The 57,291-nt window shown below is 73.3% G+C and carries 47 protein-coding genes, 2 tRNA genes and 1 pseudogene (1 of these 50 only partly in view); 37 read left to right on the top strand and 13 right to left on the bottom strand.

All coding sequences use genetic code 11. From position 1 onward, the window contains the following. Positions 1–983 carry the 5' portion of an ABC1 kinase family protein gene (locus tag ACTWP5_RS26750; RefSeq protein WP_443223696.1) on the bottom strand. 562 nt of this gene lie to the left of the window's left edge, so 983 of the gene's 1,545 nt are visible here — the first part of the coding sequence; it begins with the start codon at positions 981–983; its stop codon lies beyond the left edge, outside the window. 197 nt (positions 984–1,180) lie between these two features. Beyond that, complete coding sequence (locus tag ACTWP5_RS26745) at positions 1,181–2,275, bottom strand: ThiF family adenylyltransferase (RefSeq protein ID WP_443223695.1); 1,095 nt, start codon at positions 2,273–2,275, stop codon at positions 1,181–1,183. 262 nt (positions 2,276–2,537) lie between these two features. Here ACTWP5_RS26745 and ACTWP5_RS26740 point away from each other — a divergent pair, with 262 nt between their 5' ends. The 4 genes from ACTWP5_RS26740 to ACTWP5_RS26725 all read left to right on the top strand — a co-directional run bounded on the left by ACTWP5_RS26740 (position 2,538) and on the right by ACTWP5_RS26725 (position 6,635). Beyond that, on the top strand, positions 2,538–3,116 hold the full coding sequence (locus ACTWP5_RS26740) for a M48 metallopeptidase family protein (RefSeq protein ID WP_443223706.1): 579 nt from the start codon (positions 2,538–2,540) through the stop codon (positions 3,114–3,116). A gap of 207 nt (positions 3,117–3,323) precedes the next feature. Further along, positions 3,324–5,150 (top strand): TerD family protein, encoded by a 1,827-nt coding sequence (locus tag ACTWP5_RS26735; RefSeq protein ID WP_443223694.1) that lies wholly within the window; start codon positions 3,324–3,326, stop codon positions 5,148–5,150. 12 nt (positions 5,151–5,162) lie between these two features. Continuing rightward, positions 5,163–5,843 carry an AIM24 family protein gene (locus tag ACTWP5_RS26730; RefSeq protein ID WP_443223693.1) on the top strand — a complete coding sequence of 227 codons (681 nt, stop codon included), beginning with the start codon at positions 5,163–5,165 and terminating at the stop codon, positions 5,841–5,843. A gap of 12 nt (positions 5,844–5,855) precedes the next feature. Then, on the top strand, positions 5,856–6,635 hold the full coding sequence (locus ACTWP5_RS26725; RefSeq protein WP_443223692.1) for an AIM24 family protein: 780 nt from the start codon (positions 5,856–5,858) through the stop codon (positions 6,633–6,635). Between the two features lie 194 nt (positions 6,636–6,829). Here ACTWP5_RS26725 and ACTWP5_RS26720 read toward each other — a convergent pair whose 3' ends face one another. Together ACTWP5_RS26720 and ACTWP5_RS26715 are read right to left on the bottom strand one after the other, a co-directional pair. Continuing rightward, on the bottom strand, positions 6,830–7,357 hold the full coding sequence (locus ACTWP5_RS26720; RefSeq protein WP_443223691.1) for an NUDIX hydrolase: 528 nt from the start codon (positions 7,355–7,357) through the stop codon (positions 6,830–6,832). Continuing rightward, a complete protein-coding gene (locus tag ACTWP5_RS26715) occupies positions 7,354–8,847 on the bottom strand; it encodes a zinc-dependent metalloprotease (RefSeq protein ID WP_443223690.1) in 1,494 nt (497 codons plus the stop codon). The genes ACTWP5_RS26720 and ACTWP5_RS26715 overlap by 4 nt, the downstream gene beginning before the upstream one ends. Before the next feature lie 282 nt (positions 8,848–9,129). Between ACTWP5_RS26715 and ACTWP5_RS26710 the strand changes: the two genes are divergently transcribed. The 4 genes from ACTWP5_RS26710 (at position 9,130) to ACTWP5_RS26695 (ending at position 12,326) form a co-directional block, all read left to right on the top strand. Then, positions 9,130–10,308 carry an NAD-dependent epimerase/dehydratase family protein gene (locus ACTWP5_RS26710; protein ID WP_443223689.1) on the top strand — a complete coding sequence of 393 codons (1,179 nt, stop codon included), beginning with the start codon at positions 9,130–9,132 and terminating at the stop codon, positions 10,306–10,308. A gap of 53 nt (positions 10,309–10,361) precedes the next feature. Continuing rightward, positions 10,362–10,817, top strand: coding sequence for a molybdenum cofactor biosynthesis protein MoaE (locus tag ACTWP5_RS26705; RefSeq protein WP_443223688.1), 456 nt, complete (start codon positions 10,362–10,364; stop codon positions 10,815–10,817). A gap of 209 nt (positions 10,818–11,026) precedes the next feature. After that, on the top strand, positions 11,027–11,200 hold the full coding sequence (locus ACTWP5_RS26700) for a hypothetical protein (protein ID WP_443223687.1): 174 nt from the start codon (positions 11,027–11,029) through the stop codon (positions 11,198–11,200). A 25-nt stretch (positions 11,201–11,225) separates the two neighbouring features. Continuing rightward, positions 11,226–12,326, top strand: a complete 1,101-nt coding sequence (locus tag ACTWP5_RS26695) for a YlbL family protein (RefSeq protein ID WP_443223686.1) — start codon at positions 11,226–11,228, stop codon at positions 12,324–12,326. A gap of 118 nt (positions 12,327–12,444) precedes the next feature. On the opposite strand, the gene ACTWP5_RS26690 is transcribed toward ACTWP5_RS26695, so the two are convergent. Then, positions 12,445–13,023: a PPA1309 family protein gene (locus tag ACTWP5_RS26690; RefSeq protein WP_443223685.1), complete on the bottom strand. Its 579-nt coding sequence runs from the start codon at positions 13,021–13,023 to the stop codon at positions 12,445–12,447. A gap of 166 nt (positions 13,024–13,189) precedes the next feature. On the opposite strand from ACTWP5_RS26690, the gene ACTWP5_RS26685 reads away from it, so the two are divergent. Both ACTWP5_RS26685 and ACTWP5_RS26680 read left to right on the top strand, forming a co-directional pair. Then, positions 13,190–16,147: a UPF0182 family membrane protein gene (locus ACTWP5_RS26685; RefSeq protein WP_443223705.1), complete on the top strand. Its 2,958-nt coding sequence runs from the start codon at positions 13,190–13,192 to the stop codon at positions 16,145–16,147. 438 nt (positions 16,148–16,585) lie between these two features. Continuing rightward, a complete protein-coding gene (locus tag ACTWP5_RS26680; RefSeq protein WP_443223684.1) occupies positions 16,586–18,505 on the top strand; it encodes a tetratricopeptide repeat protein in 1,920 nt (639 codons plus the stop codon). A 140-nt stretch (positions 18,506–18,645) separates the two neighbouring features. On the opposite strand, the gene ACTWP5_RS26675 is transcribed toward ACTWP5_RS26680, so the two are convergent. Next, the gene (locus ACTWP5_RS26675) at positions 18,646–19,407 is read right to left on the bottom strand and encodes a Mut7-C RNAse domain-containing protein (RefSeq protein WP_443223683.1); all 762 of its coding nucleotides are present in this window, start codon (positions 19,405–19,407) and stop codon (positions 18,646–18,648) included. 2 nt (positions 19,408–19,409) lie between these two features. Further along, on the bottom strand, positions 19,410–20,102 hold the full coding sequence (locus ACTWP5_RS26670; protein WP_443223704.1) for an SACE_7040 family transcriptional regulator: 693 nt from the start codon (positions 20,100–20,102) through the stop codon (positions 19,410–19,412). Positions 20,103–20,238: 136 nt separating this feature from the next. On the opposite strand from ACTWP5_RS26670, the gene ACTWP5_RS26665 reads away from it, so the two are divergent. From ACTWP5_RS26665 to ACTWP5_RS26630, 8 genes and pseudogenes are all read left to right on the top strand, one after another. Next, positions 20,239–21,882 carry a carboxyl transferase domain-containing protein gene (locus tag ACTWP5_RS26665; RefSeq protein WP_443223682.1) on the top strand — a complete coding sequence of 548 codons (1,644 nt, stop codon included), beginning with the start codon at positions 20,239–20,241 and terminating at the stop codon, positions 21,880–21,882. A 62-nt stretch (positions 21,883–21,944) separates the two neighbouring features. Next, entirely contained in the window at positions 21,945–24,008 is a 2,064-nt protein-coding gene (locus ACTWP5_RS26660) for an ATP-binding protein (protein ID WP_443223681.1), read from the top strand. A gap of 52 nt (positions 24,009–24,060) precedes the next feature. Then, positions 24,061–24,981, top strand: a pseudogene (locus tag ACTWP5_RS26655) (hydroxymethylglutaryl-CoA lyase); the annotation flags it as partial. Positions 24,982–25,192: 211 nt separating this feature from the next. Beyond that, positions 25,193–26,359 carry an acyl-CoA dehydrogenase family protein gene (locus ACTWP5_RS26650; protein ID WP_443223680.1) on the top strand — a complete coding sequence of 389 codons (1,167 nt, stop codon included), beginning with the start codon at positions 25,193–25,195 and terminating at the stop codon, positions 26,357–26,359. A 31-nt stretch (positions 26,360–26,390) separates the two neighbouring features. Then, the gene (locus tag ACTWP5_RS26645) at positions 26,391–27,287 is read left to right on the top strand and encodes a class I SAM-dependent methyltransferase (RefSeq protein ID WP_443223679.1); all 897 of its coding nucleotides are present in this window, start codon (positions 26,391–26,393) and stop codon (positions 27,285–27,287) included. A 249-nt stretch (positions 27,288–27,536) separates the two neighbouring features. Further along, on the top strand, positions 27,537–29,141 hold the full coding sequence (locus tag ACTWP5_RS26640) for a flavin monoamine oxidase family protein (protein WP_443223678.1): 1,605 nt from the start codon (positions 27,537–27,539) through the stop codon (positions 29,139–29,141). After that, positions 29,138–29,956: a Rid family hydrolase gene (locus tag ACTWP5_RS26635; RefSeq protein WP_443223677.1), complete on the top strand. Its 819-nt coding sequence runs from the start codon at positions 29,138–29,140 to the stop codon at positions 29,954–29,956. The genes ACTWP5_RS26640 and ACTWP5_RS26635 overlap by 4 nt, the downstream gene beginning before the upstream one ends. A 145-nt stretch (positions 29,957–30,101) precedes the next feature. Then, complete coding sequence (locus ACTWP5_RS26630; protein WP_443223676.1) at positions 30,102–33,383, top strand: amidohydrolase family protein; 3,282 nt, start codon at positions 30,102–30,104, stop codon at positions 33,381–33,383. 9 nt (positions 33,384–33,392) lie between these two features. On the opposite strand, the gene ACTWP5_RS26625 is transcribed toward ACTWP5_RS26630, so the two are convergent. Further along, positions 33,393–34,196, bottom strand: a complete 804-nt coding sequence (locus ACTWP5_RS26625) for a TetR/AcrR family transcriptional regulator (RefSeq protein ID WP_443223675.1) — start codon at positions 34,194–34,196, stop codon at positions 33,393–33,395. A gap of 105 nt (positions 34,197–34,301) precedes the next feature. On the opposite strand from ACTWP5_RS26625, the gene ACTWP5_RS26620 reads away from it, so the two are divergent. Next, the gene (locus ACTWP5_RS26620) at positions 34,302–35,216 is read left to right on the top strand and encodes an alpha/beta fold hydrolase (protein WP_443223674.1); all 915 of its coding nucleotides are present in this window, start codon (positions 34,302–34,304) and stop codon (positions 35,214–35,216) included. A 19-nt stretch (positions 35,217–35,235) separates the two neighbouring features. Here the strand turns inward: ACTWP5_RS26620 and ACTWP5_RS26615 are convergent, their stop codons facing one another. Continuing rightward, positions 35,236–35,667, bottom strand: coding sequence for an ATP-binding protein (locus ACTWP5_RS26615; RefSeq protein WP_443223673.1), 432 nt, complete (start codon positions 35,665–35,667; stop codon positions 35,236–35,238). A 215-nt stretch (positions 35,668–35,882) separates the two neighbouring features. Here ACTWP5_RS26615 and ACTWP5_RS26610 point away from each other — a divergent pair, with 215 nt between their 5' ends. From ACTWP5_RS26610 to glmS, 6 genes are all read left to right on the top strand, one after another. Then, positions 35,883–36,785 carry a helix-turn-helix domain-containing protein gene (locus ACTWP5_RS26610; protein WP_443223672.1) on the top strand — a complete coding sequence of 301 codons (903 nt, stop codon included), beginning with the start codon at positions 35,883–35,885 and terminating at the stop codon, positions 36,783–36,785. Further along, the gene (locus ACTWP5_RS26605) at positions 36,772–36,969 is read left to right on the top strand and encodes a DUF397 domain-containing protein (protein WP_443223671.1); all 198 of its coding nucleotides are present in this window, start codon (positions 36,772–36,774) and stop codon (positions 36,967–36,969) included. Before ACTWP5_RS26610 ends, ACTWP5_RS26605 begins: the two co-directional genes overlap by 14 nt. Positions 36,970–37,106: 137 nt before the next feature. Continuing rightward, positions 37,107–38,957 (top strand): serine/threonine-protein kinase, encoded by a 1,851-nt coding sequence (locus tag ACTWP5_RS26600; RefSeq protein ID WP_443223670.1) that lies wholly within the window; start codon positions 37,107–37,109, stop codon positions 38,955–38,957. An 88-nt stretch (positions 38,958–39,045) separates the two neighbouring features. Beyond that, positions 39,046–40,767 carry a serine/threonine-protein kinase gene (locus tag ACTWP5_RS26595; RefSeq protein WP_443223669.1) on the top strand — a complete coding sequence of 574 codons (1,722 nt, stop codon included), beginning with the start codon at positions 39,046–39,048 and terminating at the stop codon, positions 40,765–40,767. Positions 40,768–40,936: 169 nt separating this feature from the next. Further along, complete coding sequence (locus ACTWP5_RS26590; RefSeq protein ID WP_443223668.1) at positions 40,937–41,209, top strand: hypothetical protein; 273 nt, start codon at positions 40,937–40,939, stop codon at positions 41,207–41,209. 150 nt (positions 41,210–41,359) lie between these two features. Continuing rightward, positions 41,360–43,180: a glutamine--fructose-6-phosphate transaminase (isomerizing) gene (gene glmS / locus ACTWP5_RS26585; RefSeq protein ID WP_443223667.1), complete on the top strand. Its 1,821-nt coding sequence runs from the start codon at positions 41,360–41,362 to the stop codon at positions 43,178–43,180. Positions 43,181–43,502: 322 nt separating this feature from the next. Here glmS and ACTWP5_RS26580 read toward each other — a convergent pair whose 3' ends face one another. Next, positions 43,503–44,114, bottom strand: a complete 612-nt coding sequence (locus tag ACTWP5_RS26580; protein ID WP_443223666.1) for a universal stress protein — start codon at positions 44,112–44,114, stop codon at positions 43,503–43,505. A gap of 758 nt (positions 44,115–44,872) precedes the next feature. On the opposite strand from ACTWP5_RS26580, the gene ACTWP5_RS26575 reads away from it, so the two are divergent. From ACTWP5_RS26575 to rsgA, 6 genes are all read left to right on the top strand, one after another. Then, positions 44,873–45,994, top strand: coding sequence for a GlxA family transcriptional regulator (locus ACTWP5_RS26575; protein ID WP_443223665.1), 1,122 nt, complete (start codon positions 44,873–44,875; stop codon positions 45,992–45,994). A gap of 80 nt (positions 45,995–46,074) precedes the next feature. Next, positions 46,075–46,671 (top strand): oligoribonuclease, encoded by a 597-nt coding sequence (gene orn, locus ACTWP5_RS26570; protein WP_443223664.1) that lies wholly within the window; start codon positions 46,075–46,077, stop codon positions 46,669–46,671. Positions 46,672–46,744: 73 nt separating this feature from the next. Beyond that, positions 46,745–46,820 (top strand) — tRNA-His (locus ACTWP5_RS26565). Then, complete coding sequence (locus ACTWP5_RS26560; protein WP_443223663.1) at positions 46,820–47,542, top strand: M50 family metallopeptidase; 723 nt, start codon at positions 46,820–46,822, stop codon at positions 47,540–47,542. The genes ACTWP5_RS26565 and ACTWP5_RS26560 overlap by 1 nt, the downstream gene beginning before the upstream one ends. A 111-nt stretch (positions 47,543–47,653) precedes the next feature. Continuing rightward, on the top strand, positions 47,654–49,039 hold the full coding sequence (gene aroA / locus ACTWP5_RS26555) for a 3-phosphoshikimate 1-carboxyvinyltransferase (protein WP_443223662.1): 1,386 nt from the start codon (positions 47,654–47,656) through the stop codon (positions 49,037–49,039). Between the two features lie 4 nt (positions 49,040–49,043). Continuing rightward, on the top strand, positions 49,044–50,060 hold the full coding sequence (gene rsgA / locus ACTWP5_RS26550; RefSeq protein WP_443223661.1) for a ribosome small subunit-dependent GTPase A: 1,017 nt from the start codon (positions 49,044–49,046) through the stop codon (positions 50,058–50,060). On the opposite strand, the gene ACTWP5_RS26545 is transcribed toward rsgA, so the two are convergent. Next, complete coding sequence (locus tag ACTWP5_RS26545; RefSeq protein ID WP_443223660.1) at positions 50,009–50,734, bottom strand: TetR/AcrR family transcriptional regulator; 726 nt, start codon at positions 50,732–50,734, stop codon at positions 50,009–50,011. The two genes, rsgA and ACTWP5_RS26545, sit on opposite strands and share 52 nt — an antisense overlap. A 104-nt stretch (positions 50,735–50,838) precedes the next feature. On the opposite strand from ACTWP5_RS26545, the gene hisN reads away from it, so the two are divergent. Together hisN and ACTWP5_RS26535 are read left to right on the top strand one after the other, a co-directional pair. Further along, positions 50,839–51,645, top strand: coding sequence for a histidinol-phosphatase (gene hisN, locus ACTWP5_RS26540; protein WP_443223659.1), 807 nt, complete (start codon positions 50,839–50,841; stop codon positions 51,643–51,645). A gap of 172 nt (positions 51,646–51,817) precedes the next feature. Next, entirely contained in the window at positions 51,818–52,204 is a 387-nt protein-coding gene (locus ACTWP5_RS26535; RefSeq protein WP_443223658.1) for a CBS domain-containing protein, read from the top strand. 132 nt (positions 52,205–52,336) lie between these two features. Here the strand turns inward: ACTWP5_RS26535 and ACTWP5_RS26530 are convergent, their stop codons facing one another. Then, positions 52,337–53,788 carry a catalase gene (locus ACTWP5_RS26530; protein WP_443223703.1) on the bottom strand — a complete coding sequence of 484 codons (1,452 nt, stop codon included), beginning with the start codon at positions 53,786–53,788 and terminating at the stop codon, positions 52,337–52,339. 213 nt (positions 53,789–54,001) lie between these two features. On the opposite strand from ACTWP5_RS26530, the gene ACTWP5_RS26525 reads away from it, so the two are divergent. From ACTWP5_RS26525 to ACTWP5_RS26510, 4 genes are all read left to right on the top strand, one after another. Continuing rightward, complete coding sequence (locus ACTWP5_RS26525; protein WP_443223657.1) at positions 54,002–54,421, top strand: Fur family transcriptional regulator; 420 nt, start codon at positions 54,002–54,004, stop codon at positions 54,419–54,421. Between the two features lie 76 nt (positions 54,422–54,497). Continuing rightward, positions 54,498–54,571 (top strand) — tRNA-Met (locus ACTWP5_RS26520). A gap of 76 nt (positions 54,572–54,647) precedes the next feature. Then, positions 54,648–55,805, top strand: coding sequence for an acyl-CoA dehydrogenase family protein (locus ACTWP5_RS26515; protein WP_443223656.1), 1,158 nt, complete (start codon positions 54,648–54,650; stop codon positions 55,803–55,805). Positions 55,806–55,834: 29 nt separating this feature from the next. Further along, a complete protein-coding gene (locus tag ACTWP5_RS26510) occupies positions 55,835–56,725 on the top strand; it encodes an acyl-CoA thioesterase (RefSeq protein WP_443223655.1) in 891 nt (296 codons plus the stop codon). Between the two features lie 30 nt (positions 56,726–56,755). Here the strand turns inward: ACTWP5_RS26510 and ACTWP5_RS26505 are convergent. Next, positions 56,756–57,291 (bottom strand): GNAT family N-acetyltransferase (locus tag ACTWP5_RS26505; RefSeq protein ID WP_443223654.1); only part of this gene is annotated, 536 nt, incomplete at its 5' end.

The following is a 57,291-nucleotide window of genomic DNA, read 5'->3' as shown; positions in this document are numbered from 1 at the left end:
AGCCGCAGGGCCCGGCCGATCGCCGGGGGCAGGCCGCCCGGCAGCCGGTTGACGGCCCCGAAGTCCAGGACGCCGAGCCGCCACGACGACACCGGCTCTCCCTCCTCCGAGGGCACCAGACGGAAGTTGCCGGGGTGGGCGTCGGCGTGGAGGAGGCCGGTCCTGGCGGTGCCCGTGAAGAGGAAGTGCGCCAACAGCTGGCCCGCCCGGTCGCGCTCCTCCCGCGAGCCGTCGCTGATGACCCGGGAGAGCGGTATCCCCTCCAGCCACTCCGTGACGAGCACCTGGTCGCGGTGGCAGACGACCTCGGGCACCACCACGCCCGGGTCGTCCCGGAACGCCGCCGCACAGATCTGCTGCGCCTCCGCCTCCAGGCCGTAGTCAAGCTCCTCGGCGACCCGCTCCCGCAGCTCCGCTATGAGCGGCTTGAGGTCGAGGCCCGGCACCAGCGGGCCCAGCAGGCGGGAGAACCGTCCCAGCTGGGTGAGGTCCGACAGGAGGGCCTCTCCCGCGCCCGGATACTGGATCTTGACGGCGACGTCGCGGCCGTCGTGCCACACCGCCCGGTGAACCTGGCCGATCGAGGCGGCCGCCGCGGGACGCTCGTCGAACTCCTCGAACAGCTCCCGCCAGTCAGCTCCCAGCCGTTCCGCCAGCGCCGCGTGAACCGAGGAGGTCGGCATCGGCGGCGCCGCCTCCTGGAGCTTGGTCAGGGCGGCCCGGTACGGGGAGGCCACCGTCTCCGGAAGCGCCGACTCGAAGACCGACAGGGCCTGGCCCAACTTCATCGCGCCGCCCTTGAGCTCGCCGAGCACGCTGAAGAGCTGCTGGGCCGTTCGCTGCTGGAGCTCGTTGCCCACGAGCTCGGCGGACCGCCCTCCGATCCGCTTGCCGAGGCTCCAGGTGGCTCGCCCGGCGAAGCTCAGCGGCAGCGTGGCGAGCTTCGCGGTCCTGGTGACCGCCTTGCGGGGCAGGTCAGACATTGTTGTCCCCTCCAAGTCCCATGTGTCCTCCGAGGCCGCCCGAGGTCAACGGATCGCGAGCCCCCTGGGGTCTGTCGTCCGGATCCTCGTGGACCAGCCCGCGTCGTCAGCCGGGATGCCAGGCGGCGCGGGCCCGCGAGGGTCCGGACGACAGGTCCTAGCACTGTGCACCGCGTGTCCACCGGTGTCCTACCCGTTTATCGCGTCCGGGTCATGGCCTCCGTCTCCGGTCGAGCCGCCCTGGCCGCCTCGCACGGGCAGTCCGGGTGTGGGTCGATCGTATGGCTGGTCACCGACAACTCGGGAAGCACCACCTCGGTCCGGGTGCTCGGCGCCGGTGGCGAGGTGCCGTCGAGATATCCGAGCGCGACACAGGCTGTCAGTCCCGCGACGGTCGCCGCCAGCGCCGTGTCGCAGGCGGGCACCCCCGGCCGCCGTGCGTTGCGCCACTGGCTCACCAGCAGGGGCCACCCCGGCTCCGTCCGTGCCCGACCGCGGAGCAGGCAGCCGCCGCAGGCCGTCACCCCCGGCAGGACCAACGGTCCGACGAAGCCACTCGCCTCCACGACGCCGGCGTACAGGTGCGCGGTGCCCCGCGCGAGCGTCGGCTCGGCGGGCATCGGGTCGGGGGCATAGGCCGCGATGCCGTCGCGTGGTGCGAAGACCACCAGGTGAGGTCCCTCGTCCCGCCGCCGCTCCGAGCCCGCCCCGCGGCGCCACGGCATGACGGCCGAGACGGCACGCCGCACGGCCCGGTCGCGACGCTCACCCACCTGCTCGGGGCGGACCCCTCCCGGAGCGGTGTCCTCGGGTTCCACCCGGTCTCCGTCCACGACCTCCACCGAGCCGACGCCCGCGGCCGCCAGGGTGACCGCGACCGCGGCCCCGACCCGGCCCGCTCCCCGCACCAGCACCCGAGCGCGCCGGCGCGCCGCCAGCGCCCGTAACCCGCCACCCGGCTCGGGACGCAACAGTGAGAGCGACGCCAGATCGGGCCGCTGCGCGTCGGTCACCTCGGAGGCGGCGTCCCGGTCGGCCGTGGAGTCGTCCAGCACGCCCGCCCGCGCCAGCTGCCCGGTCAGCCGGTCGGCGGCCTGACTGCCGAGCCCGAGCGTCGCCGCGGCCTCTCGCAGCACCGGCATCCCCCGGGTGCCGTCCAGGAGGGTGAGGAAGCTCTCAGTGGCGCTGTCCAGTGGTCCGAACAGGACCGAGTGTGAGGGCGTCACCCCGTACCTCACCGTCTGGCGGTCACGCCAGCCGCGCCGCAGTGAGGGCTTGATCATGGGATGCATCAGTGGTCTCCCGTCGGCTCGTTGGGGTCCGGTGGACCGCCCTGGCCTCATCATGCGGAGCCGGGGGAGAGAGCGACGGAAGTTATCCACAGGGAAGGTCCAATAATCAGACTTAACGGGGCGTGCGCGGGTGCACTGTCCGGTGCGGAGGGCTCGACGAGGGACATTTCCGGCCGTCACCGGGTAACGTCGAGGTGTGCCCGCCGATCCGCTGAGCAGCGCCGGCCCGCCGCAGCAAGGTCTCCCGGCGGGCCCGTCGGCGCTGAACGGCGAGAGTGTCACTCCCGGTGTCGGGCGGCAGGGCCCGGTCGAGGTACGACGCAGCGCCCGCCGCCGTCGCACCGTCTCCGCGTACCGCGAGGGCGACCGCACCATCGTGCTGATCCCGGCCCGCATGTCCGCCGACGAGGAGCGGCGCTGGGTCTCCGTGATGCTCGACAAGCTCGCCGCCCAGGAAGACCGCCGGATGCTCGACGACGACGAGCTGAAGCAGCGGGCCGGCCAGCTGTCCGACCGGTACCTCCAGGGGCGCGCGCTCCCCGACAGCGTGCGCTGGGTCACCAACCAGAACGCCCGCTGGGGCTCGTGCACGCCGGCCCTCGGCACCATCCGGCTCTCCCACCGCCTCCAGGGCATGCCCGAGTACGTCATCGACTACGTCCTGCTGCACGAGCTCGCCCACCTGCTGGTCCCCGGCCACGGGCCGCCCTTCTGGGAGCTGCTGGAGCGGTACCCACGCACCGAGCGGGCCCGTGGCTTCCTCGAGGGCGTCGCCGCGGCCGAGCGGCTGCCCTACGTGCCGTGGTCCGGCGCGCCGCGAGCCGCCGATCCCGCGCAGTGACCCGGGCGGCGTGGGCCGCCCCCGGCGGGGACCGTCGCCGCGGACCGTGACCGGCGGCCCGCGAACCGTGCCCGAAGCCCTCGGGCGCCGGCGGCGAGGGGCCGAGAAGGGCCGACGGGGAACCGACCCGAGCAGCGTCGTCGTCAGTGGGAGGGACTAGTGTGGCGCGGAAATCTGTCTTAGCGGGATGGGGGACGGTCGTTACGTATGGCACGGCAATTCCAGCGTGGCCAGAAGGCCAGGCTCAGCGACCTGACACTGGGCACCGACCTGTACGTGGGCGTGCAGATCACGGGGCCAGGACTGACCTTTGACATCGCCTGCTTCGGGCTGGACGCCTCCGAACGGCTGTCGGACGACCGTTACTTCATCTTCTACAACCAGACCAAGTCCCCCGAGGAGTCGCTCCAGCTCCTCGGCGCGCAGGCCGGTGACACCGAGTCCTTCCGTGTGACCCTCGACCGTGTGCCCGCCACCGTCGACAAGCTGTCCTTCACCGCCACGATCGACGGTGCCGGCACCATGTCCCAGGTCGGCCCCGGGTATCTGCGCATCGTCGCCGGTGGCGAGGAGGTCGCGCGGTACTCCTTCGACGGCTCGGAGTTCAGCAGCGAGCGCGCCGTGATGCTCGGCGACATCTACCGCAAGGACGGCTGGCGGTTCGCCGCGGTGGGGCAGGGCTTCGACGGAGGCCTGGCGGCGCTGCTGAAGAACTTCGGTGGCGAGGTCCTGGAGGAGGAAGAGCAGCAGCCGCAGGCCGCGCCGGGCGGAGCCCCGGGCTTCGCCCCGCCGGGCGGGGCCGCGCCGCAGGCCGCCACCCCGGGTTTCGCCCCGCCGGGTGGCGCCGCGCCGCAGCCGGCTCCGAGCTTCGCGCCGCCGGCGGGAGGCGCACCGGCGTCCAGCCCGGCGGCCGCGCCGCCACCCGCGCCCGCCGCTCCCCAGCCCGCGCCGGCCCCCGCGCCCCCCGCGCCCGCCGCTCCGCAGCCCGTGCCCGCGGCGGGTCCCGCCGCGCCGCCCCCCGCTCCGGCTCCCGATCCGACGGTGCCGATGGCCCCACCCGGCGCGCCCGCCCAGCCGGGCTTCGGACCGGGCGCTCCCGCGCCCGGCGCACCCCCACAGCCGTTCCCGGCCCAGCCGGGACCACAGGCCGCGCCGCCCGGTGGCTTCGGCCCCGGCGCCCCCGCCCCCGGCATGCCGGCCCCCGGGATGCCCGCGCCCGGCGCCCCGGCCCCGTACGGCGCGCCCGACCCCTACGGCCAGCCGCCCCAGCCCGGTCAGCCGCAGCCTCCGGGTGGCCAGCCGTATCCGCAGCCGGGCCAGGCCGGCCCGCCGCCGATCCCGGGCCAGCCGCAGCCACAGGGCCAGCCCCCCGCCAGCCTGCACGCCGCGCTGAACCTCTTCCGCGTCGCGGCCGAGCAGCGGCGTTGGAGTACGCCCAACCCCCAGCTCGTCCGCGCCGACCTCAGCCTCGACCGCCAGCCGTTCCTGGCACGCCAGGGCAGCATGGTGATGTACCACGGCGACGTGGAGTTCTCCTTCAAGGGCGGCGGCCTGAAGCGCCGTTTCGCCGCCAACATGACCGGCGAGGGCTTCGGCTCCCTCATGCGGTGCACCGGCAGCGGCCAGGTGTACCTCGCCGAGGAGCAGGCCCACCTGCACGTCGTCGAGCTCCAGGGCGACGCGCTCTGCATCGCCAGCCAACACGTCCTCGCCTTCGACGAGTCCCTGGAGTCGGACGTCCGCCGCATCGACGGCCACGGGATTCCGGGCGGTTCGCTCTTCGCCCTCCAGCTCAGCGGCCACGGCTCGGTCGTGATCAGCACCCGCGGCGAGCCGGTGGTGCTGCCGGTCACGCCGATGACCTTCGCCGACGCCAACGCGGTGGTCGCCTGGTCGTCCGCCGTCCAGGTCCTGGTCACCAACCAGGTACGGCTGCGCCGTCACGCCTTCCCGGGCCACAGCGGCGAGACCACACAGCTACAGTTCCGCGGCGCCCCGGGGAACTTCGCCATCGTCCAGCCGTACGAGATCTGACGGGAGCCCGTGATGAACCAGCCCATGATGGCGGGCTACGCCACGAACCCCCCTGCGGCGCGGATGGAGACCCACGGCCCGCACATCGCCAAGATCGCCATGCAGACGGGCAACGACGTCTTCGCCCGCTCCGGCTCCATGATCGCCTACGAGGGCTACATCCAGTACGAGGCGAACCCGAGGAACATCCGCCAGGCGGCGGCGGGCGGAATCACCGGCGAGAACGTCCCGCTGATGAAGTGCTCCGGCGACGGCGTGCTGTACCTCGCCGACTACGGAGCCAACGTCGTCTGCGTCCCTCTCCAGAACGAGAACATCTCGGTCAACGCGACCAACGTGCTGGCCTTCGACGCCCAGCTCAGCTGGGGTGTGCAACGCGTCAAGGGCGTCGCCAAGTTCGCCGGCCAGGGCCTGTTCAACATCGGCATCTCCGGCAACGGATGGGCCGCGATCACCTCGCGCGGCACACCGATCGTGGTCGACTGCGCCCAGGCGGGGGAGACCCTGGTCGACCCCGACGCGCTCGTCGCCTGGTCGACCGGCCTCCAGATGAAGGGCAAGCGCAGCTTCAAGGCCTCCTCGCTCGTCGGCCGCGGCAGCGGAGAGGCGTACCAGCTCGCCTTCTCCGGCCAGGGATTCGTCATCGTGCAGCCCAGCGAGGACAGCACCGACCGGCTCGCGCAGCAGAACTGAGGGGGACACACCATGCAGGGCACGATCTTCAACTACGCGGTGAACCCGTCGGTCGGCATGCCGGGCCAGCCCGGCCAGCCCGGTCAGCCGGAGCACCTCACCCTCCAGAACCCCCAGCTGTTGCGGGCCAACCTCGCCGTCGGCGACGTCGTCGCGCGGACCGGCAGCATGGTCGCCTTCGAGGGCATGGTCGAGTTCGACGGCGAGTACCAGTCGCGGGGCCAGCGGAACAGGCAGCGCAGCACCGGCGAGTCCCTGCCCCTCATGCGCTGCTTCGGCCAGGGCACGGTCTACTTCGCCAACCTCGCGCAGCACGTGCACATCCTCGACGTCGGGCACGAGGGCCTGACGGTCGACAGCTCGTACGTGCTCGCGCTCGACTCCGGCCTCCACTGGGACGTCGTCGCCGTCGAGAGCCAGTACGGCATCCCCGCCGCCGGCGCGTACAACCTGGTGATCAGCGGCCAGGGGAAGGTCGCGATCACCACCTCCGGCTCCCCGCTGGCGCTGCGCGTCACCCCGCAGCAGTACTGCAGCGCCGACGCCGACGCCGTCGTGGCCTGGTCCACCGGGCTGCGGGTGCAGATGCAGGCCCAGACCAGCAGCACCTCGATCTGGCGTCGCCGGGGGCAGACCGGCGAGGGCTGGGAGATGAGCTTCATGGGCGACGGCTTCGTGCTCGTGCAGCCCAGCGAGCTGCTGCCGCCGCAGCACACCTCCTTCGGAGAGCAGGTGCGGTTCCGCCAGGGTCAGGGTCCCGGCCTCGGCCAGGGCGGCGCCTGGGGACGCTGAGGACGCTGACCACCGAGCGGACCGCGTGCCTCCCCGGGCCGACGCGTGGCCGGGGAGGCACGCGCGGGCATGTCCGGGCTCCGGGCCTCCGGCCCCGGGGCGACCGGTCGTCGTTCCGGAGGAAGCGCCCCTTGAGCGGCGCGCCTCCTCCGGAACGGAACGTGCGTTCCGGAAGCTCCAGAGCCCAGGAGCTCCTAGAGCAGGGCCAGCGTGCGGTCCACGAGACGGACGACCGACGGGTCGGCCACGGCCGCCACCTCGTCGTATCCGAACCAGCGCACGTCCAGTGACTCCTCGCTGACCGCGGCGGACGCGTCACTCGGGGCGATGACCGCGTACTGCACGTCGAGGTGCGTGGCACAGGGCGTGTCGTGCCGGTCGAGGGAGACCGGCCCGGTGCCGAGCAGCCGCAGCCCCGTCACGCCCGACTCCTCCGTCGCCTCGCGCAGGGCCGCACCGGCGAGCGTCGTGTCCGTGTGCTCGCAGTGTCCACCGGTCTGGAGCCACATGCGCAGCTTCCGGTGCAGGGTGAGCAGCACCCGCTCCCCGGCCGGGTCGACCACCAGGGCGCTCGCCGTGATGTGCGCCGCCGGACAGCTACGCCACACCCCGTCGGGGTGGGCGGCCAGATGCGTGACGTACGCCTGGCGCAGGGTGTCCTGCGCCGCCTCCGTCGGACGCCAGCCAGCGAGCACCCGCGCCGCGTCAGCGTGCAGGCTCACCGCTCGTCCCGACCGTTCGTCCCACTCTCCGGCCCACTCCCTGGCCCGCTGTCCGGTCCGCGCTCCGTGCCACCGTCGTCCGGCCCGGAAGCCGCGTCGGGGCCCGCGCCGGGACCCGCGCCGTCGGCGTCGTCCTCGGGACCCTGGATGCCACCCTCGCCGAGCATCCGGTCCAGCTCCGTGAAGTCCGGCTGCTCCCGATGGACGAAGCCGTCCGGGTCATCCAGGTCCTCCGCCGTGGGCAGCATGTCGGGGTGTGACCACAGCGCGTCCCGCCCCTGCGTGCCCCGGGCGTCGCTGAGGGACGCCCACAGGCGGGCCGCGTCCCGCAGCCGCCTGGGCCGCAGCTCCAGCCCGATCAGCGTGGCGAACGTCTGCTCGGCCGGCCCGCCAGACGCCCGCCGCCGCCGCAGCGTCTCGCGGAGGGCCGACGCCGAGGGCAGCCGGTCCCGCGCGGCCGCGTACACCACGGCGTCCACCCAGCCCTCCACGAGAGCCAGCGCCGTCTCCAGCCGGGCCAGCGCCGCCTTCTGCTGCGGCGTGTCCTCCGGCTGGAACATCCCCTGCCGCAGCTTCTCCTGCAGCTCCTCGGGGTGACTCGGGTCGAGCTGTCCGACGAGGTCCTCCAGCTTCGCGGTGTCCACCTGGATGCCGCGGGCGTACCCGTCCACCGCGCCGAAGAGGTGCGAGCGCAGCCACGGGACGTGCGCGAACAGCCGCTGGTGAGCGGCCTCCCGCAGCGCCAGATACAGCCGCACCTCCTCCTGCGGCACGCCGAGGCCCTCGCCGAAGGCCGTCACGTTCTGCGGCAGCAGCGCGGACCGGCCCACGGGGCCCAGCGGCAGCCCGACGTCGCTGGAGCCGACCACCTCGCCCGCGAGGACACCCACGGCCTGCCCGATCTGGGTGCCGAACATGGCCCCGCCCATCTGCCGCATCATCCCCAGCAGCGGGCCGGCCATGTGCCGCATCTCCTCGGGCAGCACGTTCCCCATCGCCGCGCCGACACGCTCGGCGACCGGGTCCACCAGCTCCCGCCACACCGGCAGCGTCGCCTCGACCCACTCGGCGCGGCTCCACGCCACGGCGGAGCCGGTGCCCGACGGCAGCGAGGTGACGCCGTCGAGCCAGACGTCGGCCAGACGGATGGCCTCCTCCACGGCGGAACGCTCGTCCGACCGCACGCTCCGGTCGCGCGACCCGTCGGGCGGGCCCTGCAGGACGGTCTGGCGGGCCACGTTCTTGGCGAGATCCCAGTTCACCGGGCCGCCCTCGTAGGACAGGAGCTGGCCGAGCTGCTGGAAGGCGGCCCCCAGGTCCTGCGGGTTCATCGCGCCGCCCATGCCCATGCCCAGCGGGCCGAACATCGCGGCCAGGGGGTTGTCGGCCGGGCCCTGTCCGCCGCTGTCCTTCTTCTTTCCGGACCGCTCGTCGGATTCGCCGTCCTCCGGCTCCTCCGGGAGACCGAATCCGAATGGCTTGTCACTCACGGGAATCCTCGGCTCTGCGTCGTCGGGCTGTCGGCGCCGTCCTCGGCGTCCGGTCGCCGTCCGTCCGCCGTCACGCGGAGGTCCGGGAGAGGGACGCCCGTCGGGTGTCTGCTCCGCCTGCCCTGCTCTGGGTCTGGATCTGGGTCTGGATCTGGGGTGTGTCGGGGGGTGTGTCGGTGTCTGCGAACGCGTGAATGGCTGGTCTCTGCCTCCAGCCTAGACAGCTCTCAGGCAGGATGGGCCTGCGCACCCGTTACCTGAACCAACCGCTGGAGACGACTTGTGAGTTCCCCGGACCCGGCCGTTCGCGCTCCGCGAAACGGTCCTGCGACCCCGTTGACCATCGCGGTGACCGGGGCGGCGGGCGGGGTCGGCGCTCTGCTGACCGCGCGGCTCGCGCAGGCCGAGGGCGTCAAGCGCGTGCTGGCGCTCGACGAGAGGATCGGTGACGTCAGGGAGGCCGACTGGCACACCCTCGACGTCCGCGATCCGGCCATCGCCGAGCTGCTGCGCACCTCGGGCGCCAGCCGGGCCCAGGACCCCGCGCGCGACGCCGCCCGCGACACGTCCCGGGAACGGGAGCCGTCAGGACCGGTGGACGTCGTCGTCCACCTCGCGCTCGACCTGGACCTCGCGTCCGACCCCGCGGCCCGCACCGCGCTCAACGTCCGCGGCACGCAGACCGTGCTGACGGCGGCAGCCGCGGCCGGCGTCAGACGGGTCGTGCTGTGCACCTCGGCCATGGTCTACGGCGCCCTGCCGGACAACGACGTGCCGCTGGCCGAGGACGCCGAGCTGCGTGCCACGGAGGACGCCTCGTGCGTCGGCGACCTCATGGAGATCGAACGACTCGCCGAGCGCGCCCCCCGCGCCCATCCGGGCCTGAACGTCACGGTCCTTCGCCCCGCGGTCCTGGTGGGCGGCATGGACACCGCACTGACGCGGTACTTCGAGTCACCGCGCCTGCTGGTGGTCGCGGGTTCCCGCCCGCGCTGGCAGTTCTGCCACGTCGAGGACCTGGTCAGCGCGCTGGAGTTCGCCGCTCTGGAGAAGGTCGAGGGGGAGCTGGCGGTCGGCTGCGACGGCTGGCTGGAACAGGAGGAGGTGGAGGAGCTGAGCGGCATCCGCCGCATGGAGCTGCCCTCGGCCCTCGCCATGGGGGCCGCGGCCCGGCTGCACCGGCTCGGCCTCACCCCGTCCCCGGCCGGCGACCTCGCGTACACGATGCACCCGTGGGTCGTCAGCGGCAGCCGCCTCCACGAGGCGGGATGGCGACCGCGGTGGAGCAACGAGGAGGTGCTGGGCGAGCTCCTCGCGGAGGTCTCGGGACGGCACACGGTGGCCGGGCGGCGCCTGGGACGCAAGGACGCGGCGACCACCCTCGGCGCGGCCGGCGCCACGGTGGCCCTGGTCGGCACCGCCGCCCTCGTGCGCCGCGCCCGTCGGGCCCGCAGGCGCTGACACGCGCGGGGGCGGCCCGACACGCCGGGGGCGCGGTGGGGGACGATGGGCGCATGACTGCTACCGAGGCCGCGGAGGCGGCCGGCGCCATCCGCCTGCTCGCGATCCGCGACACGCCGCTGTCGGTGGACGAGGTCTTCGCGGCGGTGGGCGACGACGCGGCGGGCGGGACCGCCCTCTTCGTCGGCACCGTGCGGGACCACGACGGGCACGCGGCGGGCTCGGCGGTCAGCACGCTGACGTACTCCGCGCACCCCACGGCGGACGCGGAGCTGCGGCGTGTCGCCGAGCGGGTCGCCGCGGACTTCCCGGTGCGGGCCCTGGCGGCGGTGCACCGCGTCGGTGAGCTGGCGGTCGGGGACCTGGCGGTGGTCGTGGCGGTCGCCTGCGCCCACCGCGGCGAGGCGTTCACGGCCGCCCGCCGCCTCATCGACGACCTCAAGAAGGACGTCCCCATCTGGAAACACCAGACCTTCGCGGACGGCTCAGAAGAATGGGTCGGCGCGTAGCGCCGTCATTGAGGGGTGGTGGTCGGGTGACGGGTGGGAGGGTCGGCGCGTAGCGCCGTCGTTGAGGGGTGGTGGTCGGGCGTCGGGTGGGGGTCGTCGGCGCTGATAACGAGTGGGTAAATGTGCCTGCAAACCGGGCACGGGTCCGGTTGCGTAACACGTTCTGACAGCGGAGCGTTGGTAGTACGTCGCTGAGGTGGGAGGTCGTCATGTCGGCTCTTGTCTGGCTGCTGATTCCCGTCGCCGGAGCGGTGGTCGCCGCCGTGTGGAGTACGTGGGCCACGCGGCGGAGTAACGGCGCGCGCGGTGTGCGCGACTCGGCGGGCGTCGAGGGGTACGAGGCGTTCCGTGCCGCCATGGAGCGGGCCCCGGCAGACGGCTGACAGTGCCGTCACGTAGTGTCAAGACATGCCACGCCGCACCGCGACGCTGCTGACGTCAACCTTCCTGCTCATCGGGGCACTGTGCGCCGGGATCCTCACGACGGTCCCGTACGCGGAGCTGTCCCCGGGCCCCACGGTGAACACCCTGGGACGGCACGACGGCAAGCCCGTGCTCTCCGTCGACGGTGAGAGGACGTACGACACCGCCGGCCACCTCAACATGACGACGGTCCGCGTCACCGGCGTGAACTACCAGATGAACCTCCTGGAGGCGGTCTACGGCTGGCTGGCGGACGACGCGGCGGTCGTCCCGCACGAGACGATCTATCCGGAGGACGTCAGCGCCGACGAGGTGGAGCAGCAGAACGCGGAGGAGTTCAGCGCGTCCCAGGAGAGCGCGAAGGTGGCCGCCCTGGAGGAGCTGGGCTACGAGATACCGACGCAGACGATCGTGTCGTCCGTCGTCGAGGACGCCCCGGCGCACGGCCGGCTGCACGCGGGTGACGCGATCGTCGCCGTGGACGGCCGGGAGGTCTCCAGCCCGGAGGACGTCGTCGACCGGGTGACCGCCCACGAGCCGGGTGAGGACGTCGTGTTCACCGTGGTGCCCGCCGAGCGGGCCACGGCCGCGCGGGAGGCGGGTGAGGATCTGCCGACCGGCCCCGACGCCGTCCGCGAGGTCACGGTCCCCACCATCGCCGCCCCGGAGGACGGCCGGGCGCTGGTGGGCATCGGGGCCGGGGTCGCGCACGTCCTGCCCTTCGAGATCGACATCGAGCTGGCCGACGTCGGGGGCCCGAGCGCGGGGCTGATGTTCGCCCTCGGTCTGGTGGACCGGCTCACCCCCGAGGACCTGACGGGCGGCGCCTTCGTGGCCGGCACGGGCACGATCACCGAGGACGGCACGGTCGGGCCGATCGGCGGCGTGTCGATGAAGACGATCGCGGCCCGGGACGCCGGGGCGGAGTTCTTCCTCACCCCTGAGGACAACTGCGCGGCCGCCGCCGAGAACCCACCGGACGGGCTGACGCTGGTCCGGGTCGGCTCGCTGGACGACGCGCTGGCCGCCCTGGAGGACATACGCGAAGGGAACGCCGAGGACCTCACCCGCTGCGCCGCGTCGTAGCGCCGTGCCTCCCGCAGCCGTCGTGCCACCCGGTCCTCCGCTCCGTCACGGTCCGCTCCGCCATGGCCGCCTTCGCCACGGCCCGCTCCGTCGCGGTCCGCTCCGCCACGCTCCGGGCTCAGTCCTCGAAGGTGGCGGCGAGGGCCTGGGCGAGGCCCGGCACCAGGTCGGGGCCGGTGAGCACCTCGGTGACCGAGTCCTTCTCCCTGAGTCGGACGGCCGACTCGCGGCGCCCGTCCCTGAGGACGCCGACGGTCAGGCGCACCTCCTGCCGCTCCGGGTGGTCCGCCACCCAGCGCTCCAGGGCGGCGGGGTCGAGGTCGCGCGGCATGGCGTTCTCGGCGGACGGCGGCAGCATCAGCCGTTCCACGGCCATGGCGCAGCCGTCGACGGCGTCGGGCCAGGCGATGGTGGCGAGGAACTCGTCCAGCGGCACACCGGCGGGCAGTTCGTCCTGCTCCACCGGGGTGAGGGAGCGTCCCTGTCCGTCGGCCGTGGCGCCGCCGGCTCCGTCGGCTCCGTCGGCGTCGGCGACGCCCAGCCGAGCGGCCAGGTCGGGCTCCTCCTCGCGCAGCCGCTCCGTGTCGACGAGGGCGAAGAGCAGGGCGGGTCGGTCCCAGCCGAGCCCCGAGAGGTAGTCGTCGATCTCGAGTACGGCGCGGGTCAGTGGGTTGGCAGCCAACGGGGTTGTGTCCATGGGTCCTATCGTGCCGTCTCACACCCCGGAAACGGGAACCGAGTAAAGCTTGAGTAAGTTACTCAAGTGGGCCGCCAGGGCCACACCTGTGGCCGGCCTGGCTTCCCAGCTGATCAACGTGCGAATACGCCTGGCGAATCATTGAGGTGCCACCTTGGCTTTCCAGATGCCGGACCGGGGCTCGGGTCGCTCCAACGGTCGGAACGGTCCCCGCGGCCCGCGTGGTCCCCGAGGCCCCGGCGGCGGGCGCTTCAGCGTCGGACGGCCCTCCAGGGGCGCGAAGACGTTGCTGATCACGGCCGCCATCCTGGTCGGTCTCATGATCCTGTTCGCGATGTTCGCCGGGTTCTGGACCGACTGGCTGTGGTACGACTCCGTGGGCTACACGAGCGTGTACCGGACGGAGTTGACCACCCGGATCCTGATGTTCGTCATCTTCGGCGTCCTCATGACGGCGGCGGTGGGCTTCAACATCTGGCTGGCCCACCGGCTCCGCCCGCCGCTGAGCGCCATGTCGATGGAGCAGCAGAACCTCGACCGGTACCGGATGTCGATCGCGCCGTACAAGCGGTGGATCCTCATCGGCGTCTCGCTGATGATCGGCCTGATCGCGGGTGGCTCGGCGTCGAGTGAGTGGCGCACCTGGCTGCAGTGGGTCAACGGCACGTCGTTCGGTCAGGAGGACCCGCAGTTCGGCATGGACGTGTCGTTCTTCGCGTTCGACTACCCGTTCTACCGCTTCCTGCTCGGGTTCGGCTTCGCTCTCGTGGTGCTGTCGACCCTGGCCGCCGCGTTGACGCACTACCTCTACGGTGGCCTGCGGGTGACGACGCCCGGCAGCCGTATCACCCCCGCGGCCACCGGCCACCTGTCGGTGCTGCTCGGCCTCTTCGTGGCGCTGAAGTCCGTGGCGTACTGGTTCGACCGGTACGGCTTGGCGCTGAAGAGCGGCGACTTCCGCGACGCGGGCTGGACGGGCCTGCGGTACGTGGACGCCAACGCGTACCTCCCGGCGAAGACGATCCTGACGATCATCGCCGCGATCTGCGCGGTGCTGTTCTTCGCGACCCTGTGGCGGCGCGGCTGGCAGCTGCCGGTGATCGGTCTCGGCCTGATGGTGCTCTCCGCGGTCCTCATCGGCGGGGTCTACCCGGCGCTGGTGCAGCAGTTCGAGGTGCGGCCGAACGAGCAGGTCAAGGAAGAGCCGTACATCGAGAAGCACATGGCGGCCACGAAGGACGCCTACGACATCGCCGACGCGCAGATCTCGGACTACCGCGGGACGTCCAACGCGGAGGCGCAGACCCTGCGGGACGCGGTGCCGACGACGGCGAGCATCCGCCTGCTGGACCCGGACGTCGTGTCGCCGGCGTTCCAGCAGATCCAGCAGGTCCGTGGGTACTACCAGTTCCCCGCGACGCTGGACGTCGACCGGTATCCGACGGGCAACGGCGACCAGGACACCGTGGTCGGCCTCCGCGAGATGAACGTCAACGCCGTCCCCGAGAGCAACTGGATCAACGAGCACTTCCGGTACACCCACGGGTACGGCATGGTGGCCGCCGCCGGCACCGAGGTGCGGGACGACGGCCAGCCGCTCTTCACCGAGCGGGACCTGCCGCCGGAGGGCGAGATCAGCGAGCTCAGCGAGGGCGGGTACCAGCCGCGGATCTACTTCGGTGAGTACACCACCCAGTACTCCATCGTCGGCGGCCCGCAGCGGGAGATCGACTACGCCGGCGAGGAGGGCGAGGTCGAGTACCAGTACGAGGGTGACGCGGGCGTCGAGCTGGACAACTACTTCAAGCGCGCCGCGTACGCCCTGGCCATGGGCGAGCCGCAGATCCTGTACTCCGGGGCGATCGGTGAGGGATCGCAGATCCTGTACAACCGCACGCCGAAGGAGCGGGTGGAGGCGGTCGCCCCGTGGCTGACGATCGACGGCGACCCGTATCCGGCGGTGGTCGGGGACGACATCCTGTGGATCGTCGACGCGTACACCACGACCAACGGATATCCGTACTCCTCCCGCACCACGCTGGGGGAGGCGACGGAGACGTCGCTGACGGAGACGCAGGGCGAGGTGCTCGCCCAGGAGAACCAGGTCAACTACATCCGGAACTCCGTGAAGGCCACCGTCAACGCCTACACCGGCGATGTGGTGCTCTACGAGTGGGACGAGCAGGACCCGGTCCTGCGGACCTGGATGAAGGCCTTCCCCGACACGGTGGAGGACCGTGGCGAGATCAGCGACGAGCTGATGGACCACCTGCGGTACCCGCAGGACCTCTTCAAGGTCCAGCGTGACCTGCTCCAGCGGTACCACGTGACGGACGCCGTCCAGTTCTACAGCGGCTCGGAGCGCTGGCAGGTGCCGGACGACCCGACCCAGGACGACGGCACCTCCGTCCCGCCGTACTACCTCAGCATGAAGATGCCCGACCAGGACTCGCAGGTCTTCTCGCTGACGACGACCTTCACGCCGTTCGGCCGGGACACGCTCGCCAGTTACATGGCCGTCGAGGCCGACGCCCGAAGTCCCGACTACGGCACCATCAGAATTCTGACCCTGCCCACGAACACCACGGTGTGGGGCCCACCCCAGGTGCAGAACGCGTTCAACGCGAACCCGGAGGTGGCCGAGCAGGTCAACATCTGGCAGCGCGGTGACTCCACGGTGGAGTACGGCAACCTGCTGACCGTGCCGCTGGAGGGTGGGCTGCTGTACGTCGAGCCGGTCTACATCAGGGGAGCGGGACAGAACTATCCGCTGATGCAGAAGGTGCTGGTGGCCTACGGGCAGGAGGTCGCCTTCGAGGACACCCTCGACGAGGCGCTCAACGTCGTCTTCGGCATCGAGGAGGGCGACGAGGGCGAGGAGCCACCACCCACCGGCGAGGAGCCACCGCCTGACGAGGGCGAGGAGGCGACGCTGGAGGAGACCATCCAGGAGGCCCAGGACGCCTACGCGGACGCCCAGGAGGCGTACGCCAACGGTGACTGGGAGGCGTACGCCGACGCCCAGCAGCGGCTGGAGGAGGCCCTGGACGAGCTCGGCCAGTTGGACCCGGCTCGCCGTGAGGAGACCTCCCAGGAGACCGGGGGCGGCGGCAGCGGCGCCTAGCGACGCGGGGCGCCAGCGTGCGGCATCCGCCGCGCGGTGGCGCCCTTCCGAGGGGTCCGGAGGCCGGTGCGGCCTCCGGACCCCTCGGCGTCCCTCCCTGGGTTCCGCTTCGCCCCCGTGTTCGTGTCCGCGTCCGTCCCCGTCTCGCCGTCTCCGTTGCCGTCTTCGTCCCCGTTTCGTGTCATAATGCCCACTTCGTACGCCAGTTCGGCGCGACCAGCCCTCCTGGGTGACAGGGCCGCGGTCGTTCGGGGTGGCGTCCGGCGGGCGACCGTGCCGCCGCGGCGTCCGTCCTGGCCAGCGGCGCGGGGAGAACTCGTGAGCGGACTTGGCGTTTGGGTGTATCCATATCGGGAAGTCGATAAACCGCTGAAGTGACTTCACTGGCTGGGGTATACCAGGTGTGCGCAGGGTGCGGGTGGTGCGACTATGGACCTTATGGGGGACAAGGCGAGGTTCGAGAACAGCCGGGCCGCCGCCCACGAGGGCGCCCGGCTGTTGCGTCTGGGTGATCTGGACGGTGCCGAGGCGCCGCTGCGCGCCGCGGCGGTCGACGGTGAGCGCTCGGCCGCGAACAACCTGGGCGTCCTGCTGCACCAGTCCGGCCGGCACGACGAGGCCGCCGAGTGGTGGCGGATCGCCGCCGTCGCCGGCTCCGCGCCGGCCGCCCACGCGCTGGGCCGGCACCACCGCGAGCGCGGCGACGAGACGGCGGCCGAGTACTGGCTGCGGCAGTCCGCCGAGTCCGGCCACGCCTCCGGCGCCTACGCCCTGGCCGACCTGCTCGACCACCGGGGGGCGGCGGAGGCGGAGCGCTGGTTCCGCGCGGCGGCCGAGCGCGGTCACCGCGAGGCGGCGTACCGCCACGGCTGCGTCGTCGCCGAGCGCGAGGCGCGCGACCGTCCCCGGACCGGCGGCTCGGGCGGCGGCACCGGCACCTCCGGCGGCACCGGCCACCAGGCGACCAGCGGCGGCAGCGACTCCTCCGAGGGCGCGGAGCCGTGGTTCCGGCAGGCGGCCGCCCGTGGCCACCGGCGGGCAGCCCTGCGCCTCGGCACGTTGCTGGAGGAGCGCGGCGAGGTCGCCGAGGCCGGCCGTTGGTACCTCGACGCGGCCCAGGCGGGCGAGGCCCGCGCCGCGAGCGCGCTCGGCTTCCTGCTGCGCGACGCCGGCGACGAGTCCGGCGCCGAGCGGTGGTGGCGCCGCGCCGCCCGCGACGGCGACGGCCCGGCGGCCAACGCGCTGGGCGCGCTCCACGCCGAGCGCGGCGAGCGGCAGGAGGCCCAGCGGTGGTACCGCACGGCTCTTCAGGCCGGCGACGTGAACGGCGCGTTCAACCTCGGGTTGCTCAGCGCCGGGCAGGGCCGGACGGCCGAGGCCGAGCAGTGGTACCGTCGCGCGGCCTACGCCGGGCACCGTGAGGCGGCCAACGCGTTGGCCGTGCTGCTGCTCCAGCGCGGCGACGCGGCCGGGGCCGAGCCGTGGTTCTCCAAGGCCGCCGAGGCCGGCAGCGTGGACGCCGCCTTCAACCTCGGCATCCTGCACGCCGGCCGTGGCGAGGACGAGCACGCGCGCCGCTGGTACGAGCAGGCCGCCGCGGCCGGGCACGCCGAGGCGTCGTTGCAGGTCGCGGTCGAGCTGCTGCGTGACGGCGGCGAGGCCGAGCAGCGGCGTGCCGAGCGGGAGCTGCGGCGCGCCGCCGAGGGCGGCAGCGTCGAGGGCGCGTTCCGGCTCGCCGTGCTGCTGGAGCGGTACTCGGGCGCGGGCCCGCCGTCGGACCCGCCGAGCGTCACCGGTCTGGTGGAGGCGTCGAGCCTGCCCGGCCTGCCGGCCTCGTGGGGCGCGGCGGGGGCCCACGGCGCGACGGGTGCCGCGGCGTCGTCGGATGCGTCCGGCTCGGACACGGACACGGACACGGACACGGATGCGGACGTGGACGTGGACGCGGAGGCGGACGCGATGCCGGAGTACGAGCGCTGGTACGCGCGGGCCGCCCATCGTGGCCACCGCCGCGCCCAGGTCCGCCTGGGGATGTGCGCGGCGGCGCGTGGCGAGATCGCGGAGGCGGCCCACTGGTACCGGGCCGCGGCCGAGGCGGGCAGCAGCAACGGCGCGTTCAACCTCGGCCTGCTGCTGGCCCGCGAGGGAGCCGAGCCCGAGGCGGCGATGTGGTGGACGCGGGCCGCCGAGGCCGGCCACGGGCGCGCCGCGCTGCGGCTCGCGCTGCTGGCGTCGCGCCGTGGCGACCTGGCGGAGGGCGGCACGTGGTGCACCCGCGCGATGGAGCTCGGTCCGGCCGAGGTGGCGGAGCGCGCGGCTCGGCTGCGCGACGCGCTGCGGCAGGAGCTGACGGCCTGACGGGTCTGAGGGGACCCGATCCGACGTCCTGACGGTCGGCTGATGACGCCGACCGTCAGGACGTCATGCTTTTCCCGACCCAGATACCGACCCCGACCCCGACCGGCAGTCAGCCGGGCGACGGTCGCCCGGTCACCCGGTCACCCGGTTGCGCCGTCCCGCCGCTCGACCCGTTCCGTCCCGTCGGCCGGCTCGCCGAACTCGCGCATCGCCTCGTCCACGATCGACGTGAGCCGCCCGTGGTGTGCCCCCCGCCAGTACACCTGCCCGCATCCCTCGCACCGCGCGAAGGCGTCGTACGTGCGCCGCGTCCCGTGCTCCAGCCGCTCCGCCACCGACTCCTTCGTCACCTGCGCCAGCCGCCCGTTACACGCGGTGCACCGCGTCCAGGGCGCGAGTCGCGGCGCGAACCGGCCGAGCACGTCCCGCAGCTGCTCGCCGGCCCGGTCACTGTAGACGTACGCCCCCGCCCACAGCTCCCGTCGCCGCAGCAGCCCACGGTCGCGCGAGAGCAGCACCCGCCGCTCCGCCGCCGACCGCGCGGCCAGCGCCGCGTCCCCCACGTCCGTGCTGTCGTAGGCCGCGTCGACGCCGAGCAGCCGCAGCCGCCGCGCCAGGGTCCCGAGGTGGACGTCGAGCAGGAACCGCAGCGGCGCACCCGGCACCCGCTGTGGCCGGCTCACCGGCTCGACCCGCACCGACGTGCCCGCCACCGGAACGTGCGAGGCCGGCACCCGCCGGCCGTCCATCACGAGCCGGCCGACCTCGGTCAGCGGCACGCCGAGCGACTCCACGACGTGGCCGAGCGTGGAGGTGCCGTCCGCCGTGGCCCGCCGTTCGGGCACGCTGGACAGGGGCCGCAGCTCCTCCGCGAAACGCACGAGCACCCCGGCTCCCGACACGCCTACGCCCTCCCTCCGCGTCCCCGAGCGGTCCCGTTCCCCGCCCCGGGGCCGCCCTCACCCTCGCCCTCGCCCTCGATCCCCGCCCTCGCCTCCGCATCTGCCCCTGTCCGTGCCCCCGCCCCCGCCGCGAACGCGCCGCGCGCCAGCCGGTGCAGCAGCGACGCCGTGTCGTCGCGGTCGGGGAGGGAGCCGGGGCGCGAGAGGTGTGGCGTGGAGTTCAGCAGCCCGAAGACGGCGTGGACCGCGGCCCGTGCCGACGGCTCGGGGAGCGTCGGATAGACGCGGCGGACCACGGCCACCCACAGCTCCACGTACTGCCGCTGCAACTGCCTGACCCGCCTGCGGTCGGCCTCGGGAAGCCGGTCCAGCTCCCGGTCGTGGAGGGTGATCAGCGCGCGGTCGTCGAGGGCGAAGTCGATGTGCCCCGCGATCAGCGCGTCGAGCGCGGCGGCCGGTGGCCGCCCGGCGGCCTCGGCCTCGGCGAGGCGCCGCTGCCCGCCGTCCCACAGCCGGCTGCTGATCCCCACCAGCAGCTCCGCGAGCATGGCGTCCTTCCCGGTGAAGTGGCGGTAGAGAGCGGGACCGCTGATGCCGACCGCGGCGCCTATCTCGTCGACGCCGACGCCGTGGAAGCCCCGTTCGGCGAAGAGCCGGGACGCCTCGCGCAGGATCTGCGTGCGGCGCGGCGTCACGCCGGCGCGGGGGGTGCTGACGCGGGGCGTGCCGGCGCGGGGCACGGTGGGGGCCGCGACGGGTGGTCTCTCGGGGGAGTCGTGGGCCATGGGCCCATTGTAGACAGCGACGGTTAGCGAGCGTTAACCTGTCGTCATGCGGCAGGCACCGTTGCTCAGCAGCACCGCCGACTCGGCGTCCGAGACGTACCAGGCCAACGAGGCGGCCCACCGTGAGCTGGCCGCGCAGCTGCGCGAGCGGCTCGCGGCGGCGCGCCTCGGCGGCGGCGAGCGCGCCCGCGCACGCCACACCGCGCGGGGCAAGCTGCTGCCCCGTGACCGGGTGAACGCCCTGCTCGACCCGGGCTCGCCCTTCCTGGAGATCGCGCCGCTGGCCGCCGACGGGCTCTACGACGGCCAGGCCCCGGCCGCCGGCGTCATCGCCGGCATCGGGCGCGTCAGCGGCCGCCACACCCTGGTCCTCGCCAACGACGCCACGGTCAAGGGCGGGACGTACTACCCCCTCACCGTCAGGAAGCACCTGCGCGCCCAGGAGATCGCGCTGGAGAACCGCCTCCCCTGCGTGTACCTGGTGGACTCCGGCGGCGCCTTCCTCCCGATGCAGGACGAGGTCTTCCCCGACCGCGACCACTTCGGCCGGATCTTCTACAACCAGGCGCGCCTGTCGGCCGCCGGCGTCCCGCAGATCGCGGCCGTCCTCGGCTCGTGCACCGCGGGCGGCGCGTACGTGCCGGCGATGAGCGACGAGGCGGTCATCGTGCGGGGTCAGGGCACGATCTTCCTGGGCGGGCCGCCGCTGGTGAAGGCCGCCACGGGCGAGGTGGTGACCGCGGAGGAGCTCGGTGGCGGCGAGGTGCACGCCCGCGTCTCCGGCGTGGCCGACCACCTCGCCGAGGACGACGCCCACGCGCTGCGCATCGTGCGGAACATCGTCTCCACGCTCCCCGCCTCGCCGGCCGCCGAGGGAACGCTGCCCTGGCCGGTCGAGCCCGCCGAGGAGCCCGCGGTGGACCCGGCCGGGCTCTACGGCGTGGTGCCCGCGGACAACCGCACGCCGTACGACGTGCGCGAGGTCATCGCCCGGCTGGTGGACGGCTCCCGCTTCCAGGAGTTCAAGGCCGAGTACGGATCCACGCTGGTCACCGGCTTCGCCCGCATCCTCGGCCACCCGGTCGGCATCGTCGCCAACAACGGCATCCTCTTCTCCGAGTCGGCCCTGAAGGGCGCGCACTTCGTCGAGCTGTGCGACCAGCGCGGCATCCCGCTGCTCTTCCTGCAGAACATCACCGGCTTCATGGTGGGCCGGGACTACGAGGCCGGCGGCATCGCCAAGCACGGCGCGAAGATGGTCACCGCCGTCTCGTGCGCCCGCGTGCCGAAGCTGACCGTCATCGTCGGCGGCTCCCACGGCGCGGGGAACTACTCGATGTGCGGCCGGGCCTACGGCCCCAGGTTCCTGTGGACGTGGCCCAACGCCAAGATCTCCGTGATGGGCGGCGAGCAGGCCGCCACCGTGCTCGCCACGGTCCGCCGCGACCAGCTCGCCGCCCGCGGTGAGCAGTGGAGCGCGGAGGACGAGGAGAGCTTCAAGACTCCGATCCGTGATCAGTACGACACTCAAGGCAACGCAATGTACGCGACCGCACGTCTATGGGATGACGGGGTGATCGACCCGTTGGAGACGCGCACCGTGCTCGGCCTCGCCCTGACGGTCTGTGGCAACGCGCCACTGCCCGAGCGGGACCCGGCCGCCGCCCGGTACGGCGTCTTCCGGATGTGAGGTCCGAGGTGGGGCCTGGTGTGAGGCCGGTCGCGAGGCCGGCCGTGAGGGGAGCGTGCCCGATGTTCGAGAGCGTGCTGGTCGCCAACCGGGGCGAGATCGCCGTCCGCGTCATCCGGACGCTGCGGCGCCTGGGCGTCCTCGCCATCGCCGTGCACAGCGAGGCCGACGCGGCCGCCCGGCACGTTCGGGAGGCCGACGTCGCCGTCCGCGTCGAGAGCTATCTCTCGGTCGAGCATCTGCTGGACGCCGCCCGCCGCACCGGCGCGCGGGCCGTTCACCCCGGATACGGCTTCCTCGCGGAGAACGCGGCGTTCGCGCGTGCCGTCACCGAGGCGGGCCTGACGTTCGTCGGTCCCCCCGCGGCGGCGATAGAGCTCATGGGCGACAAGATCCGGGCCAAGGAGACGGTCACGGCCGCCGGGGTGGCGACCGTCCCCGGGGCGCACGGCGAGGGTGGTGAGGAGCTGGCGGACGCCGCCCTGCGCCTCGGGGCGCCGCTGCTGATCAAGCCCTCCGCGGGCGGTGGCGGCAAGGGGATGCGGCTGCTGCGCGACGCCGCGGCGCTGGAGCCCGAGGCGCTGGCCGAGCAGCTCGCCGCCGCCCGCCGCGAGGCGCGGGCCGCCTTCGGCGACGACACGCTGCTGCTGGAGCGCTGGATCGAGCAGCCCCGTCACATCGAGGTCCAGATCCTGGCCGACGCCCACGGCGGCGTCGTCCACCTCGGCGAGCGCGAGTGTTCGCTCCAGCGGCGCCACCAGAAGATCGTGGAGGAGGCGCCGAGCCCGCTGCTCGACGAGGCCACGCGGGCGGCGCTGGGCGAGGCCGCGGTGCGCGCCGCCCGCGCCTGCGGGTACGAGGGCGCCGGCACCGTCGAGTTCGTCGTGCCGGGTGGGCTGGAAGTGCCGCCCGGCGGGGCGCGGCCGGGGGAGCCGCCGGGGATGTTCCTGGAGATGAACACCCGCCTCCAGGTGGAGCATCCCGTCACGGAGTTCGTCACCGGCCTCGACCTCGTGGAGTGGCAGCTGCGCGTCGCGGCGGGCGAGCCGCTGCCGTTCGGCCAGGCGGACGTCGTCGTCCGTGGACACGCCGTCGAGGCCCGGATCTGTGCCGAGAGTCAGCGCGGGGAGGACTTCCTGCCCTCCGCCGGCACGGTCAGGCTGCTGCGCGAGCCGGTGGGGGAGGGCGTCCGCGTCGACTCGGGGCTGGTCGAGGGCACCGAGGTCGGCACGGCCTACGACCCGCTGCTGGCGAAGGTCGTCGCGTACGGCCCGGACCGCGCCACCGCGCTGCGGCGGCTGCGCGCCGCGCTGGCCCACACCACCGTCCTCGGCGTCGAGACCAACGCGGCGTTCCTGCGTCGCCTCCTGGCCCGTCCCGAGGTGGCCGCCGGGCGGCTCGACACCGGGCTGGTGGCGCGGGTGGCGTCCGAGCTGCCCCCGGAGGAGGTCCCGGAGGCCGCGTACGTCGCGGCGGCGCTGCTGCGGCAGGAGGAGGCGGCGCCGGCCCACGCGGGCTGGAGCGACCCGTTCGCCGCGCCCACGGGCTGGCGGCTCGGCGGCGAGCCGGCGTGGACCCCCCACCACCTGCGGGCGGCGGGCCGTGAGCCCGTCACGGTCTTCGTCCGTGAGCCTCCCGGCCGCACGGCGGGCGGCGCGTGGGAGGTGCGCGTCGGCGAGGCGGGCACGCCCGCCCCCGCCCGTCTCGGCCGGCCCGACGGTGCCACGGTGCTCCTCGAACGGGACGGCGCCAGCCACGCCTTCGCGTACGCGGCGGAGCCGGGCGGGCACTGGCTCGGCCGCGAGGGCGCGGCCTGGCACCTGCGCGACCACGACCCGGTGGCCGCCCGCGCCCAGCACGTCGCGGGCGTCGACACCCTCACCGCACCCATGCCGGGCACCGTCACCGTGGTGAAGGTGGCGTCGGGGGAGGAGGTGGCGGCGGGGCAGAGCCTGCTGGTCGTGGAGGCGATGAAGATGGAGCACGTCATCGCCGCCCCCCACGCGGGTGTCGTCACCGAGCTGGACGTGCGCGTCGGGGCCACCGTCGCCATGGACCAGCTGCTCGCCGTCGTCACCCCGCAGGCGTCGTCGTCACAGGAGGGCTCCGATGACAGTCCGTCGTGACCCCGCACCGTCGGAGGGGCCGTCGGCCGGCCCGTCGGCCGGGCCGCTGCCCATGCGGTTCCCGGCGGAGGGGCTGCCCTCGCGCGTCCGTATCCACGAGGTCGGCCCGCGCGACGGCCTGCAGAACGAGCCGGCCCTCGTCCCGGTGGAGGTCAAGGCGGAGTTCATCCACCGCCTGGCCGACGCCGGGCTGACCACCATCGAGGCCACCAGCTTCGTCCACCCCCGCCGGGTGCCGCAGCTCGCCGACGCCGACGCCCTCCTCCCGCTCCTGTCCGACCTCGCGGCGGACCACCGCCTGCCCGTCCTGGTGCCGAACGAGCGTGGCCTGGACCGCGCGTTGGATCTCGGGGCACGCGAGATCGCCGTGTTCGCCAGCGTCACCGAGTCCTTCGCGCGGGCCAACCTGGGCCGCACGGTCGACGAGTCGCTCGCCCTGTTCGCGCCGGTGGCGTCGCGGGCCGCGGATGCGGGCGTCCCCGTCCGCGGGTACCTCTCGATGTGCTTCGGCGACCCCTGGGAGGGAGCGGTCCCCGTCGAGCGGGTCGTCACCGTCGCGCGCCGGCTGCGCGAGCTGGGCTGCCGCGAGCTCAGCCTCGGCGACACCATCGGCGTCGCCACCCCCGGACACGTCACGGCGCTGCTCAGGGCGCTGAACGACGCGGGAATCCCCACCGAGGACCTCGCGGTCCACTTCCACGACACCTACGGGCAGGCACTGGCGAACACCCTCGCCGCACTCCGGCACGGCGTCACCATCATCGACGCCTCCGCCGGCGGGCTCGGTGGCTGTCCCTTCGCGAAGAGCGCCACGGGCAACCTCGCCACCGAGGACCTGCTGTGGCTGCTGCGCGGCCTCGGCATCGAGACGGGCGTGGACCTCGGCCGGCTCGTCGAGACCAGCGCCTGGCTGGCCGCCCGGCTCGGCCGGCCCAGCCCCTCGCGCGCCGTGCGCGCGCTGACCGGGGGCGCGGGCGACCTCACCCCACCGGACGGCGGCACGGCCGGTGGCACGGCCGGTGGCACGGAAGGCCACACGGGAGGCAGCACGGCCGGTGGCACGGAAGGCCGGACGGCGTCGCGCCGTGTGGACAGCAGCACGGAACCCGAGACGGATCCTCACCCGGACTCCCACAAGGAGTCCTCGCATGAGTCCCCGCACGAGTCCCACAAGGAGACCTGACATGCCCCTGGACCACCACCTGAGCCCGGAGCACGAGGAGCTGCGCCGCACGGTGGAGGCGTTCGCCCGCGAGGTGATCGCCCCTGTCATCGGCGACTACTACGAGCGCCACGCCTTCCCGTACGAGGTCGTCCGCGAGATGGGCAAGCTGGGCCTGTTCGGCCTGCCCTTCCCCGAGGAGCACGGCGGCATGGGCGGCGACTTCCTCGCCCTGTGCCTCGCGATCGAGGAGGTCGCCCGCGTCGACTCCTCCCTGGCCGTCACCCTGGAGGCGGGCGTGGGGCTCGGCGCCATGCCGATCCTCCGCTTCGGCACCGAGGAGCAGCAGAAGCGCTGGCTGCCCAAGCTGTGCGCGGGCGAGGCGCTGGCCGCCTTCGGGCTGACCGAGCCCGAGTCGGGCTCCGACGCCGGAGGGCTCAGCACCACCGCCGTCCGCGACGGCGACGAGTGGGTGATCAACGGCACGAAGTGCTTCATCACCAACTCGGGCACCGACATCACCTCCCTCGTGACGGTGGCCGCCGTGACCGGCCGCCGGGAGGACGGCGCGCCGATCATCTCCACGATCATCGTGCCGGTGCCCACCCCGGGCCTGACCATCGCTCCCGCGTACTCCAAGGTGGGCTGGAGCGCCTCCGACACGCACGAGCTGTCCTTCTCCGACGTCCGCGTCCCCGCCGACCACCTGCTGGGCGAGGAGGGCCGCGGGTACGCGCAGTTCCTGTCGGTACTGGACGAGGGCCGCGTCGCGATCGCGGCGCTCGGCACGGGTCTCGCGCAGGGGTGCCTGGACGAGTCCCTGCGGTACGCCGCCACGCGCACGGCGTTCGGCCGTCCGATCGGGAACAACCAGGCGATCCAGTTCAAGCTCGCCGACATGGAGATGCGTGCCCACACCTCCCGCCTGGCCTGGCGCGACGCCGCCGCGCGGATGCTCGCCGGCGAGCCGTTCAAGCGGCAGGCGGCGATCGCGAAGCTGTACTCCTCCGACGCGGCCGTCACGAACGCCCGCGAGGCCACGCAGATCCACGGCGGGTACGGCTTCATGAACGAGTACCCGGTGGCGCGGATGTGGCGGGACGCGAAGATCCTGGAGATCGGCGAGGGCACCAGCGAGGTCCAGCGGATGCTGATCGCCCGTGACCTGGGGCTGCCCGGCACGTTCTAACTCCCGACGGGCCGACGAGGGACGGAGCAGGATGGACGACAGTGGCGTCGGCGACGCCTACCGCGCCGAGACGAACGTGCTCCTCCGCCTGTTCCGCCCCCTGGGGTGGGGCGCCCTGGTCAACTGCGGGTACTACACCTGGCCGACGCTGCCCGCCCTCGTGGGCGGGCTGGCGTTCTTCCAACGCCGCCTCGTCGACCGCTCCCTCGCCCTGCTGGAGACGGCCCCGGGCCACCGGGTGCTCGACGCCTGCTGCGGGCGCGGGTACACCACGGCCCGCCTGGGCAGCGTGGGCTGCCAGGCCCTGGGCCTGGACCTGAGCGAGGGACAGATCGGCGAGGCCCGCGAGCGCTTCGGCGGGCAGCCGAACACCGCCTTCGCCGTCGGTGACGCCACGGCGCTGCCCGGCCAGGCGGCCGGCCACGCGCTTGCCGACGGCTCGTTGGACCGTGTCCACTGCCTGGAGGCCGCGTTCCACTTCGGCCCCGAGGGTCGGCGGGCCTTCCTGGCCGAGGCCCACCGCGTGCTGCGCCCCGGCGGCCGGCTGGTCCTGGTGGACTTCACCTGGCTCACGCCGGACCCCGGCGAGATCGACGCTCTGGACGCCGAGCGGCGTGTCCGTGACACCTGGCGGTTCGAGGAGCTGGAGCCGCGTGAGCGGTACGTGGCCCTGGCCGAGGCGGCCGGCTTCCGCCCGGTCCGCGTCCTCGACTGGACCCGGCGGGTCAGCGAGCCCTTCGCCCGCCTCGGCGTGGCGCTGTCGCGGGTGGCCGCGTCCGGTGCCGGCAGGGCCGCGCTGCGCCTGCGCTGGTCCGGCCTGCGCGAGCTCACCGAGCACGACTGGCACGAGATCGACCTGTCGATCCAGGCCCATCGCAGCGTGAGCAGATCCACCACGTACACGGCCCTGGTCCTCGACAAGCCGTAACGCCGTCCCTTCCCCGGGCGGCCCGGCTCCGCCGTCTCTGACGCGGATGCGTCAACGGAACCTCCATGCCACGCGGGCGTAACAGTCCTGCCCGAGCCTCGTGGTGATCACCTCATCGCCCCCATCCGTGGCCTGTGACCACCCTGCTGATGCAAGGTCACATGTCACACCTCCCGCACGGTCGGGTCGATCCGAACACGCAACACGTGGCTCCGGCACAGCCGGAAGCCACGAGCAAGGAGGGCACACATGGTGGTGGACACCACCCGCCGCGGCTTCCTGCGATCCGTCGGGGTCGCGGGCGGAGCCGGAGCCCTGTACTCAGCGATGGGCGCGCTCGGCCTCGCCCCCGTCCCCGACGCCCGCGCCGAACAGTTCCGGCCGCCCCAGCGCGGCGACTTCGCGCTCACCGGCCGCGCCAGGAAGCGGGTCCTCGTCCTCGGCGCCGGCATCGCCGGCCTCGCGACCGCCTACGAACTGGGCAAGGCCGGATACGACTGCACCATCCTGGAGGCCAAGGACCGCCCCGGCGGCCGCAACTGGACCGTGCGCGGCGGCACCACCCTCACCGACCTCGACGGCCGCACCCAGACCGCGCGCTTCTCCCGCGGCGAGTACATGAACGCCGGCCCCGCCCGCATACCCCAGTCCCACGTCACGCTGGAGTACTGCCGCGAACTCGGCGTTCCCGTCGAGGTCTTCGCCAACCAGAACGCGAACGCCTACATCCACCACGAGGAGTCCCCCGGCTCCCTCGCCGGCCAGCCCGTCCGCTGGCGCACCGCCAAGGCCGACGTCTACGGCTACGTCTCCGAACTCCTCGCCAAGGCCACCGACCAGGGCGCCCTCGACGCCCGCCTCACCGCCGACGACAAGGAGCGCCTGCTCGCCTTCCTCCAGAACTTCGGCGCCATCAAGGGCCGCGCCGACGGCTGGGCCTACACCGGCACCAGCCGGCGTGGGTACGCGGTGGAGCCGGGCGCCGCCTTCGAGGCCGGCACCGTCCTCGGCCCGCCGCCGTCCCTCTCCGACGTCCTGGCCAGCGGCCTCGGCACGCGGTTCTCGTTCGAGTTCGGATACGACCAGGCGATGCAGATGTTCCAGCCGGTCGGCGGCATGGACGCGATCCCGTACGCCCTGGCCGAGGCCGTCGGCCGCCGCCGGATCGTCTACGGCGCCGAGGTCACCGCGCTCACCAACCGCGACGACGGGGCCGAGGTGACGTGGCGCGACGCCCGCGGCCGGACCACGACCGAACGCGCCGACTTCGTCGTCGCCGCGACCCCGCCGATGGTGCTGGCCCGGATGGACCACAACCTCGGCGCGGACGTCACGGCGGCCCTGCGGTACGCCTCCCCCGTCTCCGTCGGCAAGATCGGGCTGGAGTACCGACGTCGCTGGTGGGAGACGGACGAGCACATCTACGGCGGCATCACCCCGACCGACACCGACCTCGCCACCATCTGGTACCCCTCCCACGGGTACCACGGCCAACGCGGCACCGTCATCGGCTACTACAACTTCGGCGCCGACGCCGTCGCCTACTCCGAGCTCCCGCACGCCGAGCGCGAGGCGCGCGCCCTGAGCCGCGGCGTCACCATCCACGGCGAGAAGTACCGCTCCGAACTGAGGTCCTCGTTCTCCGTCGCCTGGCACCGCACCCCGCACATCGAGGCCGGCTGGGTGGGCTGGGCCTCGCAGACCGGCCCCGAGTACCGGCTGCTCAACGAGCCCGCTGGGCACGTCTACTTCGCGGGTGACTGGCTCAGCCACGTCATCGCCTGGCAGCACGGGGCGTTCACCTCCGCCCGCAAGGTCGTGATGGACATCCACGAGAGAGTGATGGCCGAGTGACGAGCACGAGCAACGACACCGCCGGCAACGACACCACGAGCAGCGACACCACGAGCAGCGACACCACGAGCAGCGACACCACGAGCAGCGACACCACGAGCAGCGACACCACGAGCAGCGACACCACGAGCAGTCACGGCACGAGCAGCGGGAGGACGAGGACGAGGATGAGCAGGAGGACGAGGACCCTGACGACGCTCGGGGCGGTCGGCGCGCTGCTGGCCGGCGGCACCGCCGTCGCCGAGGCCGGTGGCTGGTGGTCGCCCCGCCCCAACGAGGTGCGGGTCATGCTCCCCGAGGGCAACAGCAACCCCGCCATCGCCAACGGTGTGGCCCTCGGCGACAACGTCGCCACCTACGTCAGCAGCGGCCTCGGCCCCACCGCCCTCAACCCCGACGCCCCGGCGGGCTCTCCCGAGAGCTACACCGACCCCACCCTCACCGAGGGGAAGGAGGGCGTCACCGTCACCGAGGCGCAGGCGCTGGTGGTGCTGCGCAACATCCTCACCAACCTCCAGGCCGCCGGGCTCCAGCCCGACGACGTCATCACGATGAAGTGCTACCTGGTGGCGCCGCCCGGCGCGGAGCTCGCCGACTACGCCGGCTGGAACCGCGCCTACCGCCAGTTCTTCGCCAACGTCGACCTCGCCACGCACGAGGTGGTCGAGGTCCCGATGGGCACCTCCGCCCCCGCCGCGCCCCTCGTCCCCAACGCCGCCCGCCCCGCCCGCGCCACGCTGGAGATCCCCTCCCTCGCGGTCCCCGGCTGGCTCGTCGAGGTGGAGGTGACGGCGGCCTACCCCAAGCGCCGATGAGCTCCTGAGCTCCTGAGCCCCTGAGCTCCTGACGACCGCTCCCTCGGGGGCGAGGCCGGCGCACCCCACCGCCGGCTTCGACCCCCGCCCCCGCTCCCCACAGCCCACACCTCACGACCCCGCACACGCTGACACTGGAGAAAGCTTGAACACCGACCTCTCCCGTCGCGCCCTCCTCCAGGCCACGGCCGCCACGGCGGCCGTGACCGCCGCCACCGCCGCCGCCGTCCCCGCCGCGTCCGCCGCGCCCGCGTCCACCCCCCTCTCCCCACTCCTCTCCCGGCCCCTGTCCCCTCCCTCACCCCCGTCGACGGTCTCCCTCACCCTCACCGCCGCCACCAACGGCGCCGCCACGCTCTCCCCGGCCGACGGAGCCCTCGTCGCCGAGGTCCAGAACGTGCTGTGGTCGATCCCGCGCGACGGCGGCCGGGCCACGCCGTTGACGCCGCCCGAGTTGGAGCCCACCCGCCCCACCTTCTCGCCCGACGGCCGGACCCTCGCCGTCTGCGCCTACCACGGCGGCGGCTACCACATCTGGACCCTCCGCCCCGACGGCAGCGAACTGCGCCAGCTCACCGACGGACCGTTCGACGACCGCGCCCCCGCGTGGTCACCCGACGGCACCCGCATCGCGTTCGCCTCGGAACGCGGCGGCGACACCGTCGCGGGCAGCCCGTACCGCGTGTGGGTCCTCGACCTCGGTACCGGGGATCTCACCCCCGTCACGGGCCTGCCCGGCCAGGACGGCCCTCTCCAGGAGGGCCACTGGGAGGACTTCGACCCCACCTGGTCCCCCGACGGCCGGCGCCTGACCTTCGTCCGCGCCGCCCTGACGACCACGGGCACCCCCACCCTCCAGGCACGCACGATCGCCTCCGTCGCCGCCGACGGCACGGGCCCGGTCGTCGCGGAGCTCACCGACACCGGCCCCGCGGGCGCCCAGGTGATGACGCCGAGCCTCTCGCCCGCCGGCCGCCTCGCCTACCTCCGCACCACGCCCGCGCCCACGGCCACCTGCACGCTCGTCGTGGACGGCACCCCGGTCCCGCTCGACGGCGACGTGATGCCCGCCCCGCCCCGGTGGGTCTCCCCGGACGAGCTCCTCGTCTCCGTCGACGGCCACTTCCGGCTCCTCCGCCCCGAGGCGCCCGCCGAGGCGAGCCAGATCGGCTTCTCCGCCACCCTCCCCGTCGCCCGGCCCCGGTACCGGATCAAGCGCTACGACCTCGACGACGGAGGGGGCCGGCGCACGGTCCGCACCCCGCACCTCCCCGCCCTCTCCCCGGACGGGCGCCAGGTGGCGTTCGTCGCCCTCAACGCCCTGTGGACCGCGCCCGTCTCCGGCCGTGGCGCGCCCCGCAGGCTGCTCCGGTCGGCCCCGACCCGCTACCTCCTCTCCCCGTCGTGGACGCCCGACGGTCGTGGCCTGGTCTACGCCCACGACCCCGCCCCCGACGGCCTTCTGGCCATCCACCGCCTCGACCTCGCCACCGGCGAGACCACGACCCTCGCGAGCGGCGGCCGGGTCTTCCCCGCCCTCTCCCCGGACGGCACCCGGCTCGCCTGTCTCGACATGTCCGGCAACCTCCTCCTCACCGACCTCGCCAGCGGCGAGGAACGGGTGCTGGCCCCGCCCGTCGGCGGCAACGGCCTGCCCGGCGCCCCCAGCTGGTCACCGGACGGCCGCCACATCGCGCTCGCCGACAGGAACCGCCTCAACCAGCGCTTCCGCGAGGGGTACAACCTCATACGCGTCGTCGACGCCTCGACGGGCGCGGACGCCCTCCACCCCATCGCCCCCCACACCTCCCTCTCCGACCGCTACGCCGCGGGCCCCGCGTGGTCGCCCGACGGCGCCTGGCTGGCCGTCGTCGCCGAGTCGGCCCTCTGGCTCGTGCCGGTCGACGCGGACGGCACCCCGACGGGAGCCGCCCGCCAGCTCACCGACGAGGCGGCCGACCACCCCTCCTGGTCGGGCGACGCCGGCACCCTCCTGTACCTGTCCGCCGGCACCCTGCGCACCCTCCGCGTACGGGACGGGGAGGGCGGCACCCCCCGGACCGTCCCGCTCTCCCTCGGCTACCGCCGCCCCCGCGCCATGGACACGGTCGTCCACGCCGGCCGGCTCTGGGACGGCACCGGCGAGGCCGTCCTCGACGACGTCGACCTCGTCGTGCGCGACGGCCGCGTCGCCGCCGTCGAGCCGCACCGCCCCGGCCGCCGGGCCGCCCGACGCGTCGACGCCTCCGACCACACGGTCATCCCGGGCCTGTGGGACGCGCACACCCACCCCTACCAGTCCTACTACGGCGGCCGGCAGACCACCCTCCAGCTCGCCTACGGCATCACCACCGCCGTCTCCCTCGGCGGCTTCGCCCACGAGCAGGCGCGCATCCGCGACGACGTCGCGTCCGGCGAGCTCGCCGGCCCGCGCCTGCTGGCCACCGGCGAACTGCTCGACGGACCCCGCGTCGCGTACAGCATGGGCCGCGCCCACGCCACCCGCGAGGGGGTGCGGCGCTCCCTCGACCGCGCCGAGGGGCTCGACTGGGACTTCGTCAAGACCTACGTCCGCGCCCCGGGCTGGCTGATGGCCGAGGCCGCCGAGCGCGCCCACCGGCTGGGGGTCCGCAGCGGCAGCCACCTGTGCACCCCCGGCGTCCAGCTCGGGCAGGACCTGACGACCCACCTCCAGGCGACGCAGCGCGGCGAGTTCGGGCGCGCGACCACGGCGGCGGGCCACGCCTACGCCGACCTCGTCGAGATCTACTCCGCCGCCGGCGCCGGTTTCCACCTCGTCGCCACCCCGTTCACCGCCCTCCCCCTCATCGGAGCCGACCCGGCCCTCGCCGACGATCCCCGCGTCACCACCCTCATGGCCCCGTGGGACGTCCCCACGGTGGTCGACCGTGCCGCGCGGCCACCCTCGGCCGACGAACTCGCCACGCTCGACCGGGAGACCGGGATCTACCGGCGCGTCCTCGACGCGGGCGGCCTCGTCGCCCTCGGCACCGACCAGCCCCTCGTCCCCATCGGCCTCCACCTCCACCTGGCGCTGCGCGCCCTCCACCGCGCCGGCCTCACACCAGCCGAGGCCCTGCGCACGGCCACGCTCCTGCCCGCCCGCGTCTTCGGCGCCGACGGCGATCTCGGCACGCTCGTCGAGGGCAAGCTCGCCGACGCCACGATCGTCGCCGGAGACCCCTTCGACGACTTCGACACCCTCGTCAACACCACCGCCGTGCTGCGCGGCGGCGTCCCCTTCCACCAGGCCGAACTGCTCGACGCCTACGCGGGCGCCGAGACCTTCGCCGGCACCGACGCCGACGCCGAGGCCGAGCGCGAGGCGTCGCGGTGGCGCGAGGTCGGCCGTCTCATGCGCCGGGGCGGCTGCTGCGACCCCGGCCACGGCCACCCCGACCACTGAGGCGCCGCCTCACGCGCCGCCGCCCTCGGCCCTGAGCAGCCCCGTCAGAACGCGCGTGACGATGCGGTCGAACAGCCCCTCGGCCGCGTCGTCACGCCCGCTGCCACGCCCGCTGTCACGCCCGCCGTCGTGATCCTCGACGGGATCCGGCCGCGCGAGGGCGGCGGCGAGGTGCGGGTGGCCGCCGGCGACCGCGACCCGGGTCAGGTACTCCTGCTGCGCCCGCTGCCACTGCTGGAGGCTCCCGCCCGCCCGGGTCTGGGTGACCTCCGCCCGGCTCAGCGAGGCGACGACCGCGTTCATCACCCCGATCGCCTCCATCTTGGTCCGCGAGCCGAGGTCCAGGGGGGCCATCGCGGCGAGCGCGTGCTCCAGGTACGTGACCGCGTGGGGCCCGAGAGGGCTGCCCGACGCGGTCGCGTCCAGCAGCCAGGGGTGGCGCAGGTAGACCCCCCTGCTCTCGCGCGCGAGGACGAGGAGGTCCGCGAGCCACCGGCCGGTGCCGAGCCCGCCGTAGGACATCTCGCCGTTGACCCGGTCGATCATCAGCTCAAGGAGCTCGTCGCGGGTGGTCACGTAGCGGTAGAGGGAGGCGGGGGCGGAGCCGAGGGACCGCGCCACGGCCCGCATGGTGACGGCGGCGAGCCCTCGCGCGTCGGCCAGCGCGACGCCGGCCGAGGCGAGCCGGTCACGGTCGAACGCCGGTGCCGGCCCTCGGCCGGAGCGTTCGGGGCGCAGCCAGATGCTGGTGGCCGCCCCCTCGGGGGAGTCGACCCCCGCCTCGTTCCCCGCGTTCTCCGGTTCGCCGCCCATCAGACCCTCCCGTCGCCCCGTCCGCCCAACTCTGCGAACGACGTATGCAGTACTCTAGTCGACAGCTACTGCGAACGGTGATCGCAGAAAGGAAAGGGGATCGCGATGGAAGCCACATCCGAGCGCTGGACACCGACCCGCCACGCGCGCAACGGCGAGGTGGACCTGGCCTTCGACGTGCTGGACGGCTCGCGCGGAGAGCCGTTGCTGCTGATCATGGGCCTGGCCACCGCCCGCTTCTGGTGGCCGGCCGGCCTGTGCGACGCGTTCGCCGCCGCCGGCTTCACCGTCGCCCGCTACGACCAGCGCGACGCCGGCGAGTCCACCCGCATGCCGGACACCTCGACCGGCAACCCCTTCTCCGCCCTCTTCCGCCGACGCGGCGACGCCTACACCTCCGAGGACATGACCGACGACGCCGTCGCCGTCCTCGACGCCCTCGGCTGGCAGCGCGCCCACGTCTTCGGCCACTCCCTCGGCGGCGTCATCGCCCAGCGCCTCGCCCTGCGCCACCCCGACCGCGTCCTCACCGTCACCTCCTCGGCCGCCCTGCCGAGCGACGCCGCCGCCGGTTTGAAGGTCCTGCGGTACCTCCGCTTCGGCCTGCTGTCCAAGCTCGCCCGCGCCCGCTTCCCCGAGGGGCGCGAGGGCGACATCGAGGCCTCGCTCGCGGTCTGGCGCGGCATCGCCTCGCCCGGGTACCCGTTCGACGAGGCCGCCGCCCGCGCCTGGGTCGAGGCCGAGGTCGACAGCGGGCCGCGCGACAGGAAGGCCCAGAGCCGCCAGATCGGCGCCCAGTGGCGTGGTCCCTCCCTGCGCGCGCTCCGCCACCCCACGCTCGTCCTCCACGGCGAGCAGGACCCGATCCTGCGCGTCGCCGCCGCCCACGCGACGGCCCGCACCGTCCCCGGCGCCCGCCTCCGCACCCTGCCGGGCGTCGGCCACGACCTTCCCGAGGCCCTGTGGCCCACCATCGCCGCCGAGGTCGCCGACCTGGCCGCCTCGGCGGCGCCCTCCTGACGGACGGCCCGGCGCGCCGCTACGCCTGCCGCCGCAGCTCGAACCACACGGACTTCCCGAACGGCGCGTCCCCACCGCACAGATGCCAGTCCCACCGCGAGGCGAGCATGCCCAGCATCAGCAGCCCGCGCCCGTGGTCCGCGCAGAGCGCGAGCGCCGGATCGACGGGGGTGGGCGGGAGGGGGGTCGGGTCGCCGTCGTAGACCTCGACGTGGACGCGGACGGGCTCGACGGTCGTCGTGAGCGAGACGGAGGCGGACGCGGTGTGCCGGTAGGCGTTGCTGACCAACTCGGAGACCAGCAGCTTCGCGACGTCGACGGACACGGGGGTGCGCAGGTGCCGGAGCAGGGCGGCCACGTGGTCCCGGCAGAGCTTGGAGGCGTCGGCGGTGTTGGGTGCGACGAAGCGGTAGCAGCGAACCTCGCGAACGCCGGGTGCGGTGAGGGACACGGGTCATCCCCTTCTCTGGTGCGTCTCGACTGCAACGTCGATCCGGGTCAACTGAGCTGCTGTGAGTGGGGCTTCAGCTGTTCCAGGAGCGTGTCCTTCAGGCTAGCGATGACGTATAGCGAGCTCTACTATGCTTTCGGGAACGCACCCTGATCGAGTGAACCTTGCCCCCCGGGGTGGACGCGCGAGGTTTCCCTCGGCTAGAGAAGCTGCGCATGGGACTTCGAGCCAGACCAACCCAGCGTCAACGCCGACTCGGCGCCGAACTACGCAAGTTGCGCGAGAGCGCTGGTCTTTCGGCAAGCGAAGCTGGTACTCGAATCGGCCTCGGCCGGGCTTACATGAGTCATATCGAAACGGGACGGGCTGGCATCAGTGAGGAGAGACTTCGGATCCTGGTCGAGAGCTACGGGGTAACTCGCGCTGACCTGATCGACAATCTGGTAGAGCTCGCTCTACTCCGGGGGAGCGGTTGGTGGACGCAGTACGCCGACACGGCCGACGACTCGGCTCGGGACCTCGCGGAGTTGGAAGCCGCAGCCGTGTCCTATCGATCGTTCCAGTGGGTGTACGTTCCGGGTCTCCTCCAGACCTCCGCCTACACGCGTGCCCTCTTCGAGAGTGGTGAGCCCGGCGTTCCCGCCGCGCGCATCGAGCGGTCCATCGAGTTTCGCGGTCGGCGGCAGCAGGTCCTGCACCGTGATCCGCCGCCGCGCTTCCACGCGCTCATCCACGAGGCGACGTTCCACATGCACTTCGTCCCTCGTGAGGTGATGCTCGGGCAGTTGGAGTACCTGGTCGAGCTTTCGGGTCTTCCCCACGTCACGATCCAACTGCTCCCCTTCCGGGCGCCGTCGTATCCAGCCACCTCGACCTCTCCGTTCGTCATCTTCGACGAGAGGTCGCCCGAGCTGCGGACGCTCTACTTCGAGCACCCCGTGACGTCGTCGTTCATCGGTGATCCGTCCCAGATCGCACAATTTTCGGCAGCGTTCGATCGTTTGAGTAAAGTTGCGCTGTCGCCGCTGAAACCTGGCGAGGACGATTCGCGCAGCTCCATGCGGCTTCTCCAACACCTGCGATACGTCCTGGAAGAGATGCCCCATGTCGGACCTTGAATGGCAGAAGTCGTCGCTGAGCAGCGGCAACCTCAACGGTGACTGCGTGGAGTTGGCCGCCGCCCCTCAGGGAGCCGTGTGGCTCCGCGAGAGCGACGCCCCGGCCGTCGTGCTCATAACCAGCCGCCCGCGTCTGGCCGCCCTGCTCGCCCACGTGAAGGCCGCGCGGCTGCCCCGTACGTAGCGCTGCCAGCCGGCGGCAGAAATCGCCCGTTCGGCGACCGAAACTGAACTACTCCGTGTCATTCCGCGTGACCCACCATGAAAGCTGTTGCGTCGTCAACCAACGTGGGGGGCTGTCCGGTGGTGAGGCGGGGAACGGTGCTCGGCCGGCGTTACACGCTGATCGAACAGATCGGCAGCGGGGCGATGGGCGCGGTCTGGCGTGCGGACGACGCCGTGCTGGACCGGCGGGTCGCCATCAAGATCCTCCGCAGCGACCTGCTCAGTGACGTCACCTTCGCGGAGCGTTTCGAGCGCGAGGCCCATGCCCTCAGCACCGTCAGCCACCCCAACGTGGTCCAGGTCCACGACTACGGCGAGGGGCGGCCCGCGTCGGAGGCCAGCGACGAGGGGGAGACGGACTCGCGGCCTGCCTACATCGTGATGGAGCTCGTCAAGGGACGGTCGTTGGACCAGGTCGTCGGCGACCGCACGCTGGCCGCCGACCGTGCCCTGGATCTCCTCGCACAGGCCTTGGACGGGTTGCACGCGGTGCACGCGGAGGGCGTCGTGCACCGGGACGTGAAGCCGTCCAACCTCATGCTCCGCGACGACGGCCGCGTTGTCGTCACGGACTTCGGCATCGCGCTGGATACGACGAAGCCCTCGCTGACCACGCAGGGGGTCATCGGCACCCCCCTGTACATGTCACCCGAGCATGCGGCGGGGCGGGGTGCCGTCCCGGCCTCGGACCTGTACTCCGCCGGTGTCGTGCTCTACCACTTCCTCACCGGTTCCCCGCCGTTCACCGGCGACTCGGCGATGAACGTGATGTACCAGCACGTCAACGAGCCACCACCGCCCCTGCCGCCCACCTTCTCCGAGCCGGTGCGCGCCTTCGTCGCGCGTGCCCTCGCGAAGCGGCCGGAGGACCGTTTCACGGACGCGGCGGCGATGGCGGCGGCCGCCCGCCGCGCCGCCGCCGGCCTGCCGATCGACGGCGACACGCCGCCTCCGCGCCTGCCGCCTCAGTCCGTGCCGCCGGAGGTCCAGACGCGGGGCGACGACAGGCCAGGTCGTCGGCGGGACGACGCGGACCGCAGGCGGCGGCGGTTCCCGGTCGTGCTCCTCGCGCCCCTGGCCGTCGTCGTGAGCACGGTCACCGTCATCTACGTGAACCCACCCGGCGGCTCGCCCCAGACGCTCCCGCCGGGCTCCTCCCCGTCCGCCGTCGTTCCCGACGACGGCGGGGGAGACCCACATCCGGAGGGGGAGCAGTCCGAGGAGGCCTCGACCGCCGGTGAGGAGTCGGGGGAGGAGGACCGCGAGTCCGGCGGGTCGGGGTCCCCCGCGGACGAGGAGAACGGGGCGGACGACGGGGGCGGCGCGACCGGCGGCGGTGGCGACACCGGTGGCTCGGGAGCGAGCGGCGGGAGCGGCGACACCGGTGGCGGCGGGGACACGGGCAGCTCCGGCGGTGGCACGTCGAGCGGCGGCGCGTCGGGTGGTGGCGCCTCGGGTGGTGGCGCCTCGGGTGACGGGGGCGGCGGTGGCGGTGGCGGTGGCGGTGGTGGCGGCGACAGGCCGCCACCCGCCGACGACGGCCCGGCGCCCGGCTGCGGCGGCGACACCTGGGGCCACATCACCAGCGCCGCCGACGGGCAGCGGGTCGGGCTCGCCACCGACAGCCCCGAGGACGGCTCCAAGGTGATCATGGGCGGCGACACCACCCACGGCTGGGTGTCCGTCGCGACGCCCCCCGGCGGGCGGCTGCTGTACGCCTGCGCTCTCAGCGGTCCGGAGCTGACAACAGACGCGAACGACGGGGCGGTCCTCTCCACGGGGTTCGTTGTCGGATGGAACCTCCGCGACGGACCGGGGGACGCCGTGCACCTCGTGCATCCCTTCGATGTGGGAGCCTGCCTGACGAACAACGGCACCGGCAGGCAACTCACCGTCACCACCTGTACCTCCGGCAACGAGCACCAGCTCTGGCGCCTGCCGTCATAGCCGTCCGTCTGGCTGCACCGTGGGTCACGGTGCATGATGTGCGCGGTGTGACGGTCGCAAGCTGGAGCTGGGGAGTAGGGAGCGGGGCGTGGTGGAGCGGGGGACGGTGCTCGGCGGGCGCTACGCGCTGGTGGCGGAGACCGGCCGCGACCGGGCAGGGGTGCTGTGGCTGGCCGAGGACCGCGAGGCCGCCGGCCTGCGGGTCGTGGTGAGGCTGCCGCACCCGGAGCTGTTGGGCGACGCCACCTACGCCGCCGGCCTTCGCCGTGAGGCCGGGGTGCTCGGCGCCCTCGACCACCCGAACCTCGCGCGGGTGCACGCCGTCGGCGAGCACGAGGCCGCCGAGGAGTCCGGCGAGGACGGGCCCTCTCCCCGGGTCGTGTACCTCGTCACGGAGCTGGTCGACGGCCGGCGGTGGGACGAGGTCAGGAGGGACGACGGCGGCACGCTGCCGGCCGAGCGGGCGCTCGGCCTCGTCGCCGAGGCCCTGGACGGGATAGCCGCCGCGCACGAGCGCGGGATCGCGCACCGTGGCCTCACGCCGTCGAACCTGATGCTCCGCGCCGACGGGCGCGTCGCGGTGACCGACGTCGGCGTCGCCCCCGCCGTCCCGCGTGCCGACCGCGCCGCGCCAGCCATGACGGGCCACCCCGGCCGTGTGGACCTCGCCACCGCCCGCTACCTGGCGCCCGAGCAGGCCGAGGGCCGTGGCTCCATGCCGGCCTCCGACCTCTACGCCCTCGGCGCCGTCTGCCACGAGCTGCTGACCGGCGCCACCCCGTTCACCGGTTCCACCCCGGCGGAGGTGATGGCCCGGCTGGCGGCCGAGCCGGCGCCGCCGCTTCCCACCACCTTCCCCGAGCCGGTGCGCGCCTTCCTCGCGACCGCGCTGGCCAGGCGCCCGGAGGACCGGTTCCCGAACGCGGCCGCCATGGCCGCCGCCGCGCGTGAGGCCGCCGTCGGTCTGCCGCGCCGGCACCGGCAGCCGGGCCCGGTCGCGCGCCGCCGTCGTATGTCCCTGGCCATGGTGGCCGCCCTGGCGATCGTGGCGATCACCGCCGCCCTCGTCGTGTACGCCGCCGCGCCGTCGGGCGAACCCGAGGCCACCGCGCCGGAGGGCGTCGGCGCCTCCGCCACGGCGGCCGACGGCGGCGGGGAACGGGAGCCGGACGGGGAACGTTCCGAGCTCCCCTCGTCCACCGCCTCCGACGCCGAGGAGACGACCGGCCTGCCGGGGACGCCCTCGTCCTCGGCGACCGACGGCGAGCAGTCACCCGGCGACGGCGACGACGAGCGGGAGCCGGGCGGCGGCGAGCAGTCCGAGGAGCCCGGGGAGGGCGGCGGGGGAGCGGCGTCCGGCGGCGGGAACGGCGAGGACGAGCCGACGTCCCCACCGGACGACGGCGAGCCCGGCCCACCCTCCGACTGCGGAGGCGACCGCTGGGGCCAGATCACCAGCGTCGCCGACGGCCTGCCGATCGGCCTGGCCGACGAGAACGCCGAGCCGGGCTCGGCGCTGGTCATGGGCGGCCACTCCACCTACGGCTGGCTGCGCACCGACTCCTACCAGGACCTCGACGCCTTCCTGGTCTGCGACGCGGACGGCCCCGCGCTCGCCCTCGACACCTCCTCCCGGGCGATCCTGCTGCCCGCCGAGGTGGGCTGGGAACTCGACGACAGCGCCCCCTCGGGTGCCCACTACCTCAGGGCGTTCGACCAGTGCCTGACGAACAACGGCGCCGGCCAGCAGCTGACCCTCGGCACCTGCGTCCCCGGGGACGCACGCCAGATGTGGCGGCTCCCGGCGTAGGCGCGGGGAGTCGGCGCGCGGCGTGGACGCGCCCGGGGAACCGGCGGGCCGTGGCCCGGACGACGCCAGTCGGGTGAAGGGCAGCGCCGAACAGTCTCATTCGACAGGTCTGTGCCCGATATCGGGCAGGTTTCTTGCGAAAGTGGAGCCGAATCAGCACCATCAGAGGGTGCTCTCGACGAACGGCCATGACGACCTCGTGGACCACCTCGTCCGTTCCACGCCGCTGCGGCGTGGGGAGGCCGCGCGGGTGGTGATGGACGTCCTGGCGTACTTCGACGAGACCGTCGACGAGTTCGTGCGGCGGCGCCACCGCGAGCTGCGGTCGCGAGGACTGGGGAACGAGGCGATCTTCGAGCGGATCGCCGAGGAGCTGTCACGGCGGGCGGTGGCCCCACCGCGCCTGTCGCAGCGGCAGCTTCGGCGGATCGTGTACGGCTGACCGCTCACGGCCGGCGGTCGCCAGCCGGCGGCGGGACGGCAGGGTCGGGACGGCAGGGTGACGGGGCGGCGACGCGCCGGACACCACGCCCGAGCGACGGCGCGGCGGGAGCGCGAGGGACCAGCAGGAGACCAGAGGAGGAGTCTGTCCATGTGCGGGATCGTGGGATATGTCGGTAAACGAGAGGTCGCGCCCCTTCTCCTCGAAGGGCTGCAACGCCTGGAGTACCGGGGCTACGACTCGGCCGGCGTCGCCATCCACTCCAGCGGCAGGGCCGGCGGCATCAAGGCCGTGAAGTACAAGGGCCGCGTCCGCGAGCTCCAGGAACGGATCCCCGCCCGCTTCGCCGGCACCACGGGCATCGCCCACACCCGGTGGGCCACCCACGGCGCCCCCAACGACGTCAACGCCCACCCGCACCTCGACGCCAAGGGCAAGGTCGCCGTCGTCCACAACGGCATCATCGACAACAGCTCCGAGCTGCGCGCCCGCCTCACCGCCGACGGCGTCGAGCTCGCCTCCGAGACCGACACCGAGGTCCTGGCCCACCTCGTCGCCCGCTCCGAGGCCGAGACGCTGGAGGAGAAGGTCCGCGAGGCCCTGCGCCACATCGAGGGCACCTACGGCATCGCCGTCCTCCACGCCGACTTCCCCGACCGCATCGTCGTCGCCCGCAACGGCTCCCCGGTGGTCCTCGGCATCGGCGAGAAGGAGATGTTCGTCGCCTCCGACGTGGCAGCGCTCGTCAGCCACACCCGCCAGGTCATCACCCTCGACGACGGCGAGATGGCCACCCTCAAGGCCGACGACTACCGCACCTACACCACCGACGGCTCCCGCACCGCCGCCTCGCCCACCACCGTCGAGTGGGAGGCCGAGAGCTACGACATGGCGGGCCACGACACGTACATGCACAAGGAGATCGCCGAGCAGCCCGAGGCCGTGGACCGGGTGCTGCGCGGCCGGATCGACGACCGGTTCGCGACCGTGAAACTCGGCGGGCTCAACCTCGACGCCCGCGAGGCGCGCGGCATGCGGCGCGTGAAGATCCTGGGCTGCGGCTCGGCGTACCACGCCGGCCTCATCGGCGCCCAGCTGATCGAGGAGCTCGCCCGCATCCCGGCCGACGCCGAGCCGGCCAGCGAGTTCCGCTACCGCAACCCCGTGGTCGACCCCGACACCCTGTACATCGCGGTCAGCCAGTCCGGCGAGACCTACGACACCCTCGCCGCCGTGCAGGAGCTCAAGCGCAAGGGCGCGATGGTCCTCGGCGTCGTGAACGTCGTCGGCTCCGCCATCGCCCGCGAGACGGACGGCGGCGTCTACGTCCACGCGGGGCCCGAGGTCTGCGTCGTCTCCACCAAGTGCTTCACCAACACCGCCGTGGCCTTCGCGTTGCTCGCGCTCCACCTCGGCCGCATCCGCGACCTCTCCGTCGCCGACGGCAAGCGGATCATCGAGGGCCTGCGCCGGCTCCCCGGACAGATCGAGGAGATCCTCGCCCAGGAGGACCGGATCGCCGAGCTCGCCACCGGCCTCGCGCAGTCCCCGAGCATGATGTTCGTCGGCCGGGTGCGGGGCTTCCCGGTGGCGAAGGAGGCGTCGCTGAAGCTGAAGGAGGTCTCGTACATCCACGCGGAGGCGTACCCGGCCTCCGAGCTCAAGCACGGCCCGCTGGCCCTGATCGAGCCGGCGGTGCCGACGGTGGCGATCATGCCCGACGACGAGCTGCTGGAGAAGAACCGCGCCACGCTGGAGGAGATCAAGGCCCGGTCCGGCCGGATCCTCGCCGTGGCCCACCGGGAACAGCCCAAGGCCGATCACACCATCCTCGTGCCACGCAACGAGCCGGAGCTCGACCCCGTGCTGATGGGCATCCCGCTCCAGCTGCTGGCGTACCACACGGCCCTGGCGCTGGGCCGCGACATCGACAAGCCGCGCAACCTCGCCAAGTCCGTCACCGTGGAGTGAACCGTGGAGTGAGCCGCCCGGCTCCCGCCTGACCGGGCCGGGCCTCCAGCCCGGAGGCCCGGCCCGGCCAGCCCGGAGGAACGAATACGGCGGCCCCCGTGGAGCGCGTGCCACCAAACGCGCTCCCGGGGGCCGCCATCAGGTGCCGGCGTCGCCCATTACGCCGGCTGGAGGAGCCGCCGGTGGGTCCGTCACCTCCCACCGGCGGCCAAAGTCCCCGAGGCCCTCAGGCTCTCACTAGGCGTCTGTACCCCGTTATGCCCATCACAAGCGCACAATCCACACATCACCGCATGCTTGTTTGGTGAATGACCAGTGAGCGCTACGGGATCACGACGACCGGGCGCCGCGCGCGCCGCGCCAGACGGCCGGAGACCGAGCCGAACATCCGCCCGAGGAGGCCGTGCGTGGTGCCGACGACGATGGCGTCGGCCTCGTACTCCCGGCCGACCTCCTCCAGTTCGTGGCAGATGTCCCCGCCACGCTCCAGCAGCACCCACGGCACGTCGGCCAGGTACTCGGAGCACGCGAGCTCCAGGCCCAGCACCTCGGTGCGGTGGTCGGGGATGTCCACGAGGGCGGGAGGCTCGCAGCCGGCCCAGACGGTCGTCGGCAGGCGGTTGGCCACGTGCACGATGATCAGCCCCGAGCCGGAGCGTTTGGCCATGCCAACGGCATAGGCGAGGGCGCGCTCGCTGGAGGTGGAGCCGTCGAAGCCGACGACCACGCCGTGCCGGAAGGAGGGATCTCGCGCCAGCCGCGCGTCCTCGGCGACCTCGGGACGGGAGTCCGCGGCCCCGCCGGAGTCGGGGGAGGAGCGGGGATCGGGAACGGAGCGGGGGTCGGGGACGGAGTCAGGCACGCCCGCCTCGCGGTCGGCGACTCGCCTCGGTCGCCTGCGATCCGCTGGTTCGGGAAACTCGTGTCCAGCCATCGGAACCTCGGCGGTGGGTCAGTGAGGTCGCTCGCGGTGAGAGACCTCGGGTTCGGGCCGGGGGAAACGCCGCCAGGCGGTGAATACCTCCAGCGTACGGCGTCGGCCGCGGGGGACATAGCGGCTGCTCACGGAAGCATGCCGCAGGGCGCGTTGGTCGCCGCCCGTAGTGGCAATGCTACGCGCGGGCATCCAACGGGAGCCCCGGACGTGGTCCCGGAAGCGTGATCGAGCAGCATGCCGCAGCCCGCGGCGCGGCGCAATGCTTTCGCATGCGATCGCATACGACCGCTGTCGCAGCGTGACGGGCGGCCGAGTGGGCGGTGACGCCGCCCGGCTGGCCAGCGAGCGGAGGCATGAGGGGCGCACGGGGCGCACGGGGAGCGCGGGGGGCGAACCGCTGTCGATGGGTCACATTTTCGGCCAACTTCCTCACAGCCACCACACCTTCCTCACGCACCTCGCCAACACCTCGCGCATGCGACGAGATGGCTGGTCCGCGCGCCCCGCGAGCCACGAGCGCGGCGGCGGACGCCCCGCTCGTGACCTGCTGGGCCGTCAGGCGCACTTCCCCCAACTGCTCCTACGTGTAACGCTTCCTGATCGAATGCTTCGCGCCACGTTGTCATGTCGATTAAGCGCCGCGTGATGAATGTGTCCCGCCGAGCTCATCCGACACGTTAGATTCGATCTTGGCAATCACGTCGGGGGAAACGTGCAGGACCGAGAGGATGCGACGACCGAGGGAACTGAGGAGCATGAGCCAGGACCCAACGCACGGCCCCGAGCCCGCCGTCAAGCTCGCTGCACGGCGCCGCCGCGAGATCGTCGCGGTACTGCTGTTCAGCGGCAGCCCCATGTTCGAGAGTTCCATCCCGCTCTCCGTCTTCGGAGTCGACCGTCAGGACGCCGGGGTGCCGCGCTACCGCCTGCTGGCCTGCGCGGGCGAGGAGGGGCCGCTCCGGACGACCGGCGGTCTCGAGTTGCGTGCCCCGTACGGCCTCGGCGCGGTCTCCCGCGCCGGCACGGTCATCGTCCCCGCCTGGCGGTCCATCACCGGGCCGCCGCCCGCGCCCGCGCTCGCCGCGCTGCGTCGGGCCCACAGTGAGGGGGCGAGGATCATCGGGCTGAACACGGGCGCCTTCGCGCTCGGCGCCGCCGGCCTGCTGGACGGCCGCCCGGCGACCACGCACTGGATGTACGCCCCCACGCTCGCCAAGCGCTACCCCTCGGTCCACGTGGACCCGAGAGAGCTCTTCGTCGACGACGGCGACATCCTGACCTCGGCCGGCACCGCCGCCGGGATCGACCTGTGCCTGCACATCGTGCGGCAGGACCACGGCCCCGAGGCCGCCGCCGCGCTCGCCCGCCGGCTGGTGCTGCCGCCCCGGCGCGGCGCCAACGGCTCGCCCGAGCCGGCGCACCGCCACCTCGACAGATCTTTACCAGAGGACATCGGCGCCGACCCGCTGGCCGAGGTCGTCGCCTGGGCGCTGGAGCACCTCCACGAGCAGTTCGACGTGGAGGCGCTGGCCGCGCGCGCGTACATGAGCCGACGGACGTTCGACCGGCGCTTCCGCGCCCTGACTGGGAGCGCTCCCCTTCAGTGGCTCATCACCCAGCGCGTGCTCCAGGCGCAGCGTCTGCTGGAGGTCTCCGACTACTCGGTGGACGAGGTCGCCGGCCGCTGCGGGTTCCGTTCCCCCGTGGCGCTGCGCGGCCACTTCCGCCGCCAGCTCGGCGCCTCCCCGGCCGCGTACCGGGCGGCGTACCGGGCCCGTCAGCAGGACCGCCAGCACGACGGGGCGAACCGCGTGAAGCCGCTCACCGACGGTTACTCGCCACGGCTGCCCGGCCAACGGGGGCGCCCGACACCGTAGCGCGAGGGGGGAACAGCCACGCCCCGGAGTGGTGCGAGCGCGGGAAGTGACGGGCCGCGGTCGCGGCGTAGGGTGTCCGCATGAACGATCGCATGGTGTGGATCGACTGCGAGATGACCGGCCTGTCGCTCAGCGACGACGCGCTCATCGAGGTGGCCGCGCTCGTCACCGACTCGGAGCTGAACGTGCTGGGCCAGGGGGTGGACGTGGTCATCCGCCCGCCGGCCGCCGCTCTGGACTCGATGCCGGAGGTGGTCCGCGCCATGCACACCGCCTCCGGTCTCCTCGACGAGCTCGACGGTGGCGTGACCATGGCCGAGGCGGAGCAGCGGGTGCTGGAGTACGTCACCGAGCACGTCCCCGAGGCCGGCAAGTCCCCGCTGTGCGGGAACTCCGTGGGCACCGACCGCGGCTTCCTCTCGCGCGACATGCCGCGCCTGGAGTCCCACCTCCACTACCGTGTGATCGACGTCTCCTCCGTCAAGGAGCTGGCGCGCCGCTGGTACCCACGGGTGTACTTCAACAGCCCGGAGAAGACGGGCAACCACCGGGCGCTCGCCGACATCCGCGAGTCCATCGCCGAGCTGCGGTACTACCGCGAGGCGGTCTTCGTCCCGGCGCCGGGCCCCGACTCCGACGAGGCCCGACGCATCGCCGCCCAGCACGTCCTGCGGTGACCCGGAATCGCGGCGCTCGCACCCCGTAGGACCATGTACCATCAGACGCACCGGCTTCCCGGAAGCCGGCATGGTGGGCGTAGCTCAGTTGGTAGAGCACCTGGTTGTGGTCCAGGTGGCCGCGGGTTCGAGTCCCGTCGCTCACCCCATGGACATGCTGGACACCGCCGATCTCGGCGAGTTGTGGGACCGCGTCACGGGGACCCAGCCTGATCCCGAGCGGTGGCTGGTGCTGGTCACCGCTGCGGTCGCCCTTCTCGTGGTCGCGCAGCGCACGGTCTGGCTGCTGGCGCGGAACACCATCACCATCGCCCACGAGGGCGGTCACGGCCTGGTGGCGCTGCTCACGGGCCGCACCCTCTCCGGCATACGCCTCCACTCCGACACCTCGGGGCTCACCGTCTCCCGCGGCAAGCCCACGGGGCTCGGGATGGTCCTGACCTCCGCCGCCGGGTACACCGCGCCCTCCCTGCTCGGTCTCGGCGGCGCCGCGCTGCTGGCCTCCGGCCGCATCACCGCGCTGCTGTGGGGCGCGGTCGCCCTGCTGCTGGCGATGCTGGTGATGATCCGCAACGCCTACGGCGTGCTCACCGTCGTGCTCACCGGCGCCACCTTCCTCCTCGTCTCCTGGCTCACCGAGCCCGAGGTGCAGGCCGCCTTCGCCTACGGCGTGGTGTGGTTCCTGCTGCTCGGGGGCGTGCGACCGGTGATCGAGCTCCAGGCCAAGCGCCGGCGTGGCGCGGCCCGCGACTCCGACGCCGACCAGCTGGCCCGCCTCACGCGGGTGCCCGGCCTCGTCTGGGTGTTCTTCTTCCTCGCCGTCACCGTGACCTGCCTGGTCGGGGGCGGCAGCTGGCTGCTGGAGACCTGACGGGCGCCGTGGCGGCTCGTCGTCGAGCCGGCCTGCGCCCTGTGCTCCGCGACGCCACGCACCGTGACCTGACCCACGAGGATCGGGAGGGGAGGCCCTAGAGTGAGTCGTATGACCGAGCATCACGACGCGCACGGCGACGCCTCCGCTCTCTGGCCCGCGCCGCTCGCCTCCGGCGGGGTGGACGCGACCGTGACCGTGCCCGGGTCGAAGTCCGTCACCAACCGGGCGCTCGTCCTCGCCGCGCTCGCCTCCGACCCCGGATGGCTGCGCCGCCCGCTGCGCTCCCGGGACACGGTGCTGATGGCCGACGCGCTGCGCTCCCTCGGCATCGGCATCGAGGAGATGGCGTCGTCGTCCTCGTCCGCCTCGGCCGCCTCCGGCGTCACCGGGATGCCCGAGGGCCGCGGCGAGGCGTGGCGGATCATCCCCGGCAGCCCCCAGGCGCCCGCCACCGTGAACGTGGGCAACGCGGGGACCGTGATGCGCTTCCTGCCGCCGCTGGCGACCCTGGCCGAGGGGCCCGTCCACTTCGACGGCGACCTCCGCGCCCGCGAACGGCCCGTCGGCGCCCTGCTGGACGCCCTGCGCGCCCTCGGCGCCCGCGTCGACGACGACGGCCGCGGCCGCCTGCCGGCCACGGTCCACGGGGCCGGCTCGCTCGACGGCGGCCGGGTGGAGGTGGACGCCTCGTCCTCCTCGCAGTTCATCAGCGCGTTGCTGCTGTCGGCGCCGCGCTTCAACCAGGGCGTCGAGGTGCGGCACGTCGGCCGCTCGCTGCCGTCGACGCCACACATCCGGATGACCGTGGACATGCTGCGCCGCGCCGGGGCGCAGGTGGACGCGCCGGACTCGGGGGGCGAGCCGAACGTGTGGCGGGTGACGCCGGGCGCGCTCCTCGGCCGTGACCTGGTGGTCGAGCCCGACCTGTCCAACGCCCAGCCGTTCCTGGCCGCCGCCCTCGTGACCGGCGGGCGCGTCACCATCCCGGACTGGCCCGCCCACACCACCCAGCCGGGGGACGCGCTGCGGGAGATCCTCACCGCCATGGGCGGCGACTGCACGCTGGACGAGCAGGGCCTGACGTTCACCGGCAGTGGCCGGATCAACGGCATCGACGTCGACCTGAAGGACGTGGGGGAGCTGACTCCCGGCATCGCGGCCGTCGCGGCGCTCGCCGACGGCGAGTCCGTGCTGCGCGGCGTGTCTCATCTGCGGCTGCACGAGACGGACCGCCTCGCCGCGTTGACCAGGGAGATCAACGCGCTGGGGGGTGACGTCACCGAGACCGACGACGGCCTGCGGATCCGCCCCAGGGAGCTGCACGGCGGCGTCTTCCACACCTACGACGACCACCGGCTGGCCACCGCGGGCGCGGTGCTCGGCCTGGTGGTGAAGGACGTCGAGGTCGAGAACATCGCCACCACGGGCAAGACCATGCCCGGCTTCCCCGAGCTGTGGCAGGGCATGCTCGCGGGGGCCGGAAGCAGAGCCTGACACCATGCGGCGGTACGGCAAGCACACCGACGAGGACGACGTGCGCGTCCGGGCCAGCCGCCGCGGCAGCAAGCCGCGCACGAGCCGCCGCCCGACGCACGCGGACGCCGCCGAGGGCTTCGTGACCACCGTGGACCGCGGGCGCGTCACCTGCCTGGTCGAGGACCGTGTCGTCGTGGCGATGAAGGCGCGTGAGCTGGGCCGCAAGGGCGTGGTGGTCGGCGACCGGGTGGCGCTGGTGGGGGACCTGACGGGCCGTAGGGACACGCTGGCGCGGATCGTGCGGGTCGAGGAGCGCGCCTCGGTGCTGCGGCGGACGGCCGACGACACCGACCCGCACGAACGGGTGGTCGTCGCCAACGCCGAGCAGCTCGCCATCGTCACCGCGCTGGCGGACCCCGAGCCCAGGCCCCGGCTGATCGACCGGTGCATGGTGGCGGCCTTCGACGCCGGCCTCGAACCCCTGCTGATCCTCACGAAGGCCGACCTGGCCCCGGCGGAGCCGCTGCTGGCGACGTACGCGCCGCTCGGCGTGCGACACGTGGTGACCAGCGCGGAGACCTTCGGCACGGAGGCGGGGCGGGAGGCGGTGGCGCGGGTGCACGCGCTGCTGGCGGGCCGGGTCACCGTGTTCGTCGGCCACAGCGGGGTGGGCAAGACCACGCTGGTCAACGCGCTCGTGCCGGGCCGCGAGCGGGCGACGGGCGCGGTGAACGCCGTCACCGGCAGGGGCCGTCACACCACGGTGTCGGCGCTGGCGCTGCCGCTGCCGGGCGGCGAGGGCTGGGTCGTCGACACGCCGGGCGTGCGTTCCTTCGGGCTCCACCACATCGAGCCCTCACGCGTCATCCACGCGTTCCCCGACCTCGAACCGGGCACGGCGGACTGCCCCAGGGCGTGCAGCCACGACGAGCCGGACTGCGCGCTCGACGCGTGGGTCGAGGCGGGGCACGCCGAGCCGGCACGGCTCTACTCGCTCCGCCGGCTGCTGGCCACCCGCGAGCGCCGCGAGGGCGACTGAGCGGCGGCCCGCGCCGGCGCGGCGGCGACGGCGGACGGGGCCGGCGCGTGCCAGCCGGCTCGGGGCGGCACGACCCGGCCCGCGGCGGGGCCGCCCGGCGCGGGCGCCACGATGTGGGAGAGCGCCAGCCGGATGGTGGTCTCGCAGCGCCCGGCCAGCTCCTCGCCCGAGCCGTCCCCGCCGCCCGGGGTGGCTCCCGTGACGTCGCCCGGCGCGTCCCCGGCGCGGGCGGGGGGCGCGAGCACGCTCAGCGCCCGGTCGCGCAGCTCGGCCACGAGCGCGCCGGGCTGTCCCGGGCACGGGGGGAGGTCGGCGCTGTGGCAGCCGGTCAGGGTGGCCCGCACGAGCCGGTCGCGTCGGGCGGCGCGCAGCAGCCACGCGGCCATCCAGTCGGCGGCCAGCGCCAGCCGCTCCTCGCCGCCCGCGTCGTCGGCTCGGACGGGGGCGTCGTCGGCGAGGCTGCTCAGGCCGGCGGTGAACCCGTCGAGGAACCGGGCGACCTGCCGCTCCACGAGGGCGGCGCCCAGCCCGGCCTTGTCGCCGAACTCGTTGTACAGGGTCTGCCGGGAGACGCCGGCGGCGGCGGCGACCTCGACCATCCGCACCACCGGCCACGGGCGGTGCTCGACGGCCTCCCGGGCGGCCTCCAGCAGGACTTCACGCGCGGTGGGCATCGTTGCCTCCTCGCCTCCAGGTACGGCTCTGCCTGGTGCCGGACAGGATTGACGGGGCCAGAAGGGGTGTCAAGACGGCCTGCCGGCCGATTACTGTTCTCGGCATGGCATCCGGCAAGGGCGACTACCACGATGATCTGCGGCTCGCGCACGTGCTGGCCGACGCGGCGGACGCCGCGACCATGGCGCGGTTTCGGGCACTGGATCTGAAGGTCGCGACGAAGCCGGACATGACGCCGGTCAGCGAGGCCGACCAGGCCGCCGAGGAGCTGATCCGCTCCTCCCTCCAGCGCGCGAGGCCCAGGGACGCGGTGCTCGGCGAGGAGTACGGCAGCGAGGGGCACGGCCCGCGGCGCTGGGTGATCGACCCGATCGACGGCACCAAGAGCTACGTGCGGGGCGTGCCCGTGTGGGCCACGCTGATCGCCCTGGTGGAGCTGGGGCGGGGCGGGGAGCAGCCGGTGGTGGGGGTCGTCTCGGCGCCGGCGCTCGGCCGCCGCTGGTGGGCGGTGCAGGGCGGCGGCGCGTACACGGGGCGCAGCCTGCACTCGGCGACCCGGCTGCACGTCTCCAGCGTCGCGCGGATCGAGGACGCCTCGTTCTCGTACTCCTCGCTGGAGGGCTGGGAGGAGCGCGGCGCGCTGGAGGGGTTCCTGAACCTGACGCGTGCCTGCTGGCGGACCCGGGCCTACGGGGACTTCTGGTCGTACATGATGGTCGCCGAGGGGTCGGTGGACGTCTGCGCGGAGCCCGAGCTGTCGCTGTGGGACATGGCGGCGCCGGCCGTGGTGGTGCAGGAGGCGGGGGGCCGTTTCACCGGTCTCGACGGGCGGGACGGGCCCTACGGCGGGAACGCGGCGGCCTCCAACGGGCTGCTCCACGACGCGTTGTTGGGGTACCTGGGCGACTGACGCCCGGTCCACGCCCGGCCGATGGGGACGGGTGTTCTCGGTTTCGCCCGATTTCGTGGTACCGGCCCCCTTGTTGGGGGAGAGGGGTCATGTGAGCATGAGAGTCCCCCTGCTTGTGACTTTGTGAATCCTCTCTCAAGGGAGCGGGCTTCACGTCGGAGGTGACCGAAACATGCTCGTTCGCGACGCCATGACCAGCGTCATCCTCACCATAGGTCCCGACCACACGCTTCGTCAGGCCGCCAGGCTCATGTCCGCCCGCAAGGTCGGCGCGGCGGTCGTCCTCGATCCCGACACCAGCGGCGTCGGCATACTGACCGAACGCGACGTTCTCAACTCCGTCGGCCTGGGGCAGGACCCCGACCTGGAGCGGGCCGGCTCCCACACCACCTCGGACGTGGTGTTCGCCGCGCCCCAGTGGACCCTGGCGGACGCGGCGTACGCCATGACCCAGGGTGGCTTCCGCCATCTGATCGTGTTGGAGGGCTCCGAGCCGGTCGGCGTGGTCTCGGTGCGCGACATCATCAGCTGCTGGACACCCGTGCTCAGCGAGGTGTAGCCGGCTCGCCGCGCGACGCCGGGCCGGTGGGCGACGACGCGGCGGGCCGGAGATAAGGAAAGGGCCGGAGCGGTCGGTCACCTGAAGGGAAGGTGGCCGGCCGCTCCGGCGATACGGCGAGCGGTTGCTCCCTCAGCCGCGAAGGGCCTGAACCGCGGCTGCCAGCCGCTTGCCGTAGTCCTCGTCCGCCTTGCGGAAGTTCTCGATCGCCCGCTCGGCGATGTCGTCGCGGGAGACCTGCGAGATGGCCCCGGCGAGGTTGGCGATCAGTCGCTCCTGCTCGTCCGCCGACATCAGTCGGTAGAGGTTGCCCGCCTGGACGAAGTCGTCGTCCTCGGCGTGCGAGGGGGCGACGTGGTCCCCGGTGACGCCGGTCAGGGCGACGGGGCTCCACAGCGGACGGTCCGTCTGGCTCGGGCCGCCGAAGCTGTTGGGCTCGTAGTTCTTCGTGCCGCCGTGCCGGCCGTCGTACCCGAGGCCGTCACGGCTGTGGGTGCGGGCCTCGGTGGCGTGCGGCCGGTTCACCGGCAGGTGGTCGGCGTTGATGCCGACGCGGTACCGGTGGGCGTCGCCGTAGGCGAAGAGCCGGCCCTGGAGCATCTTGTCGGGCGAGGGGCCGATGCCCGGCACGAAGTGGTGCGGGGAGAAGATCGACTGCTCGACCTCGGCGAAGACGTTCTGCGGGTTGCGGTTGAGCTCCAGCCTGCCGATCTCGATCGGCGGGTAGTCCGCGTGCGGCCAGACCTTGGTCAGGTCGAACGGGTTGAAGCGGTACGTCGCCGCGTCGGCCACCGGCATGATCTGCACCTGGACCGTCCAGCTCGGGTACTCGCCGCGCTCGATCGCGGTGCGCAGGTCCCGCTGGTGGCTGTCGGGGTCACGGCCGGCCAGCTCGGCGGCCTCCTCGGCGGTGAGGTTCCGGATGCCCTGGTCGGTCTTGAAGTGGTACTTGACCCAGAAGGCCTCGCCGGCCTCGTTGGTCCACTGGAAGGTGTGCGAGCCGTACCCGTTCATGTGGCGGTAGGAGGCGGGGATGCCGCGGTCGCCGAAGAGCCAGGTCACCTGGTGGGTCGACTCCGGGGACAGGCCCCAGAAGTCCCAGACGTTGTCCGGCTCCTGCGAGCCGGTGTACGGGTCGCGCTTCTGGGTGTGGATGAAGTCGGGGAACTTGATCGCGTCCTTGATGAAGAAGACCGGCGTGTTGTTCCCGACGAGGTCGTAGTTGCCGTCCTCGGTGTAGAACTTCAGCGCGAAGCCGCGCGGGTCGCGCACGGCGTCGGCGGCGCCGAGGTTCCCGGCGACGGTGGAGAAGCGCAGGAAGACCTCGGTCTCCTTGCCGATCTCGGAGAGGAACCTCGCCCTGGTGTACGGAGTGACGTCCGCCGTGACGGTGAACGTGCCGTACGCGCCGGCGCCCCGAGCGTGCACGACCCGCTCGGGGATGCGCTCACGGTTGAAGTGAGCCAGCTTCTCGATGAGGTGCTGGTCCTGGATGAGGACGGGCCCACCGACGCCTGCGGTCTGGCTCTGCTGGTTGTCGGCGACCGGGGCACCGGCCTCCGTGGTGAGCGGTCCTGTCACGATCTGGTCGGTCATGATCTTCCTGTACGCCCCTTGTGTCGGTGTCGCGGGTGGCTGAGCCTGATCAGCGCTGAGCCTGTCCGGAGTCCGTCCGGTGGGGTCGCCCCTGGCTCCCGTTCGACGGTATCCTATGTTAGACATTGTCTAAGTCAAGACGGCGCCGGAAAAGATGGGCAATCTGTTCGAACTCGTCCGCCAGGGCTAGAGTGGATAGCTATGAGTGACTTGCTTCAGCGTCTGCGCGACCGCGGCTGGCGGCTCACCGCGCAGCGGCGGGTCATCGCCGAGGTGCTGGACGGCGAGCACGTTCACTTTACGGCCGACGAGATCCACGCCCGCGCCGCCGCGCGCCTGCCCGAGATCTCGCGCGCCTCGGTCTACAACACCCTGGGTGAGCTGGTCGCCCTCGGTGAGGTGATGGAGGTCACCACCGACGGCCGCGCCAAGCGGTACGACCCCAACGCCCACCATCCCCACCAGCACCTGGTCTGCTCCGGCTGCGGCACCATGCGTGACGTCCACCTCACCGGTGACCCCATGCGCCACCTGCCGCGCGAGGAGCGGTACGGCTTCACCGTCGCCGAGGTCTCCGTCACGTACTACGGGCGCTGCCCCGCGTGCGTCGGCGGTGGCTGACGCGACTGCCGGCGTGGCACGGGGCGGAAGCGATTTGCAACGTCGCGCCGTGGTGGCCTACAGTAAAGGCACCCGACGCGGGGTGGAGCAGCTCGGTAGCTCGCTGGGCTCATAACCCAGAGGTCGCAGGTTCAAATCCTGTCCCCGCTACTCGAAGTCCGAGGCCCGGATCCCCAGGATCCGGGCCTCGGTGCATGATGACGACCATGGCGCCAAGGGAGGCACCGTGCGGCGCACCATCCTCACCGCCGAACACGAGGCGTTCCGTCAGATGCTCCGCGCGTTCGTCGCCGAGGAGGTCGTCCCGGTCTACGGCGAGTGGGAGCGGCAGGGCCACGTCCCCCGGGAGTTCTACAAACGCCTCGGGGAGCTCGGGATCTTCGGCATCGAGGTGCCCGAGGAGTACGGCGGCGCGGGCCAGCGGACCCTCACCTACCAGGCCGTCGTCAGCGAGGAGCTGTGCCGGGCGGGCGTCAGCTTCGGCGGCTCCTCCGTCCACGCCGCGCTCTGCCTGCCGTACCTCCTGGCGCACGGCACGCCGGAGCAGAAGCGGCGCTGGGTGCCGCCGGCCGTGACCGGGGAGCTGATGACCGCCATCGCCATGACCGAGCCGGGCACCGGCTCCGACCTGGCCGGCATGTCCACCACCGCCACCCTCTCCGAGGACGGCGGGAGCTACGTGCTCAACGGCGCCAAGACGTTCATCACCGGCGGCCTCCAGGCCGACCGGGTGCTGGTGTGCGCCCGCACCTCCCCTCCGACGCCCGAGGACCGGCGCGGCGGCATCACGATCCTCGTGGTCGACGCCCGCAGCGAGGGCTTCACCGTCGGCCGCACCCTGGAGAAGCTCGGCCTGCTGGCCTCCGACACCGTGGAGCTGTCCTTCAGCGACGTGCGGGTGCCTGTCACCGACCGCCTGGGCGAGGAGGGGCACGCCTTCTCCTACCTCGCGCGGCACCTGCCGCGCGAGCGGTTGACCATCGCGCTGCTGGCGCACGCGCAGGCGTCCGCCGCGCTGGAGTTCACCCGGGCGTACGTGGCGGAGCGCACCGTCTTCGGCAGGCCCGTCGCCGCGTTCCAGAACACCAAGTTCGTCCTCGCCGACTGCCAGGCCGAGGTGGCCGCGATGCGGGCGCTGGTCGACCAGGCGTTGACCGCGTACGACACGGGGGAGCTGACCGCCGCCGACGCCGCCACCGTCAAGCTGCACGTCACCGAGCGCTCCGCCCACGTCGTCGACGCCTGCCTCCAACTCCACGGCGGCTACGGGTACATGCGCGAGTACCCGATCTCCCGGCTCTACGCGGACAACCGCGTGACGCGCATCTACGGGGGCACGAGCGAGGTCATGCGCACGATCGTGGCGAAGTCCCTCGGTCTCTGACGTCCGGGGCGGTGGTGGACAATCGCCCCATGGACGCTACTCTCCAGTATCTTCTCGGCCTGCTCGACCTCGAACGCCTGGAGGAGAACATCTTCCGCGGCCGGAGCCACGAGTGGATCGTGCCCCGAGTCTTCGGCGGGCAGGTCGCCGCACAGGCGCTCGTCGCCGCCTGCCGCACCGTCCCCGGCGACCGTGCCCCGCACTCGCTGCACTCCTACTTCCTGCGCCCGGGGGACCCCGGCGCGCCCATCATCTACACGGTCGACCGCATCAGGGACGGCCGCTCCTTCACCACCCGCAGGGCCGTCGCCATCCAGCACGGCCAGCCGATCTTCCACCTCTCGGCCTCCTTCCAGCGGGCCGAGGAGGGGCTGGAGCACGCGGAGGCCATGCCCGAGGCCCCCGACCCCGAGACGCTGCCGCCGGCCGACCAGACGCTGCCGCGCTACCGCGACCAGCTCGTGGACCCGCGCCTGGTCGAGCTGCTGCTGGAGGCGCGGCAGGCCGTCGACCTGCGGTACGTCAACGAGCCGCCGTTCGCCACGGCCGGCCGGCCGCGCGAGCCGCACAGCCAGGTCTGGTTCCGCGTCAACGGCAAGCTCGACGGCGAGTACGACGACCCGATGCTCCACATCGCGCTGAGCACCTACGTCTCGGACATGACGCTGCTGGACTCGATCCTCCTCGCCCACGGCCGGGGCGGCTGGATGGTCGGCGACATCGTCGGCGCCAGCCTGGACCACGCCATGTGGTTCCACCGCCCGTTCCGCGTCGACGAGTGGCTGCTGTACGACACCACCTCGCCCACCTCGCAGGGCGGCCGTGGTCTGGCGCACGGGCGGATCTTCACGCGGGACGGGAGGCTCGCGGTGTCGGTGGTGCAGGAGGGGCTGATGCGGGTGCCCCGGGAGCAGGGCTAGCCAGGCTGGCGCGGCAGCCGGACTGGCGCGTCAGCCGGGCGGGCCGGGCCGGCGGGGCCCCGGGAGGGGGCGGTGCCAGGTGGTCCACAGCGGGCGGTAGCCCTGGCGGTGCCAGAACGGGCCCGAGAGCGGGTTGAGCGCGGCGTAGTGCAGGAGGGTGAGGGGGGAGCCCGCCTCGGCGAGCGCGGTGTGGGCCGTGTGGGCCAGGGCCGCGCCGACCCCGGCGCCGCGGTGGGCGGCGGTGACGACCATGTGGGTGACGTAACCCGGTCGGTCGGCCGAGGTGAAGCCCGTCACCCAGTCGGCCTGGTGGGGCGGCTCCACCGCGATCATCCCGACGGGGGCGCCGTCGCGGCCCTCGGCCAGCCACATCCAGGGCCGTTCGCGGGCGAGGGCCTCGGCCAGCCGGTGACGGATGTTCCGCTCCGCGCTGGGCCTGAGCCAGGTGGAGCCGAACTGGGCGTCCCAGCGCAGCTCCTCCAGCCACAGCCGGGTGGCGTCCTCGGTGTCGGCCTCGGTCAGGGGGCGGACCGGCACGCCGGTGGTGGGCGGGCGGGAGGGGTGAG

It is taken from the genome of Streptomyces sp. 4N509B (assembly GCF_052245655.1).
Classification (GTDB): Bacteria; Actinomycetota; Actinomycetes; order Streptomycetales; family Streptomycetaceae; genus Streptomyces.
The sequence above is the reverse complement of the archived record's forward strand: the minus strand, read 5'-3'. Positions and strand labels throughout refer to the sequence as shown.

Excerpts from the sequence above, each read along its gene's own strand:
- ACTWP5_RS26745 (WP_443223695.1), bottom strand. The coding sequence starts at position 2,275 with ATGCATCCCATGATCAAGCCCTCACTGCGGCGCGGCTGGCGTGACCGC.
- ACTWP5_RS26735 (WP_443223694.1), top strand. The coding sequence starts at position 3,324 with ATGGCACGGCAATTCCAGCGTGGCCAGAAGGCCAGGCTCAGCGACCTG.
- ACTWP5_RS26730 (WP_443223693.1), top strand. The coding sequence starts at position 5,163 with ATGAACCAGCCCATGATGGCGGGCTACGCCACGAACCCCCCTGCGGCG.
- ACTWP5_RS26725 (WP_443223692.1), top strand. The coding sequence starts at position 5,856 with ATGCAGGGCACGATCTTCAACTACGCGGTGAACCCGTCGGTCGGCATG.
- ACTWP5_RS26705 (WP_443223688.1), top strand. The coding sequence starts at position 10,362 with ATGACTGCTACCGAGGCCGCGGAGGCGGCCGGCGCCATCCGCCTGCTC.
- ACTWP5_RS26700 (WP_443223687.1), top strand. The coding sequence starts at position 11,027 with ATGTCGGCTCTTGTCTGGCTGCTGATTCCCGTCGCCGGAGCGGTGGTC.
- ACTWP5_RS26695 (WP_443223686.1), top strand. The coding sequence starts at position 11,226 with ATGCCACGCCGCACCGCGACGCTGCTGACGTCAACCTTCCTGCTCATC.
- ACTWP5_RS26690 (WP_443223685.1), bottom strand. The coding sequence starts at position 13,023 with ATGGACACAACCCCGTTGGCTGCCAACCCACTGACCCGCGCCGTACTC.
- ACTWP5_RS26685 (WP_443223705.1), top strand. The coding sequence starts at position 13,190 with ATGCCGGACCGGGGCTCGGGTCGCTCCAACGGTCGGAACGGTCCCCGC.
- ACTWP5_RS26680 (WP_443223684.1), top strand. The coding sequence starts at position 16,586 with ATGGGGGACAAGGCGAGGTTCGAGAACAGCCGGGCCGCCGCCCACGAG.
- ACTWP5_RS26665 (WP_443223682.1), top strand. The coding sequence starts at position 20,239 with ATGCGGCAGGCACCGTTGCTCAGCAGCACCGCCGACTCGGCGTCCGAG.
- ACTWP5_RS26660 (WP_443223681.1), top strand. The coding sequence starts at position 21,945 with ATGTTCGAGAGCGTGCTGGTCGCCAACCGGGGCGAGATCGCCGTCCGC.
- ACTWP5_RS26650 (WP_443223680.1), top strand. The coding sequence starts at position 25,193 with ATGCCCCTGGACCACCACCTGAGCCCGGAGCACGAGGAGCTGCGCCGC.
- ACTWP5_RS26645 (WP_443223679.1), top strand. The coding sequence starts at position 26,391 with ATGGACGACAGTGGCGTCGGCGACGCCTACCGCGCCGAGACGAACGTG.
- ACTWP5_RS26640 (WP_443223678.1), top strand. The coding sequence starts at position 27,537 with ATGGTGGTGGACACCACCCGCCGCGGCTTCCTGCGATCCGTCGGGGTC.
- ACTWP5_RS26625 (WP_443223675.1), bottom strand. The coding sequence starts at position 34,196 with ATGGGCGGCGAACCGGAGAACGCGGGGAACGAGGCGGGGGTCGACTCC.
- ACTWP5_RS26620 (WP_443223674.1), top strand. The coding sequence starts at position 34,302 with ATGGAAGCCACATCCGAGCGCTGGACACCGACCCGCCACGCGCGCAAC.
- ACTWP5_RS26610 (WP_443223672.1), top strand. The coding sequence starts at position 35,883 with ATGGGACTTCGAGCCAGACCAACCCAGCGTCAACGCCGACTCGGCGCC.
- ACTWP5_RS26605 (WP_443223671.1), top strand. The coding sequence starts at position 36,772 with ATGTCGGACCTTGAATGGCAGAAGTCGTCGCTGAGCAGCGGCAACCTC.
- glmS (WP_443223667.1), top strand. The coding sequence starts at position 41,360 with ATGTGCGGGATCGTGGGATATGTCGGTAAACGAGAGGTCGCGCCCCTT.
- ACTWP5_RS26580 (WP_443223666.1), bottom strand. The coding sequence starts at position 44,114 with ATGGCTGGACACGAGTTTCCCGAACCAGCGGATCGCAGGCGACCGAGG.
- ACTWP5_RS26575 (WP_443223665.1), top strand. The coding sequence starts at position 44,873 with ATGAGCCAGGACCCAACGCACGGCCCCGAGCCCGCCGTCAAGCTCGCT.
- orn (WP_443223664.1), top strand. The coding sequence starts at position 46,075 with ATGAACGATCGCATGGTGTGGATCGACTGCGAGATGACCGGCCTGTCG.
- ACTWP5_RS26560 (WP_443223663.1), top strand. The coding sequence starts at position 46,820 with ATGGACATGCTGGACACCGCCGATCTCGGCGAGTTGTGGGACCGCGTC.
- aroA (WP_443223662.1), top strand. The coding sequence starts at position 47,654 with ATGACCGAGCATCACGACGCGCACGGCGACGCCTCCGCTCTCTGGCCC.
- rsgA (WP_443223661.1), top strand. The coding sequence starts at position 49,044 with ATGCGGCGGTACGGCAAGCACACCGACGAGGACGACGTGCGCGTCCGG.
- ACTWP5_RS26545 (WP_443223660.1), bottom strand. The coding sequence starts at position 50,734 with ATGCCCACCGCGCGTGAAGTCCTGCTGGAGGCCGCCCGGGAGGCCGTC.
- hisN (WP_443223659.1), top strand. The coding sequence starts at position 50,839 with ATGGCATCCGGCAAGGGCGACTACCACGATGATCTGCGGCTCGCGCAC.
- ACTWP5_RS26535 (WP_443223658.1), top strand. The coding sequence starts at position 51,818 with ATGCTCGTTCGCGACGCCATGACCAGCGTCATCCTCACCATAGGTCCC.
- ACTWP5_RS26525 (WP_443223657.1), top strand. The coding sequence starts at position 54,002 with ATGAGTGACTTGCTTCAGCGTCTGCGCGACCGCGGCTGGCGGCTCACC.
- ACTWP5_RS26510 (WP_443223655.1), top strand. The coding sequence starts at position 55,835 with ATGGACGCTACTCTCCAGTATCTTCTCGGCCTGCTCGACCTCGAACGC.